This window comes from Pseudomonas sp. GM74, from assembly GCF_000282455.1.
GTDB lineage: Bacteria > Pseudomonadota > Gammaproteobacteria > Pseudomonadales > Pseudomonadaceae > Aquipseudomonas.
In genome coordinates this window covers 1-43749 of sequence record NZ_AKJG01000062.1, presented here as the reverse complement: position 1 = coordinate 43749, position 43749 = coordinate 1, and the positions used below count along the sequence as shown (strand labels likewise).

Here is a 43749-nt window from a genome sequence, read left to right as displayed (position 1 = left end):
TGATCCGTCCGTTCCGTGCCGAAACCGAACGCTACGGCCACTACTCGGTCGCCGGTGAAAGCGTCTGGGACCACCCGTTCCTGTGGGGTTCCAAGCGTACCGGTCCGGACCTGGCCCGCGTCGGCGGTCGTTACTCCGATGACTGGCAGCGTGCGCACCTGTACAACCCGCGCAACGTCGTGCCCGAGTCGAAAATGCCGGCCTACCCGTTCCTCGTGGAAAACAAGCTCGACGGCAAAGACACCGCCAAGAAAATGGAAGTCTTGCGCACGCTCGGCGTCCCTTACACCGACGAAGATATCGCCGGCGCCAGGGATGCTGTGAAGGGCAAAACCGAAATGGACGCGCTGGTGGCCTATCTGCAAGGCCTGGGCACCATCATCAAAAGCAAACGGTGAATTGGATGGATATCGGGATGATTCGTGGCCTGGGCACCGTTGTCGTGATGGTGGCCTTCATCGGACTGGCACTGTGGGTGTTCAGTCCCAAGCGCAAGTCGGAGTTTGAAGACGCGACCTTGCTGCCTTTCGCGGATGATCCCGAAGCCATCAAGCACGTCGAGCAAGCTTCTAGGAGTAACAAAGAATGACTACATTCTGGAGTCTGTACGTCACAGTCCTCAGTCTCGGCACCATCTTCGCCCTGACCTGGCTGCTGCTGTCCACCCGCAAGGGCCAGCGCGCCGAGCAAACCGACGAGACGGTTGGTCACTCCTTCGACGGGATCGAGGAGTACGACAACCCGCTGCCGAAATGGTGGTTCATGCTGTTCGTGGGCACCATCATCTTCGCACTGGGCTACCTGGCGCTGTATCCGGGCCTGGGTAACTGGAAAGGCCTGCTGCCGGGTTACGGCTACCTCGACAACGAGAAGCAGACCCCGTTCGCCAACGGCCAGACCGGCTGGACCGGTGTTCACGAGTGGGAAAAGGAAATGGCCAGGTCGGACGCCAAGTTCGGTCCGATCTTCGCCAAGTTCGCGGCCATGCCAATCGAAGAAGTGGCCAAGGACCCGCAAGCCCTGAAGATGGGTGGCCGCCTGTTCGCCTCCAACTGCTCGGTTTGCCACGGTTCCGACGCCAAGGGCGCCTATGGCTTCCCGAATCTGACCGACGCCGACTGGCGCTGGGGCGGCGAGGCACAAACCATCAAGACCACCATCATGGGCGGCCGTCATGCGGTGATGCCTGCGTGGGCTGAAGTGATCGGCGAACAAGGCGTGGCCGACGTGGCCGCGTTTGTCCTGACCAACCTGGATGGCCGCAAGCTGCCGGAAGGCGCCAAGGCCGATCCGGTTGCCGGGCAGAAACTGTTCGCTACCAACTGCGTGGCGTGCCACGGTCCGGAAGGCAAAGGCACCCCAGCGATGGGCGCACCCGACCTGACTCACCCGGCAGCGTTCATCTACGGTTCGAGCTTCGCTCAACTGCAGCAGACCATCCGTTACGGCCGTCAGGGCCAGATGCCTGCGCAAGAGGCAATGCAGGGTAACGACAAGGTTCACCTGCTGGCCGCTTACGTCTACAGCCTGTCTCACGGTGAGAAGGCAGCGGACGCCGAGTAAGGCAAACGCTTGAAGCAACAAAAAACGGCCCCGCCAATGTGAATTGGCGGGGCCGTTTCGTTTGAGGCCAGTATTCGAGGGATCAAATTGAAAAATGCAGTCATGGAATGAAACAGGATCGAACGACCCACACCGAAAACTCGTCCATAATTTACAAGTCAATTGATTCAAGTCATTACACCATCAATTGATTTTGCCAAACGTGACCAAAGGTCGCACCCGCAGGCTAGAGCGACAGGCGTATCATTGCGCCACTGCAACACCCCTTTTTGACCGCGGTCGGCACGTACTGACCGAGGCACTTTTCCACTGCCGTGGGATGCAATGATGAGCAACCAGATTCCGGTACACGACGTCACTCCACCCACCAGGAACGCGAACAACAGCGTCGACCTCTACGCCTCCAGGGAAAAAATCTACACCCGCGCCTTCACCGGCCTGTTTCGCAACCTGCGGATGACCGGCGGAGCCCTGTTGTTCCTGCTGTATTTCGGCACGGTGTGGCTGAACTGGGGCGGTCATCAGGCCGTGTGGTGGAACCTGCCGGAGCGCAAGTTCTTCATTTTCGGCGCCACCTTCTGGCCCCAGGATTTCATTCTGCTGTCCGGCATGTTGATCATCGCCGCCTTCGGCCTGTTCTTCATCACCGTGTACGCCGGCCGGGTCTGGTGCGGTTATACCTGCCCGCAAAGCGTCTGGACCTGGATCTTCATGTGGTGCGAAAAAGTCACCGAAGGTGACCGCAACCAACGCATCAAGCTCGACAAGGCGCCGATGACCGCCAACAAGTTCCTGCGCAAGTTCAGCAAGCACACCATGTGGCTGCTGATCGGTTTCGTCACCGGCATGACCTTCGTCGGCTACTTCTCACCGGTCCGCGAACTGGTGTTCGACTTCTTCACCGGCCAGGCGGATGGCTGGTCGTACTTCTGGGTCGGTTTCTTCACCCTCGCCACTTACGGCAACGCCGGCTGGTTGCGCGAACAGGTGTGCATCTACATGTGCCCGTACGCACGCTTCCAGAGCGTGATGTTCGACAAGGACACCCTGATCGTTTCCTACGACCCGCGCCGTGGCGAAGGCCGTGGCCCGCGTAAAAAAGGCATCGACTACAAGGCTCAGGGCCTGGGTGACTGCATCGACTGCACCATGTGCGTCCAGGTCTGCCCGACCGGTATCGACATCCGCGACGGCCTGCAGATCGAATGCATCGGTTGCGCCGCCTGCATCGACGCCTGCGACGCCATCATGGACAAAATGGAATACCCGCGCGGACTGATCAGCTACACCACCGAGCACAACCTGTCCGGGCAGAAAACCCATAAACTGCGTCCGCGCCTGATTGGCTATGCCATTGTGCTGCTGGCAATGATCAGCCTGCTGGTGACGGCATTCTTCATGCGTGCGCTGGTGGGCTTCGATGTCAGCAAGGACCGCGTGCTGTACCGCGAGAACGCCGAAGGCCGGATCGAAAACGTCTACAGCCTGAAAATCATGAACAAGGACCAGCGTGACCATACCTACCTGCTCGACGCCTCCGGCCTGCCGGATCTCAAATTGCAGGGTCGACGCGAGATCAAGGTCGCGGCCGGCGACATCGTCAGCCAGCCTGTCGAGCTGTCCGTCGCACCGGAAAAACTGCCGTCGAGCACCAACGAGGTGAAATTCATCCTCAAGGACGCCGATGACGAAAGCGTCCACATTGAAGCCAAGAGCCGGTTCATCGGCCCACAGAATCGTTGAGAGAACTGAACATGCCCGCAGCAACTGCCGCAAGCCCCTGGTACAAGCACCTCTGGCCGTGGATCATCATCGGGATCCTGGCCTGCTCGGTGGCCTTGACCTTGTCCATGGTGACCATCGCGGTGAACAACCCTGACAACCTGGTCAACGACAACTACTACGAGGCCGGCAAAGGCATCAACCGCTCCCTTGACCGTGAGCTGCTGGCCCAGACCCTGAAAATGCGTGCCAGCGTTCATCTCGACGGCATGACCGGCGAGGTTGACCTGCGCCTGAGCGGCGACAGCCAGCCCGGGACCCTGGAGCTGAACCTGATCTCGCCGACCCAGCCGGAAAAGGATCGCAAGATCACCCTGACCCGCAGCGAAACCGAACAGGGCCGCTACATCGGCCAGTTGAACGACAAGGTCGAAGGCCGGCGTTTTGTCGAGTTGCTTGGCACTCAGGACGAGCACATCTGGCGCATGTTCGAAGAGGAAATGGTCAGCCATGACAAGGATCTGCTGCTCGGTGACGAACCGTTGCAAGGTGCCGAAGACCTGTAGGAGCTGCCGCAGGCTGCGATCTTTTGATCTTGCTTTTGCAGCGCTCCCAAAAAGATCGCAGCCTCGTTTCACTCGTCAGCTCCTACAGTGATGAGGCCCTCCCTGACGACAGAGATCCCGCAGCATTAGTGAAAAACCCATGACCACCCCACTCCCCTGCTACCACTGCGCCCTGCCCGTCCCGGCCGGCAGCCGCTTCACCGCCGCGGTCCTGGGGCAAACCCGCGAATTCTGCTGCCCGGGTTGCCAGGCCGTGGCCGAGGCCATTGTCGCCGCCGGTCTGGAAAGCTATTACCAGCACCGCAGCGAAGCCTCGTCCAACCCCGAAGCACTGCCAGTGCAACTGGTGGATGAACTGGCGCTGTACGACCGTGCCGATGTGCAGCAACCCTTCGTTCGCCACGACGGCGAACTCGCCGAAACCACACTATTGATGGAAGGCATCAGTTGCGCCGCCTGCGGCTGGTTGATCGAAAAACACCTGCGCACCTTGCCTGCCGTAGCCGAAGCGCGCCTGAACCTGTCCAACCATCGCCTGCACGTACGCTGGAGCGACGCGCAATTACCGCTGAGCCAGGTCCTCAGCGAGCTGCGCCACATCGGTTACGCCGCGCACCCGTATCAGGCCGACCGGGCCAGCGAACAACTGGCCAGCGAAAACCGCCTGGCCCTGCGCCAGCTCGGCGTGGCCGGGTTGCTGTGGTTCCAGGCGATGATGGCAACCATGGCCACCTGGCCTGAATTCAACATCGACCTGAGCCCCGAACTGCACACCATCCTGCGCTGGGTTGCGCTGTTCCTCACCACCCCGATCGTGTTCTACAGCTGCGCGCCGTTCTTCAAGGGCGCCATGCGCGACCTGCGCACCCGCCACCTGACCATGGACGTTTCGGTGTCGCTGGCCATCGGCAGCGCCTACATCGCCGGGATCTGGACATCCATCACCGGGGTCGGCGAACTGTATTTCGATGCCGTCGGCATGTTTGCCCTATTCCTGCTGGCCGGGCGTTATCTGGAGCGGCGCGCCCGCGAACGCACCGCCGCCGCCACCGCGCAGCTTGTGAATCTGCTGCCCGCCTCGTGCCTGCGATTGACAGCCGACGGCCAGAGCGAACGCATTCTGCTCAGCGAACTGCGCATTGGCGATCAGGTGCTGGTTCATCCAGGCGCCATTCTCCCGGCTGACGGCAAGATCCTCGACGGCCAGTCGAGTGTCGACGAATCGCTGCTGACCGGCGAATACCTGCCGCAACCCCGCACCCTGGGCGATGCGGTCACCGCCGGCACAATGAACGTCGAAGGCGCGCTTACCGTCGAGGTCCAGGCCCTGGGCCAGGACACTCGCCTCTCGGCCATCGTTCGCCTGCTCGATCGTGCCCAGGCCGAAAAGCCGCGCCTGGCGGAAATCGCCGACCGCGCCGCGCAATGGTTCCTGCTGTTGTCGCTGATCGCCGCCGCCGCGATTGGCCTGTTGTGGTGGGAGCTGGACTCATCGCGGGCATTCTGGATTGTGTTGGCGATGCTGGTGGCGACCTGCCCGTGCGCCTTGTCGCTGGCGACGCCGACCGCCCTCACCGCCGCCACCGGCACATTGCACAAACTTGGCCTGCTGTTGACCCGTGGTCATGTGCTGGAAGGCTTGAACCAGATCGACACGGTGATTTTCGACAAGACCGGCACCCTCACCGAAGGTCGCCTGGCGCTGCGTTCGATCCGCCCCCTCGGCGCCCTCGACAGCAATCAATGCCTGAGCCTCGCCGCCGCCCTGGAAAACCGCTCCGAACACCCGATCGCCCGCGCTTTCGGTCGTGCGCCGATGGCGGCCGAAGAAGTCCACAGCACACCGGGCCTTGGTCTGGAGGGGCTGGTTGAAGGGCGACGCCTGCGCATCGGCCAATCGTGTTTCGTCTGCGAACTCAGCGGCGCCGTGGTGCCGTCGATGCCCGAAGAAGCCGGCCAATGGCTGCTGCTTGGCGACAGCCAGGGACCGCTGGCATGGCTTGTCCTCGATGATCGCTTGCGTGCCGATGCGCCCGAGCTGCTGGCCGCGTGCAGGGCGCGTGGCTGGCGCACGCTGCTGTTGTCCGGCGACAGTTCGCCGATGGTCGCCAGCGTGGCGGCGGAACTGGGCATCGATGAAGCCCGTGGCGGCTTGCGTCCGGACGATAAACTGCAGGTACTGCAACAACTGCACAAAGAAGGGCGCAAGGTGTTGATGCTGGGTGACGGGGTCAATGACGTGCCGGTGCTGGCGGCTGCGGATATCAGCGTCGCCATGGGCTCGGCCACCGACCTGGCGAAAACCAGTGCCGATGCGGTGCTGCTGTCCAACCGCCTCGACGCGCTGGTGCAAGCCTTCAGCCTGGCGCGGCGCACCCGTCGGGTCATTATCGAGAACCTGCTGTGGGCGGGGTTGTACAATGGCCTCATGCTGCCCTTCGCCGCCCTAGGCTGGATCACTCCGGTCTGGGCGGCGGTGGGCATGTCGATCAGTTCGTTGACCGTGGTATTGAACGCGCTGCGCCTGACTCGCATGCCGAGCGCGCCCGCCCCCTGCACCACGCCAGAAACCCGCCCGCTGCCGGCCTGAGCCGCGCGAGCATGGAGTCCAGATGCCAGCTCTTTACGTGATGATTCCCGCTGCACTGCTGATCGTGGCCATCGCCGTCTATATCTTCTTCTGGGCGGTGGACAGCGGTCAGTACGACGACCTTGACGGCCCGGCCCACAGCATCCTGTTCGACGACCAGGACCCGAACCACACCGCCGCCGTCGATGAGGCCAGCGGCCAATCGGCCAAGCCGCAAGACAAGGCCCCGCCCCATGCTTGACCTGGCGCCACTGCTGGTGTCGGCGGTGATCCTCGGCTTGCTCGGCGGCGGCCATTGCCTGGGCATGTGCGGCGGCTTGATGGGCGCGCTGACCCTGGCGATTCCCAAGGAGCAACGCAGCCGCCGCTTTCGCCTGCTGCTGGCCTACAACCTGGGGCGGATTCTGAGTTATGCCTGCGCCGGACTGCTGATCGGCCTGGCCGGATGGGCCGTGGCCAGCAGCCCGGCGGCGATGTTCCTGCGTGTCCTCGCCGGGTTGCTACTGATTTCCATGGGCCTGTACCTGGCCGGCTGGTGGAGTGGCCTGACCCGTATCGAAAGCCTCGGTCGAGGCTTGTGGCGGCACATCCAGCCAGTCGCCAACCGGTTGCTGCCGGTATCGAGCGTTCCGCGCGCGCTGCTGCTGGGTGCGCTCTGGGGCTGGCTGCCGTGCGGCCTGGTTTACAGCACCCTGCTATGGTCAGCCAGTCAGGGCAACGCGCTGGACAGTGCATTGTTGATGCTTGCGTTCGGGCTCGGCACCTGGCCGGTATTGCTGGCGACCGGCCTGGCTGCCGAGCGCGTCACCGCACTATTGCGCAAGCGCAGTGTGCGCATGGCGGGTGGGATGCTGGTGATGCTGTTTGGTCTCTGGACACTGCCGGGGCCGCATCAGCATTGGTTGATGGGGCACTAAATCGGCGGCGCCCCCTTGTAGCAGCTGCCGAGCCTGCGAGGCTGCGTTCGGTGCGGGCCGCGTTCGGACGCAGCCGTCGTAAACCCTGAGCACCAAATTCACCTGTAACACCGCACAGTCTGATTTCACGACGGCTGCGCCGCCGAACGCAGCCTCGCAGGCTCGGCAGCTGCTACAGGGTGATTGATGTAAATCAAGATCCCCCAACCCGACCTCGCATAAGGTGGCCGACACTGCCAGCCTATCCGGGGAATGCCCGCATGATGCTCGACGCCATTCGTTGGGACACCGATCTGATCCGCCGTTATGACCTGGCGGGACCCCGCTACACCTCGTACCCGACCGCCGTGCAATTCAACAGCCAGGTCGGCACCTTCGACCTGTTTCATGCCCTGCGCGACAGCCGCAAGGCCCAACGCCCGTTGTCGCTGTACGTGCACGTGCCGTTCTGCGCGAACATTTGCTACTACTGCGCCTGCAACAAGGTCATCACCAAGGATCGCGGCCGGGCGCAGCCGTATTTGCAGCGCCTGGAACAGGAGATCCAGTTGATCGCCTGCCACCTCGACCCCACGCAGAAAGTCGAGCAACTGCACTTCGGTGGTGGCACGCCGACCTTTCTCAGCCACGACGAACTGCGCCAGTTGATGGCGCATTTGCGCAAACACTTCAATTTGCTCGACGACGATTCCGGCGACTACGGCATCGAGATCGACCCCCGCGAGGCCGACTGGTCGACCATGGGACTGCTGCGGGAACTGGGTTTCAACCGGGTCAGCATCGGCCTGCAAGACCTCGACCCGGCGGTGCAACGCGCAGTCAATCGCCTGCAAAGCCTGGAAGAAACCCGCGCGGTGATCGACGCCGCCCGCACCTTGCAGTTTCGCTCGATCAATATCGACTTGATCTACGGCCTGCCGAGACAGACGCCGGAGAATTTCGCCCGCACCGTCGAAGAGGTCATCAACCTGCAACCGGACAGGTTATCGGTGTTCAACTACGCCCACCTGCCGGAACGCTTCATGCCGCAGCGGCGCATCAACAGCAATGAACTGCCGACACCCGCACAGAAACTGGAAATGCTGCAGCGCACCATCGAGCAACTGATCGGTGCAGGCTACCGCTACATCGGCATGGACCACTTCGCCCTGCCCGACGATGAGCTGGCGATTGCCCAGGAAGAATCGACCCTGCAACGCAATTTCCAGGGTTACACCACCCACGGTCATTGCGATCTGATCGGCCTCGGCGTCTCGGCAATCAGCCAGATCGGCGACCTCTACTGCCAGAACAGCAGCGACCTGAACCACTATCAGAACACCCTGGCCTCAATGCAACTGGCCACCAGCCGCGGCCTGCTGTGCAATGCCGATGACCGGCTGCGGCGCGCGGTCATTGCGCAATTGATCTGCAATTTCAGCCTGGAATTCTCCGACATCGAACAGGCCTTCAACATCGACTTCCAGGGCTACTTCGGCGAACTCTGGCCCCAACTGCAAGGCATGGCCAAAGACGGGCTGATCGAACTCGATCGCGACAGGATCACCATCCTGCCCGCCGGGCGACTGTTGGTGCGTTCGGTGTGCATGGTGTTCGACGCGTACCTGGAACAACACAGCCGCCAGCGATTTTCACGGGTGATCTAATTCTGCAAGCTAGCGTCCCGGACTGGCCTCGATCTCCTATGGTGAGTTACCCTTACGTCTTATGTGTGAATTCCCACAAGGATTGAAGAAATGTCCGAGCCAGTAAAACAGCGCGCTCATAATCAAGCCCATTGCAAGGATTGCAGCCTGGCCCCTCTTTGCCTGCCACTTTCGCTGAATCTGGAAGACATGGATGCGCTGGACGAAATCGTCAAGCGCGGCCGGCCGCTGAAAAAGGGCGAGTTTCTGTTTCGCCAGGGCGATACCTTCGATTCTGTCTACGCCGTCCGTTCCGGCGCCCTCAAGACCTTCAGCCTGAGCGACTCCGGTGAAGAACAGCTCACCGGCTTTCACCTGCCCAGCGAACTGGTCGGCCTGTCGGGCATGGACACCGAAAAGCACCCGGTGTCGGCACAAGCCCTGGAAACCACCTCGGTATGTGAAATCCCTTTCGAACGCCTCGACGAACTGGCCCTGCAATTGCCGCAGTTGCGCCGCCAGTTGATGCGGGTGATGAGTCGCGAAATCCGTGACGACCAGCAGATGATGCTGCTGTTGTCGAAAAAGACCGCCGACGAACGCATCGCCACCTTCCTGGTCAACCTGTCGGCACGTTTCCGCGCCCGGGGTTTTTCCGCCAATCAGTTCCGCCTGAGCATGTCGCGCAACGAAATCGGCAACTACCTGGGCCTGGCGGTGGAAACCGTGTCTCGCGTCTTTACCCGCTTCCAGCAAAACGAGCTGATTGCGGCAGAAGGCAAGGAAATCCGGATTATCGACCCGATCCAGCTGTGCGCCCTGGCCGGTGGCTCACTGGACTGAAACAAAACGTTGCGGCTGAGCGAAAGGGTTCAGCCGCCGTTATACTGCCTCGTTTGCAGCCCTGCCAGGACACCACGACGATGGTCTTCGACTCCTTCGACATCAAATCCCTCATCCGCCCTGTCATCGACTTCCCGAAGCCGGGCGTGATCTTTCGCGACATCACCCCGCTGTTCCAGTCACCCACGGCCCTGCGCCTGGTGATGGACAGCTTCGCCCACCGTTACGTCGAGGCTGACTTCACCCACATCGGCGCGATGGATGCCCGTGGTTTCCTGATAGGCTCGGTACTGGCCTATCAGTTGAACAAACCGCTGGTGCTGTTCCGCAAGCAAGGCAAACTGCCGGCTGAAGTGTTGGCCGAGGGCTATGCGACCGAATACGGCGAAGCCTTCCTGGAAGTGCACGCCGACAGCCTGTGCGAAGGTGACTCGGTGGTGATGTTCGATGACCTGATCGCGACCGGCGGCACCCTGATTGCCGCCGCAAATCTGATCCGCCGCATGGGCGCGCGGGTGCATGAAGCGGCGGCGATCATCGATCTGCCGGAGCTGGGTGGCTCGCAACGTCTGGAAGACATGGGCATTCCGACGTTCTGCCTGACGCAGTTTGCGTTGAGCGACAAGTAAGCGGCGCCTGTCAGACCGCCATCGCGAGCAAGCTCGCTCCCACAGGAATCTGCGGCGTTCACAAATTCTGTGCATGACAAAGAACACTGTGGGAACGAGCTTGCTCGCGATGGCGTCAGCCGCCACACCGCCGATTACAGCCCCATCTGCTTACTGATGATCTCGTTCATCACTTCCCGCGTCCCGCCACCAATCGACAGGATCCGGTTGTCGCGGTACAGGCGCTCGACCAGACTCTCGCGCATATAACCTAGCCCACCCAAAATCTGCACCGCATCATTGACGATCCGGTCCGCGGTATCCGTCGCAAAATTCTTGGCCATGGAAATTTCCTTGATCACGCCCTGCCCCGCCGCCATTTTCGCGGCCTGGCGGTATGTGAACTCCCGGGACACTTCCAGCGCGGTCGCCATCTCGGCCAGGCGATGCTTGATCACCTGAAACTTGCCGATCGGTTTGCCAAAGGCTTCGCGCTGGCGCGCCCATTTCAGGCTCTCCTCCAGCGCCAGTTGTGCGGTCATGTTGGCCATCAACGCCAGGGCCAGGCGCTCGCTCTGGAAATTACCCATGATGCAGGCAAAACCCATGTTCTCGGTGCCGATCAGGTTTCCTACAGGCACTCGGCAATCATCAAAGAACAGTTCAGCGGTGTCTGACGCCCACCAGCCCATTTTCTTCAGCTGCCGTCCTACGGTGAAACCTGGCGTGCCCTTCTCGATCAGCAACAGGCTGATGCCACCGAAACCCGGCTCGCCCGTTCGCACTGCAACAGTGTAGAAATCCGCACGCACGCCGCTGGTGATAAAGGTCTTGCTGCCACTGACCCGGTAGAAATCACCTTCGCGCACGGCACGGGTTTGCAGGTTGGCGACGTCGGAGCCGCCTCCAGGCTCGGTGATGGCCAGGGCGCTGATCTTCTCTCCAGACAGCACCTGGGGCAGCACACGATCCCGAACTTCGGGTCGGGCCCACTTGAGAATGGGCGGCAAGCCGATATCCAGCGAGCCCAGGCCGGCGACCAGCCCGCCTGAGCCGCAGCGCATCAACTCTTCACTGGCGGCAACCTTGGCGAACAGATCCCCTTCGTGGCTGCCTCCGTAAGTTTGCGGATAACCGATACCGAGAATCCCCGCCGCGCCGGCCTTGAGGTAGAGCTCGCGAGGAAAGCTTTCGGCTTCTTCCCACTGCTCGATATCAGGAAGTATCTCGCGTTCGACGAAACGTCTGACGCTGTCGCGGACCAATTGGTGGCTGGGGTCGAAGTATTCCTGAAAGGCAGACATCGGCTAGCTCCACTGAAGGGGTCAGTGAAGTTAACCGAGCGCTTGCTTGGTTTTCAACAGGATTGTGTCATTCACACAGACCGCGTCGCCTGCATCGCGAGCAAGCTCGCTCCCACAGGGATGGAGGGTGCACACAGAATTTTTGTACGACACAAAACTACTGTGGGAGCGAGCTTGCTCGCGATGGCGTCAGCATGGACGCCACATGAACTCAGAGTGAGATCGGCTTACGCCCGGCAAACGAATGCGCCAGCGTCCCGCCATCCACCAGTTCCAGCTCGCCACCCAGCGGCACGCCATGGGCGATGCGCGAGGCGATCAGGCCTTTGCTGCTGAGCAATTGGGCGATGTAGTGCGCCGTGGCTTCACCTTCCACGGTCGGGTTGGTGGCCAGAATGACTTCGGCGAACGTGCCGGCCTCCTCGATCCGCGCCATCAATTGCGGAATGCCGATGGCTTCCGGACCCAAGCCGTCGAGCGGCGACAGATGCCCCTTGAGCACGAAATAGCGTCCGCGAAAACCGGTCTGCTCCACCGCATAGACGTCCATCGGGCCTTCCACCACGCAAAGCAAGGTATCGTCGCGACGGGTATCGGCGCATTGCGGGCACAGATCATCTTCCGTCAGCGTACGGCACAAGCGGCAGTGACCGACCCCTTCCATGGCCTGGCTCAGGGCCAGCGCCAGACGCGAGCCGCCGCTGCGGTCGCGTTCGAGCAGCTGCAACGCCATGCGCTGGGCGGTTTTCTGACCCACGCCTGGCAAAATTCGCAAGGCGTCGATCAGTTGGCGAATCAAAGGGCTGAAGCTCATGGTGGAAAAGTCCGACAAAACAACGAGACGCGGTTTATACCCGCGCCTCGGTTGAGCGTCAAATTGCAGCGTGAATTACTCAGTCCCGGGAAACCCGAACCACCAGTTTGCCGAAGTTGCGCCCTTCCAACATGCCGATGAACGCATCGGGCGCCTGTTCCAGGCCATCGACCACGTCTTCGCGGAACTTCACCTTGCCATCACGTACCCAGGGCGCCATGGCACTGAGGAATTCCGGCTGGCGATCACCATAGTCATCGAACACGATGAAGCCCTGGATGCGCACCCGCTTGGTCAACAAGGTGCGCTGCAACAGGGGCAGGCGATCCGGGCCGCTCGGCGCCTCATGGGCGTTATAGGACGCGATCAAGCCACACAGTGGAATCCGCGCCTTGGGATTGAGCAACGGCACCACGGCGTCGAATACCTTGCCACCGACATTTTCATAATAAATGTCGATGCCTTTGGGACAGGCTTGCGCCAGTTCCTCAGCAAAATCCGGGCTCCTGTGATCGATGCAGGCGTCGAAGCCCAACTCGTCGACCACATAGCGGCACTTTTTCGCTCCACCCGCCACACCAACCACCCGCAGGCCCTTGATCTTCGCCACCTGGCCAACCACCGAACCCACCGCGCCGGACGCCGCTGCAACCACCAGGGTCTCGCCGGCCTTGGGCTGGCCGATGTCCATCAGGCCCATGTAGGCGGTCATGCCCGGCATACCCAGTACCCCGAGGGCCATCGAAGGGCTTGGCAGCGCGGGAATCGGAATGATGCTGCGACCGTCATTGATGCTGTGGCTTTGCCAGCCGGTGGCACCGACCACCAGGTCACCTTCCTGAAACTTCGGATTGAGCGACCGCTCGACCCGGCTGACAGCGCCCCCGGTCATGACTTCGCCGATTTCCACCGGCGCGGCGTAGGAAGGTGCGTCACTCATGCGTCCGCGCATGTAGGGATCCAGCGACAGGAAAACGGTCTTGAGCAGCACCTGACCGTCGGCCAGATCCGGCAGCGCCACGCGCTCCATGCGAAAGTTTTCCGGCGTTGGCGCACCCACCGGGCGAGAAGCCAGGACAATGCGTTGATTGAGGGTAATGGGGTCGGACATGGCAGCGTCTCCTGTGATCGATGAGGTTCAGTGATATAGGGAGCAGACCTTTGTGGCGGTATGGCGTTCGATGTTTATTCAGTTAAACCGAGGCGACTTCATCGCGGGCAAGCCCGCTCCCACAGGGGATTCTCGCCGTACACAAATCCCCTGTGGGAGCGGGCTTGCTCCGGGCGGCGATCCGACGAAGGCGCCGTCACGGACGACACATACCCAAAAGACAGAAACAAAAATGCCAGGCGCTATGCCTGGCATTTTTGTAACTCATCTGCCGCCTGAAGGCGAATCAGAATGGCAGTTTCATGCCCGGCGGCAGTTGCATGCCGGCAGTCATGCTGCCCATTTTGTCCTGGCTGTTGGCTTCGATCTTGCGCACGGCATCGTTGACCGCGGATGCGATGACCGCTTCCAGCATTTCCTTGTCGTCTTCGCTCATGCCTTCGACCAGGCTCGGGTCGATGGTCACGCTCTTGACGTCATGACGACCGGTCATCACCACGGTGACCATATCGCCACCGGCCTTACCGGTGACTTCGGCGTTGGCCAGTTCTTCCTGCATCTTGGCCATTTTTTCCTGCATCTGCTGCGCCTGCTTCATCAGGCCGGCCATGCCACCTTTCATCATGGTAATCACCTCAAAAGTACTTGGATTAAAACAGCGCCCGGCCCATGCGGCCGGGTGCCTTCAGTTATTAGCCCTGAGCGACCAGGACGTCGACAGGTTCAATAGTATCGTTACGGACCACCGCACCGAACTGCTGCATCATTTGCTGGATGAACGGATCACCGTGGATCGACTCCTCCGCCTCGCGCTGACGGTTGGCGCGGCGGCGTGAAGCCGCTTGTGCCGGGGTTTCCTGCTCGGGCTTGATCAGCTCGATGCTCAGGGTCAGCGTGCGCTGGTGATACTGGTTCAGCGCATCGTTGAGGCGACGCTGTTGAGTGGCGTTGAACAAGGCGCTGTGGGCCGGGTCCAGGTGCATCAGCCAATTGTCGCCATCCACCGCGATCAGCGTGCAGTTGGCGGCGATGCTGCCGGTCATGCCGGAGATCGGCAATTTCGGGAACAGCTCCAGCCATTGCAGGGCCAATCCGGTGGCCGGCATTGCCGCGGGCTCCGGCTCGGGCTCCGGAGCCGGGTCGGCGGCGTGCTCGCTGGCCAGCTCGTCGAGGTAACTGTAGGCCGAATCCATGTCCGGCTCGATGTAATCCTCGTCCAGCGGCGGCTCGTCATCCAGGTCCATACCCGGCGTCGCGGCATCGACGGCTGCCACCGAGGGTTCCGGGATGGGCGCGGCGGCCCACTCCGGGGCGTCCGGCACCACACTGTCCGGCGTCGGCAACGGCATCGGCGGCAATTCGGGTTGTTCACTGGCGGTTTCCAGCACCGGCTGCGTCGCCGGTTGCTGGACGGGTGCCCGCTCGACCGGGTCATTCCACGGCAGGTCGACCACCTCTTCGACCACGGCCGCTTCAACCACAGGCACAGGTTCCGGCACAACGACCGGCGCAATCGGTTCCGGCGCAGGCACTGGAGCCGCCACCGGCGCAGCCGCTACCGGTGTAACGGCCGCTACCGGTGCAACGGCCGCAGCGACTACCGGCGCAACAACCGGCGCGGCAGCCACTGAGTTTGCGGAATCAACTGTGGCCTGGCTGATCCCCACTGGCTTTAGCGGTTGCCTCGGGGCATCCGCGGTGTCTGCGGGCCGGAACGCCAGCATCCGCAGCAACACCATTTCAAAACCGCCCCGGGGATCCGGCGCCAGCGGCAGGTCGCGGCGGCCGATCAGACCCATCTGGTAGTAGAACTGCACGTCTTCGGCCGGCAACGCCTGGGCCAGTGCCAGCACGCGATCACGGTCGCCGTGACCGTTATCGACACCTTCCGGCAAAGCCTGGGCGATGGCAACGCGGTGCAGCACATTGAGAATTTCCGAGAGCACGCCGTTCCAGTCCGGGCCTTGTTCGGCCAAGTGGCGGACGGCTTCGAGCAACGCCTTGGCATCGCCTTCGATCAGCGCATGCAGGACGTCGTAGACCTGCCCGTGATCGAGGGTCCCGAGCATCGCCCGCACATCGGCGGCCAGGACCTTGCCCTCACCGAAGGCAATTGCCTGGTCGGTCAGGCTCATGGCATCACGCATCGACCCGTCGGCGGCGCGGCCCAGCAGCCACAGCGCATCGTCCTCGAACGGCACGTTCTCGACACCCAGTACGTGGGTCAAATGCTCGACGACGCGTTCCGGCGTCATGTTCTTCAGGGAGAACTGCAGGCACCGCGACAGAATCGTTGCAGGAAGTTTCTGCGGGTCGGTGGTCGCCAGGATGAACTTGACGTAGGGTGGCGGCTCTTCAAGGGTTTTGAGCAGTGCATTAAAGGAATGGCTGGAGAGCATGTGCACTTCGTCGATCAGGTAGACCTTGAAGCGCCCGCGGCTCGGGGCGTACTGCACGTTGTCGAGCAATTCGCGGGTATCTTCGACCTTGGTGCGGCTCGCGGCGTCGATCTCGATCAGGTCGACAAAGCGCCCTTCATCGATTTCACGACACACCGAACATTCGCCACAGGGGGTCGAAGTGATACCTGTCTCACAGTTCAGGCATTTGGCTATGATCCGCGCGATGGTGGTCTTGCCGACCCCACGGGTACCGGTAAAGAGGTAGGCGTGGTGCAGCCGCTGGCTGTCCAAGGCATTGATCAGAGCCTTGAGCACATGGGTCTGGCCGACCATTTCGCGGAACGAGCGCGGACGCCATTTACGTGCAAGAACCTGATAACTCATCGAAAACCGTCGCAGCGAAGGAAGCAGAAGCGGCTAATGCTAGCGGAGCAAGGGACAAATTGCATCCGGTGCGCTCGTGTATTGTGGCTAAGCTGCACATCGGGGGCTATTAACGGAGTGTTTATGCGGCTGGCCTTGGGGGCATTGCTGTTGATCAGCCTGGACGGCGTGGCTGCGCAAGCACCGCTGCGCTTCGTGATACCCGACAGCTGGAGCATGCCCATGGTGCAGCTTGAACGGGGCAAACCGACCCAGGGCATCCTGCACGACGTAATGCTCAGCCTCGCGACCCAGGTCGGCGTACCGGCCGAATTCCATGTGTTGCCCCGCAGGCGCATACAAAGCGCCATGGATCAAGGCGAGGTCGATGTCCGCTGTTATGTCACGCAATCGTGGCTGCCCGATCAGCCTGAAGATTATCTCTGGAGCATCCCGCTCTTCACTCAACCGGACTTGTTGATCACCCTGCATGCGCCGCCCGGCGCGGTCAAACCCGCCGACTTGCCGCAACAGTCCATTGGCACCGTGCTGGGCTACAACTACCCGACCCTGCAGCCGCTGTTCGACACCGGCCAACTACAGCGCGACGACGCACGCAATCAGGAACAAGTGCTGGAAAAGCTCCTGGCCGGTCGCAATCGCTATGCCGTCAGCAATCAATGGAGCCTGGACTGGTTCAATCACCGCCTGTTGCCGGAGCAGCAACTGCAAGGCGTGGCCGTGCTGCAGGAAAACCAGATCGGTTGCTACGTTCGCAACGACCCACAGGTCCCGGTGCAAAAGATCCTGCGCACCCTGGCGCGGATGAAGATGTCCGGGGAGATCGATGAGATTGTAAGGCTGTATATCGGTGGCGAGCCTGCGGCTGTGGATAAACCGCAAACGACGAAAAACCGCCCCGGACAAGATCCTGGCAGCTAACGAAAGTCTGTTTTCAGAAAGATAATGCGAGAGAACACTCGCGTGGCGTTAAGGTGGTAACCCCACCAGCCACACCCCGGCACACAATGTTCCCGCTGTGGCTGCTTCCTTCCGGATCTGACCAGGTTCACGGGTAATCGTTGCGGGGGGACCGATGGGGTCACCATAACGACGCTCACCTGTCGGCGAGCCGCGCCATTGTACCTATCTGAAGCGAAGTTACAACCGTTGGTTTCGGAATAAAAACATGAGGGGCTTCAAGCACTTGCTATTGCGCCTCAAGCACCTCGTCCGCCCTGCCGCCCTCCTGCTGAATCACCAGGTGAATAAAGTGCAGCCTGGCAATGACCGCCGGCGGCAGGACGAACGGATAGAAATCCGGCTGCCCCATGCTGCGTGACAATTCGTTGAGCATGCCCGCCAGTTCGATCCACGCATTGACGAACGACAGGAACGCCGCGCCGCCGGGATGCTGCGGATCGTAGAGGGTATCCAACGGAAATGGCTGATAGTCGAAGTCCATTTCCCGAGCGCTCATGCCAAAACCCAGCGCGGTGTCCACGGCGTCCATCATGTGCAGGTAATGCGCCCAGGTTTCGGCCCAGTCTTCCCAAGGGTGCATGGTGGCGTAGGCACTGACGTAGTGTTGCTGCCAGTCGAGCGGTGCGCCCTGCTGATAATGCCGTTCGAGGGCTTCGGCATAGCTGGCGCGCTCATCGCCGAACAAGCCGCGAAAAGGCTCAAGCCAATGGCTATGGGCGATCAATCGATCCCAGTAGTAATGCCCGACTTCGTGACGAAAATGCCCGAGCAAGGTGCGGTAGGGTTCGTGCATTTGCACCCGTACCTGTTCGCGGTGGGCATCGTCGGCTTCCTTGATATCGAGGGTGACCAGGCCATTGGCGTGTCCGGTGGTGGGCGGCTTGCCTTCGAGGCTGACGCCGATGAAATCGAAGGCAAGGCCGGTTTCTTCATCCACGCTTTTCGGGATGACGGGCAATCCAAGGCTGATCAGTTGCGCCACCAAGCGACGCTTGCCGGTTTCCACCTTGCGCCAGCGTTCGTGATTGTCCGTGATCGACAGGTCGGGAATCGTGCGATTCAAGCTACAAGCCATGCACAAGGTTTCGTGATGACTGGCCGGGAGCAGCCAATTACACGCTGCAGGTGAATCGAGATTGGCGCAGCGGCGGAACGCACCCGCCTGCGGATCGGCGTCGAGCAACCAGGTGTCGGGGCGCTCACCCGGTTGCAGCGAAGATAAACGGCTTTGCTCAGGCTGATATCCAAGGGCTGCCGAACACGCCAGTCACTGGCTGTTGCGAAAGAACAGCGACTGCCCGCAACGACAGCACCAGACTTTGCTGTTGCGCGAGCTTTCGCCCACGAACGGTGCGGTAATGCGCGAACTGAGCTGTTCGAAGAAACGGTACATGGCGATCTCTCCCGGGGGCTTGCAGAGACTAGATCATTACCGTGACGTGATCGTTCCCGCTTTCTGCCGGGGTGCTGAAATCGCCTTCGCGAGCAAGCCCGCTCCCACATTCGATCGGATTCTTGCAGGATGAACCCGGTTAAAGGTGGGAGCGGGCTTGCTCGCGAATGGCTTCACACCGAAATATCGTGCTCGCGCAGAAACTCGACAAACGCCTCTTCATCCAGCACCTTCAACCCCAACTCATTGGCCTTGGTCAACTTCGAACCGGCACCTGGCCCTGCGACCACGCAATGGGTCTTGGCCGACACCGAACCGGCGACCTTGGCCCCCAGGCTTTCGAGTTTGTCCTTGGCCACATCGCGGCTCATCAACTCCAGCGAGCCGGTCAGCACCCAGGTCTGCCCGGCCAGCGGCAAGCCTTCGACGACCTTTTTCTCGCTCTGCCAGTGCATGCCGAATTCAGCCAGTTGCTTCTCCGCCGCTTCGGCAATTTGGCGATTGTCCTCGACCGCAAAGAACTCGCGCACCGAATTGGCCTGTTTCTCCGGCAGCGCCTGGCGCATATCCAGCCAGTCAGCACCGATCACCGCCTGCAGCGAGCCGAATTTGTCCGCCAGTTTCTGCGCCCCGCCCGGCCCGACCAAGGGGATATGCAGCTTGTCGAGAAAACCACCCAGGGTGGTGCTCGCCGAAAACCCGGCACCCAACTCGCCCTGATCCTGAATCTGCAGGCCATGCCTGAGCAAATCAGCGATCACTTGCTGGTTATGCGCATCCTCGAAGAAGCTGTGGATCTCGTGCGCGACTTCCAGGCCAACATCCGGCAAGTACGTCAGCACCTGCGGCAAGGCCTGCTGCACCCGCTCCAGCGAACCCAGGGAGCGGGCCAAAACCTTGGCCGTCTCTTCGCCGACATCGGGAATCCCCAGGGCGTAGATGAACCGCGCCAGGCCCGGCTTCTTGCTGTCTTCGATGGCGCCGAGCAGGTTCTTGCTCGACAGTTCGGCAAAGCCTTCCAGATCGACGATCTGCTCGAACGTGAGGGCGTACAGATCGGCCGGCGAGCTCACCAGGCCTTCGTCGACCAGTTGCTCGACGCTCTTTTCACCCAGGCCTTCGATGTCCATGGCGCGACGGGAAACGAAGTGAATGATGGCCTGCTTGAGTTGCGCGCCACAGGCCAGACGACCGACGCAGCGATACACCGCACCTTCGCTGATCGTCTCGCGACCCTTGCTGCGTTTGATCAGCTGTGTGCGTTCGACATGGGAACCGCACACCGGGCACTGCTCTGGAATCTGCACCGGCCGGGCGTTTTCCGGACGGCGCTCCATGACCACTTGCACCACCTGCGGAATCACGTCACCGGCACGGCGGATGATCACCGTGTCGCCGATCATCAGGCCCAGACGCGCGACTTCGTCCATGTTATGCAGCGTGGCGTTGGCCACCGTGACGCCCGCGACCTTGACCGGCTTCAGGCGCGCCACCGGCGTCACCGCACCGGTGCGGCCGACCTGGAATTCCACATCGAGCAGCTCGGTAAGCTCCTCCATCGCCGGGAATTTGTGGGCGATTGCCCAGCGTGGCTCACGGGCGCGAAAACCCAGTTCGCGCTGGGAGGCAATGCTGTTGACCTTGAACACCACGCCGTCGATTTCATACGGCAGCGTGCTGCGACGCTCACCGATGTCGCGGTAGTAATCCAGGCACTCGGCGATGCCGTGCGCCAGTTTCAGCTCATGACTGATCGGCATGCCCCAGGCCTGGAGCTGCTGCAAATTGCCGATGTGCGTATCGGCAATGTCCGCCGACACCTGGCCGATGCCGTAGCAGCAGAACTCCAGCGGGCGATTGGCGGTGATCTTCGAATCCAGCTGCCGCAGGCTGCCCGCCGCTGCGTTGCGCGGGTTGGCGAAGGTCTTGCCGCCGACCTCCAGTTGCGTGGCGTTGAGCCGTTCGAAACCGGCCTTGGACATGAACACTTCGCCGCGCACTTCCAGGGTCGCCGGCCAGCCGGTACCGTGCAGCTTGAGCGGGATGTTGCGCACGGTGCGCACGTTGACGCTGATGTCTTCGCCGGTGGTGCCGTCGCCACGGGTCGCGCCACGCACCAGAATGCCGTCCTGATACAGCAGGCTGACGGCCAGGCCATCGAGCTTGGGCTCGCAGCTGTACTCGACGGTTGCGCCGCCACCGAACAGATCGCCCGCAGGCAGATCCAGGCCTTCGGTCACCCGGCGGTCGAACTCACGCATGTCGGTTTCTTCGAAGGCGTTGCCGAGGCTGAGCATCGGCACTTCGTGACGCACCTGGGTGAACGCCGACAGCGCCGCGCTGCCCACTCGCTGGGTTGGCGAGTCGCTGGTGATCAGTTCGGGATTGGCCGCTTCCAGAGCCTTGAGCTCATTGAACAAACGGTCGTACTCGGCGTCCGGAATGCTCGGCTCGTCGAGCACGTGATAGCGATAGTTGTGCTGATCCAGCTCAGCGCGCAGCTCTAAAATACGGTTCTTGGCGGCGGTCATGGGTGTTCTCTCATAAAGCAAAAGAGCAGCCGAGGCTGCTCAATCTGTTTTGCCGATTATCCCGCGCACCGCGCGGGAGTAACCATTTCAATCAACGCTTCTGGGTCAGGGCGCGGCGTTCGAATTCGACGATGCGCTGACGGTAGTGCTCGATCGTCTGGGCGGTCAGTACGCTGCGCTGATCATCCTTCAGTTCGCCGTTGAGCTCCTGGGACAATTTACGCGCCGCAGCCACCATCACGTCGAAGGCTTGCTTCGGATGGCGAGGGCCTGGCAGACCCAGGAAGAAGCTCACCGCCGGGGTGCTGAAGTGATCGATGTCGTCCAGGTCGAATACGCCAGGCTTGACGGCGTTGGCCATGGAGAACAGCACTTCACCGTTGCCGGCCATGCTTTCGTGGCGATGGAAAATGTCCATCTCGCCGAAACGCAAACCGCTCTCCAGAATGTTCTGCAACAGCGCCGGGCCCTTGAAGCCGGCAGCGTCGCGGCAGATCACGCTGATCACCAGCACTTCTTCCGCTTGCGGCTGATCCTTGTCGTTGACCGCTGGCGCGGACTTGGTGTCATCCGGGAAATCGTCGTCGCGACTGCTGAAGCTCGGGCCGCCGTCCAGATCCAGGCTGAGGTTCATGTCGCCCTGGGAAGGCTCACTGTGGCCACGCTTGCCGCGCTTGGAGCCCGACTCGCGAGGCTCGCGGGCCGGCATGCTCACCGATGGCAGGTCCTGCTCGTCCAGTTGCGGCTCTTTATGTGCGTCCAGCACGCGCGGCGGGCCCAGCAGCTCGGCGCTGCTGTCCTCGTCCGGCAGGTTGGACAGACTTCGATCAAGACGGAACTTCAGTTTTCCCTTGCCGCCGCGCATACGGCGCCAGCCATCGAAAAGAATACCGGCAATGACAATTATGCCGATGACGATCAGCCACTCGCGCAGACCGATTTCCATGTAATCCCGTGCCTCTATAAAAAATGCTGAAAAATAAGGGGTTTACAACCTGCAAACCGCTTTAAAACGTGGCGCCAACTCTATGTTCTGACAGGCGTTTTGCCCACGTATACGAAAAATTGACATTAAACTAGCACGACCAAAGGCAACTTTACACCGTCTACCACGTTGGCTAGCGCGAATATGTCGATTGGCCAGCAAGTCGAAGGCAGGAAAAGAGTCCTACAAACCGCAAACACTCTTCCTACAACCACGACTCAGGCATCCACCATCGCCATCGCCTCCTCGACATCCACCGCCACCAGGCGTGAACAACCGGGTTCGTGCATCGTCACCCCCATCAGTTGTTCGGCCATTTCCATGGCAATCTTGTTGTGGGTGATATAGATGAACTGCACTGTCTGTGACATCTCTTTTACCAATCGCGCGTAGCGTCCAACGTTAGCGTCATCCAGTGGCGCGTCAACCTCATCGAGCATGCAGAACGGCGCCGGGTTCAATTTGAAGATCGCAAAAACCAGGGCCAATGCGGTCAGGGCTTTTTCGCCGCCGGAGAGCAAATGGATGGTGCTGTTCTTCTTTCCTGGCGGCTGCGCCATGATTGTTACCCCTGTATCGAGTAAATCTTCGCCCGTCAGTTCCAAATATGCGCGGCCACCACCGAAAACTTTTGGGAAAAGCGCCTGTAAACCGCCATTGATCTGATCAAAGGTATCCTTGAAACGGTTGCGGGTTTCCTTGTCGATCTTGCGAATCACGTTCTCAAGGGTTTCAAGGGCCTCCACCAGATCGTCGTTCTGGGCATCCAGATAGCGTTTACGTTCCGATTGTTGCTGGTACTCATCGATGGCCGCCAGGTTGATCGCGCCCAGGCGCTGGATCCTGGCGGCGATGCGCTCGAGTTCTTCCTCGGCATCCTTCTCGCTGGCCTCGGCCGTCAAGGTCGCGAGTACGCCATGGAGATCGTAGCCGTCTTCGAGCAACTGGTCCTGCAAGGTCTTGCGGCGCACGGTCAGGGCTTGCCATTCCATGCGCTGGGTTTCGAGCTGGCCGCGAATCAACTGCGATTGCTGTTCGGCCTGGCTGCGGCGCTTCTCGGCGTCGCGCAGTTCGCGGTCGGCGTCTTCGAGGGCGATCTGCGCGGTCTTGAGTTCTTCGTCGACGGTCATGCGCTTGTCGAGCAACTCTTCGAGCTTCAGGCGCAGCTCTTCCAGCGGTGCTTCGCCCTCCTCCAGATTGAGGCTCAGTTGCTCGCGCTTTTCGGTCAGGCGTTCGGACTGCATCTCCAGTCGTTCCAGCGCCTGGCGCGTCGAATCATGTTGCGCCTTGAGCGAGCCCAGACGCACCGCCAGCTGGTGAGCGTGATCCTTGTGCTGCCGCGCTTCCTGACGCACACGGTCCAGACGCTCACGCAGGCTGTCGCGCTGGGCCAGCAGCAACTCACGCTGCTCGGTGTCCAGCGCCATGCTGTCGAGGGCTTCCTGCAATTGCAGGCGCGCTTCACCGATGTGTTCGTGCTCCAGCGCACGCTGCTCGTCCAACTCAACGATTTCTTCGTCGAGACGGGTGCGGCGCAGGGTCAATTGCTCGGCCTTGGCTTTGCCGGCGGACAATTGAGCTTTCAGTTCACCTTGCTGGCGGGCTTCGTCCTGCAGCAAGCGGCGCAAGTGTTCGCGGCCGTTCTCCTGCTGACGCTGCTGCGCCCTGAGATTCTGCAGTCGTGTTTCCAGGGTTTCGACGGCGGCTTCGCGCTCTTCGCGCTCCAGGCCCAGTTGCTGGATCTCCTGACCGCGAGCGAGCACGCCGCTTTCCGCTTCACTGGCCCGACGCACCCGCAGGAAATGCCGGCCGACCCAATAACCGTCACGGCTGATCAGGCTCTGCCCGGTAGCCAATTGGCCCCGCAAGGCCAAGGCCTGTTCGAGGCTGTCGACCGGCTTGACCTGCCCCAGCCATGGCGACAGATCGATCTGCGCCTCGACCTTGTCCAGCAGGCTGCCCGGCACCCGTACGCCATCGCTGGACGGGCTGAGCAAGCGCAAGTCGCCTTGGGCAAAGCCCGACAGATCGAAGTCGTTGAAGTCGTCCACCAGCACCGCTTGCAGGTCGGCGCCGAGCACGGTTTCCACCGCCAGCTCCCAACCGGCTTCAACCTTCAGGCCTTCGGCCAGGCGCGGGCGATTCGCAAGATTTTGTTCGCGCAGCCACTCGGCGGTACCGGTGCCCGGATCGAGCGCGGCTTGCTGCAAGGCTTCGAGTGAAGCCAGCCGACCGTTGAGGCGCTGCAAATCGCCCTGGGCCTGCTGCTGCGCGGTCAGCGCTTGCTGCAATTCCTGACGCAACTGCTCAAGCTTTTCGACCTGGGCTTCTTCGCTGGTTTGCAAATCCTCAAGGGTCGCTTCGGATTCGGCGAGCTGCTCGCCAAGCTCCATGATCGCCGCGTCTTCCGGGTCCGCCGAGAGCAAGGCGCGTTCTTCGCCAAGACGCTTCTGCCGGTCGGCCAGGCGCTCCAGGCTGGTTTCCAATTGCTGGATCCGCGATTGCTGTACTTCGGCCTGACGGCGCGGCTCGGCGGCGGTGAGGTTGAACGCATCCCACTGCTCTTGCCAGCCGTGCATGGTGGTTTCGGACTCTTCCAGCGCGGCAGCGGCCTCTTCGGCGGCGGCGCTGGTGACTTCCTGTTCCGGGGTGAGCATGTCCAGCTCTTCGCCGAGGGTCAGCAGCAGCGTGCGGTCGTGGCCCAGGTGCGATTCGGTTTCCAGGCGTGCGCGTTCGGCCTCTTTCAGGTCATCCTGCAACTGGCGCAAACGCTGTTGACCGTGCTGGATGCTCTGCTCGACCCGGGCGATGTCGCCGCCGACCGAGTAGAAGCGCCCCTGCACCAGGTTGAAGCGCTCCGAGAGGTCGTGGTGCCCGTCACGCAGGCGCTCGATGCTTGCGTCTGCATTGCGCTGTTCGGCGACCAGGGCTTCGAAAGAAACTTCCTGGTTGCCGATGATCGCTTCACGCTGGCCGACCTGATCGTTCAGCGCCTGCCAGCGCAGGGCCGACAGCTGGGCCTTGAGCTGGCGCTCCTCGCCCTTGAATTCCTGATACTTCTTGGCGGCCTCGGCCTGGCGGTGCAAGCGCTCCAGCTGACGCTCGAGCTCTTCGCGCAGGTCGGTCAGGCGCTCAAGGTTTTCGTGGGTGCGGCGGATGCGATTTTCCGTCTCGCGCCGGCGCTCCTTGTACTTGGAGATGCCCGCGGCTTCTTCGATGAAGTTACGCAGGTCTTCTGGCTTGGACTCGATCAGCTTGGAGATCATCCCCTGCTCGATGATCGAGTAGCTGCGCGGGCCAAGGCCGGTGCCAAGGAAGATGTCGGTGATGTCGCGGCGCCGGCACTTGGTGCCGTTGAGGTAGTAGGTGGTCTGGCTGTCGCGGGTCACTTTGCGGCGAATGGAAATTTCCGCGTAGGCGGCGTACTCGCCGAGCAGTGTGCCGTCGGAGTTATCGAACACCAGTTCGATGCTGGCCTGGCTCACCGGCTTGCGGCTGGTCGAGCCATTGAAGATGACGTCGGTCATCGACTCGCCGCGCAGGTTCTTCGCCGAGCTCTCGCCCATCACCCAGCGCACGGCGTCGATGATGTTCGACTTGCCGCAGCCATTGGGCCCGACCACCGCCGCCATGTTACTGGGGAAGTTCACCGTGGTCGGATCGACGAAGGACTTGAACCCCGCCAGCTTGATGCACTTGAGCCGCAAGATCAGGCGTCCGTCAGAGCGGAGATCACCAGATCGCAACTGCGCTGGGCGTAAGCCGTCAGCACTTCGCGAATCTGCGCAAAGTCACGGGCCAGCACGGCAGCGAGCAAGCGTTCGAACAGCTCGAGGAATTCGCTCATCGACGCTTTGCGCTGGTCCAGCGCGAGGAAATACGCACGGCTCATGGCCGGCTGCAGATTCTCGACTGTCTCCTGCAAGTACGGGTTGTCGGCGAACGGGTACGCAGCGCGCATCACATTGAAGCTGTCGTCGACGAAAGTGCGGATGTCCTGACGCTCGTAGCTGGCAGTCAGGCGTTGCTGGATCTGCACGAACGGCGCCATATCGGCCTGGGTTTTCCAGCCGCTGGCCACCGAGTTACCGAGCAGGATATAGAGCTCGCTCATCAGCGTGCACAGGCTCTGCACCTTGTGCGCCGTGAGCTCGGTGACGTGGGCGCCCCGTCGCGGCAGGATCGCGATCAGGTGCCGACGCTCGAGGATCAGCAAGGCCTCGCGGACCGAACCGCGGCTGACATTGAGGGCCAGCGTGACCTTCTGTTCCTGGATGCGCTCCCCGGGCTTCATTTCGCCGCGAATGATGCGTTCGGCGAGGTGGTGAGCGATTTGCTCGGCGAGGCTGTCCGGCGCCTTGAACGTCATGGTTGTCCTTCAAACTCTTTGATCTGTACAAGCGGCGCAGTGTAGCGCAATTGCTGCGTCAGGGCGGAGTGCCCGCCCGGAGGTTTTTGGCACGATTCAAGCTAATTGAAGCAAAAAGGCAGGCTATCGAACCAACGACAATAATTAAGGAACAGGTGGTTAATCGACAAAACGCATTTTCCTGACCTTTAAGTCAGAAAATCATTGACCGAAAAGTCAGACCTGCTAAATTCGGTTCCTATCGGTTAACAACAATAATGAGTCTGCGAGGCCTTCCGTGATCCAGTTTTTACTAAACCAGGAACTCCGTAGCGAGCACGCCCTGGACCCGAACCTGACCGTGCTCAATTATCTGCGCGACCATGTGGGCAAACCCGGCACCAAAGAAGGCTGCGCCAGCGGTGACTGCGGCGCCTGCACCGTGGTGGTCGGCGAATTGCAGACCGATGATGACGGCCGCGAACACATTCGTTATCGCAGCCTCAACTCGTGCCTGACCTTCGTGTCGTCCCTGCACGGCAAACAACTGATCAGCGTCGAAGACCTCAAGCACAAGGGTGAACTGCACAGCGTGCAGAAAGCCATGGTCGAGTGCCACGGCTCGCAATGCGGCTTCTGCACCCCAGGCTTCGTGATGTCGCTGTTTGCCCTGCAAAAGAACAGCGAAGCACCGGATCACGCCAAGGCCCACGAAGCACTGGCCGGCAATCTCTGCCGTTGCACCGGCTACCGACCGATCCTCGAAGCCGCCGAGCAGTCCTGCTGCGCCAAGCAACCGGATCAGTTCGACGCCCGCGAAGCCGACACCATCGCCCGCCTCAAAGCCATCGCCCCAACCGATATCGGCGAACTCAACTGCGGCGACAAACGCTGCCTGGTGCCGTTGACCGTGGCCGACCTGGCCGACCTCTACGACGCTTATCCACAGGCCCGCCTGTTGGCCGGCGGTACTGACCTGGCACTGGAAGTCACGCAGTTCCACCGCACCCTGCCGGTGATGATCTACGTTGGCAACGTCGCAGAGATGAAGCGCATCGAACGTTTTGACGATCGCCTGGAAATCGGCGCCGCCACGGCCCTTTCCGATTGCTACGAGGCCTTGAACGCCGAGTACCCGGACTTCGGTGAATTGCTGCACCGCTTCGCCTCCTTGCAGATCCGCAACCAGGGCACCCTGGGCGGCAACATCGGCAACGCCTCGCCGATAGGTGACTCGCCGCCCCTGCTGATCGCCCTCGGCGCGCAGATCGTGCTGTGCAAAGGCGAAACCCGTCGCACCATGGCCCTGGAAGATTACTTCATCGATTACCGCGTGACTGCGCGCCAGGAAAGCGAGTTCATCGAGAAGATCATCGTGCCCCGCGCCAGCGTCGAAAAACTGTTCCGCGCCTACAAGGTTTCCAAGCGCCTGGACGATGACATCTCGGCAGTCTGCGCCGCCTTCAACATTCGCCTGGAAAACGGTGTTGTGGCTGAAGCCCGCGTCGCCTTCGGCGGAATGGCCGCCATCCCGAAACGCGCCGCTGCGTGCGAGGCCGCACTGCTCGGCTCCCGTTTTGACTCTTCATCCCAAGGGCATGCCACCGTTGAACGCGCCTGCGCTGCCCTGGCCGAAGACTTCACGCCGCTCTCCGACTTCCGCGCCAGCAAGGAATATCGCCTGCTCAGCGCGCAGAACCTGCTGCGCAAATACTTCATCGAACTGCAAACACCGCACATCGAGACCCGGGTGACCGCTTATGTCTAATCATCACGCCGTAGAGAAGACCCAAGCCGAATTGGCTGAACTGTTCGCCAAGGACCTGACCACCGGTGTCGGCCGCAGCGTCAAGCACGACAGCGCCGCCAAGCATGTGGCCGGTGAAGCGCAATACATCGACGACCGCCTGGAGTTTCCGAACCAGTTGCACGTTTATGCACGCATGTCGGACCGTGCCCACGCGCGGATCATCAGCATCGACACCTCGCCCTGCTACGCCTTCGAAGGCGTGCGCATCGCCATCACCCACGAAGACGTACCGGGCCTCAAAGACATCGGTCCGTTGCTGCCGGGCGATCCTCTGCTGGCCATCGACACGGTGCAGTTCGTCGGTCAACCGGTGGTCGCCGTCGCGGCGAAAGACCTGGAAACCGCGCGCAAGGCGGCGATGGCCGCGATCATCGAATACGAAGATCTTGAACCTGTGCTGGACGTGGTCGAAGCCCTGCGCAAGCGCCACTTCGTACTCGACAGCCACACTCACAAACGCGGTGATTCGGCCACGGCGCTGGCCACTGCCGAGCACCGCATCCAGGGCACCCTGCACATCGGCGGCCAGGAACACTTCTACCTGGAAACCCAGATCTCTTCGGTGATGCCGACCGAAGACGGCGGCATGATCGTCTACTGCTCCACGCAGAACCCCACCGAAGTGCAGAAGCTGGTGGCCGAAGTGCTGGACGTGTCGATGAACAAGATCGTCGTCGACATGCGTCGCATGGGCGGCGGTTTTGGCGGCAAGGAAACCCAGGCAGCCAGCCCGGCGTGCCTGTGCGCGGTGATCGCACACCTCACCGGCCAGCCGACCAAGATGCGCCTGCCACGGGTCGAAGACATGCTGATGACCGGCAAGCGTCACCCGTTCTATGTCGAGTACGACGTGGGCTTCGACAGCACCGGCCGCCTGCACGGCATCAACCTGGAACTGGCCGGCAACTGCGGTTGCTCCCCTGACCTGTCGGCGTCGATCGTCGACCGCGCGATGTTCCACTCGGACAACTCGTACTACCTGGGCGATGCGACCATCAACGGTCACCGTTGCAAGACCAACACCGCATCGAACACCGCCTACCGTGGTTTCGGCGGCCCGCAAGGCATGGTCGCCATCGAAGAAGTGATGGACGCCATCTCTCGTCATCTGGCCCTGGATCCATTGGCCGTGCGCAAGGCCAACTACTACGGCAAGACCGAACGCAACGTCACCCACTACTACCAGACCGTCGAGCACAACATGCTCGAAGAGATGACCGCCGAACTGGAAGAAAGCAGCCAGTACGCCGAGCGCCGCGAAGCGATCCGTCGCTACAACGCCAACAGCCCGATCCTGAAAAAAGGCCTGGCGCTGACCCCGGTGAAATTCGGTATTTCCTTCACCGCCAGCTTCCTCAACCAGGCAGGCGCCTTGGTGCACGTCTACACCGACGGCAGCATCCACCTCAATCACGGCGGCACCGAAATGGGCCAGGGCCTGAACACCAAGGTCGCGCAGGTCGTGGCCGAGGTGTTCCAGGTGGAAATGGACCGCGTGCAGATCACCGCGACCAACACCGACAAGGTGCCGAACACCTCGCCGACCGCCGCTTCCAGCGGTGCCGACCTGAACGGCAAGGCTGCGCAGAACGCCGCCGAAACCATCAAGAAGCGCCTGGTGGAATTCGCCGCGCGCCAGTACAAGGTCAGCGAAGAAGACGTGGAGTTCCACAACGGCCACGTGCGGGTCCGCGATCACATCCTGACTTTCGAAGCGTTGATCCAGCAGGCATATTTCGCCCAGGTGTCGCTGTCGAGCACCGGCTTCTACAAGACCCCGAAAATCTACTACGACCGCAGCCAGGCCCGTGGCCGTCCGTTCTACTACTTCGCCTTTGGCGCGGCGTGCTGCGAAGTGCTGGTCGACACCCTGACCGGCGAATACAAGATGCTGCGCACCGACATCCTCCACGACGTCGGCGCCTCATTGAACCCGGCCATCGACATCGGTCAGGTCGAGGGCGGTTTCATCCAGGGCATGGGTTGGCTGACCATGGAAGAGCTGGTGTGGAACAACAAGGGCAAGCTGATGACCAACGGCCCGGCCAGCTACAAGATCCCGGCCGTGGCGGACATGCCGCTGGACCTGCGGGTCAAGCTGGTGGAAAACCGCAAGAACCCGGAAGACACGGTGTTCCATTCCAAGGCCGTGGGCGAGCCGCCGTTCATGCTCGGCATTGCCTCGTGGTGTGCGATCAAGGACGCCGTGGCGAGCCTGGGTGATTACAGGCATCAACCGAAAATCGACGCACCGGCGACCCCGGAGCGAGTGTTGTGGGGCTGTGAGCAGATGCGTCAGCTGAAGGCGGCGAAAGCTGTCGGGGCTGAGACCGAGTTGGCTTCGCTCTAAGACCGAGGTGCGCCTATCGCTGGCAAGCCAGCTCCCACAGGATTTATGTGGAATCCAAATTCTGTGGGCACCACAAAACACTGTGGGAGCTGGCTTGCCAGCGATGGCGGACTAACAGACACACAGATGTCGAGGTGAGACATGTACAACTGGATCGACGCCCTCGCCGACCTGCAAAACCGCGGTGAGCCCTGCGTGCTGATCACCATCATCGAAGAGCTCGGCTCGACGCCGCGCAACGCTGGCTCGAAGATGGTCATCAGCGCAAACCAGAGCTTCGACACCATCGGTGGCGGGCACCTGGAATACAAGGCCATGAAGATCGCCCGCGAGATGCTCGCCAGCGGCAAGCAGGACACCCATCTGGAGCGCTTCAGCCTCGGCGCCAGCCTCGGCCAGTGCTGCGGTGGCGCCACGGTGTTGCTGTTCGAACCGATGGGCCAGGTTCAAGCGCAGATCGCCGTGTTCGGTGCCGGCCACGTCGGCCGCGCCCTGGTGCCGCTGCTGGCCAGCCTGCCCTGCCGGGTGCGCTGGATCGACTCGCGCGAAGATGAATTCCCCGAGCAGATCCCCCATGGCGTGCGCAAGATCGTCAGCGAAGAACCGGTGGATGAAATCGATGATCTGCCGGCCGGCAGCTATTGCATCGTGATGACCCACAACCATCAACTCGACCTCGAACTGACCGCTGCGATCCTCAAGCGCAACGACTTTGCCTACTTTGGCCTGATCGGTTCGAAGACCAAACGGGTGAAGTTCGAACATCGCCTGCGCGACCGTGGTTTCGACAACAGCGTCGTGCAACGCATGCGTTGCCCGATGGGCATCGGCGAAGTCAAAGGCAAGCTGCCTGTGGAAATCGCCATCTCCATCGCTGGCGAAATCATCGCCACCTATAACGCGAACTTCGGCCAGCACACCGCCAGCGCCGGATCGATTGCCAAACTGCTGCCCGCGTCACGCCGCAGCCAAACCGCAAACTTGAAAGCCTCGAATTGAGAATCTCATGCCTTTGACTCGCAAAGCTTACCGCGCCGCCATCCTGCACAGCATCGCCGACCCAGCCGTCGTGGGCATCGAAGCCTCCTACGAGTATTTCGAAGACGGCTTGCTGGTTGTGGATAACGGCCAGATCAGCGCCCTTGGCCACGCCAGCGAACTGCTGCCGACCCTGCCGGCTGACGTCGAAATCACTCACTACCAGGATGCATTGATCACCCCCGGCTTCATCGACACCCACATCCACCTGCCGCAAACCGGCATGGTCGGCGCCTATGGCGAGCAATTGCTGGACTGGCTCAACACCTACACCTTCCCATGCGAAAGCCAGTTCGCCGACAAGGCCCACGCCGACCAGGTCGCGGACATTTTCATCAAGGAACTGTTGCGCAACGGCACCACCACTGCCCTGGTATTCGGCAGCGTGCATCCGCAATCGGTGAACTCGTTCTTCGAAGCCGCCGAGCAGCTCGACCTGCGGATGATCGCCGGCAAGGTGATGATGGACCGCAACGCCCCGGACTACCTGACCGACACCGCCGAATCCAGCTACGTCGAAAGCAAGGCACTGATCGAGCGCTGGCACGGCAAGGGTCGCCTGCACTACGCGGTCACCCCACGCTTCGCACCAACCAGCACCCCGGAACAGCTGACCCTGGCCGGCCAGTTGCTGACCGAATATCCTGATCTGTACATGCAGACCCACATCAGCGAAAACCTCAAGGAAATCGAGTGGGTCAAGGCGCTGTTCCCGGAACGCAAGGGTTACCTGGACGTCTACGACCACTACCAGTTGCTCGGCGAGCGCTCGGTGTTCGCCCATGGCGTGCATCTGTGCGATGACGAGTGCGCGCGCCTGGCGGAGACCGGTTCGGCCATCTCGTTCTGCCCGACCTCGAACTTCTTCCTCGGCAGCGGCCTGTTCAACCTGCCGATGGCCGAGAAGCACAAGCTCAATGTCGGCATCGGCACCGATGTGGGCGGCGGCACCAGTTTCTCGCTGCTGCAAACCCTCAACGAAGCCTACAAGGTCATGCAGCTGCAAGGTGCACGCCTGAGCCCGTTCAAGTCGCTGTACCTGGCCACCCTCGGCGGCGCCCGCGCACTGCGCCTGGAGGACAAGATCGGCAACCTGCAACCGGGCACCGACGCCGACTTCCTGGTGCTGGACTACAACGCCACGCCGCTGCTGGGCTATCGCTTGAAGCAGGCCAATAACATCGCCGAGACGTTGTTTGTGTTGATGACCCTGGGGGATGACCGGACGGTATTGCAGACCTATGCGGCGGGGAACCTGGTGCATCAGCGCTAAGGTATTCCGGGCATAAAAAATCCCCCGCCGCTTTTCAGCCCGGGGGATTTTTATTGCCTGTCCAATTGCTATCGCTGGCAAGCCAGCTCCCACAGTGATCTCAGTGTTTACACGATTTGCAATTCACATCGCTCCCTGTGGGAGCTGGCTTGCCAGCGATTGCGGCGACCCGGTCCAGCTTATAGCTTGGCAGTCGATCGACCCGGCTTCTTGGTCTGCAACAAATGCGAGAACACCGCATGCAGATCGTCCGAAGCACTTTCCTCGTCGAGGTTGAGCTTGCTGTCGATGTGATCCATGTGATGCATCATCAGGTTCACCGCCAGTTCAGCGTCGCGCTTTTCGATGGCGTCAATCAACTGGGTGTGCTCGTCGTAGGAGCAATGGGAACGGTTGCCGCTTTCATACTGGGCGATGATCAGCGACGTCTGGGACACCAGGCTGCGCTGGAAACTGATCAGCGGCGCGTTTTTTGCGGCTTCGGCCAGTTTCAGGTGAAATTCACCCGACAGGCGGATGCCGGCACCACGATCGCCACGGGAGAAACTGTCGCGTTCGTCGTTGACCATCTGGCGCAATTCGGCAATCTGCTCGGCGGTCGCGTGCTGAACGGCCAGCTCGGTGATCGCTCGCTCCACCAGACGGCGGGCCATGAACACCTGGCGGGCTTCTTCGACGCTCGGACTGGCGACCACGGCGCCACGATTCGGACGCAGCAATACCACGCCTTCATGGGCCAGGCGCGACAAGGCGCGGCGAATGATGGTGCGGCTGACCCCGAAAATTTCCCCCAGCGCTTCTTCGCTCAACTTGGTGCCGGGCGCCAGACGCTGTTCGAGGATGGCCTCGAAGATATGCGCGTAGACAATATCGTCCTGGGTACCGCTGCGGCCGGCTTTGCCTGCTCGCGGTTGTTTCTTTAGGGGTTGCAACTGTTCGTTCATGGGCACTCGAGTCGGAAGAACTGCGGCGAATTGACCGCGACTGTAATACGGCACAGTGGGTCGCTGGCAAGTATCGCGTAAAAAACACTGCGATTGTACACAATGGAAGGTGGCAACACGACTGTACGGCTGAATGTTGCCTCGGCTGTATCGCAACACCTGATTACTTTTGAGTTTAGGCTTGTTCGCAGAATCCGCCTTTGTAACTCAATCCCTGTGGGAGCGAGCTTGCTCGCGATGACGGCGTCACATTCAGCATTTCTGTTGGCTGATCCACCGCTATCGCGAGCAAGCTCGCTCCCACAGGGTTCGTGTTGCTGCGGACATCTTCATCTGTAAAAAGGAACACCACCGTCATGAATGACGCCACCCACACGCAAATCCGCCCGCTGGCCGACACCTCGCCCTCGGCCATCGTCGCCGGCTTCATCGCCATGATGACCGGCTACACCAGCTCCCTGGTGCTGATGTTCCAGGCCGGGCAAGCGGCAGGCCTGAGCAGCGGGCAGATTTCCTCGTGGATCTGGGCCATCTCGATCGGCATGGCGGTGTGCTCCATCGGCCTGTCCCTGCGTTATCGCACGCCGATCACCATTGCCTGGTCGACCCCCGGCGCTGCCTTGCTGATCACCAGCCTGGGCGGCGTCAGCTACGGCGAAGCCATTGGTGCCTATATCACCTGCGCGGTGCTGGTGACGATTTGCGGGCTGACCGGTAGCTTCGAACGGCTGGTGAAAAAGATCCCGGCATCCCTGGCCGCCGCCCTGCTGGCCGGGATCCTGTTCAAGATCGGCAGCGAGATTTTCGTCGCGGCGCAACACCGCACCGCCCTGGTACTGGGGATGTTTGTCAGTTATCTGGTGGTCAAGCGCCTGTCGCCGCGCTATGCAGTGCTGGCAGCCTTACTGATCGGCACGGCATTGTCAGGGTTCATGGGGCTGCTGGACTTCAGCGGGTTCCACCTGGAGGTGGCCACGCCGGTCTGGACCACGCCGCACTTCTCCCTGGCCGCGACCATCAGCATCGGCATCCCGCTGTTTGTCGTCGCCATGACCTCACAAAACATGCCCGGCATCGCGGTATTGCGCGCCGATGGTTACACGGTGCCTGCCTCGCCACTGATCACCACCACCGGCATCGCCAGTTTACTGCTGGCACCGTTCGGCTCCCACGGGATCAACCTGGCGGCGATCAGCGCAGCGATCTGCACCGGACCGCACGCCCATGAGGATCGCAACAAACGCTACACCGCAGCGGTCTGGTGCGGGATTTTCTACGGGGTTGCCGGTGTGTTCGGCGCGACGCTCGCGGCATTGTTTGCCGCGCTGCCCAAGGAACTGGTGCTGTCGATTGCGGCGCTGGCGCTGTTCGGCTCGATCATCAACGGCTTGAGCATCGCCATGAGCGAAGTGAAGGAACGTGAAGCGGCGCTGATCACCTTCATGGTCACGGCATCGGGGCTGACGCTGTTTTCCATCGGTTCGGCGTTCTGGGGGATTGTCGCGGGGGTGGTGACGCTGGTGATTCTGAACTGGCGCAAAAGCTAAAAGCTCGCAGCCTCGTTTCACTCGACAGCTGCTACAGGGCAATGCAATCCATGTAGCAGCTGTCGAGTGAAACGAGGCTGCGATCTTTTGATCTTCGCAAAAAAAAACGGCGACCCTTGGGTCGCCGTTTTTTCAGAACATCAAGCTACCGGATTGATCGGCTTTTCCGGGTACCAGACGTCCAGCAGCGGGCTGACTTCAACGCTGGTCAGCTCGGTACGGCCTTTGAGCCAGGCTTCAACGGCAGCGCGCTGTTCAGCGCTGACCGAGCCACGCTTCTGCAGGCACACCAGACCGTAGTCGTCGCCGCCAACATAGCCCAGACCGTTGGCTTCCATGGCTTCTTTGAGGAACGCGTCGAGGAAAGCATCAATGGCTTCATCAGCCAAATCTTCTTTGAAATCCAGGTTCAGTTCGAAACCCAGCTCTTGAAATTCATCGACGCACAGTTTTTTGCGCAGACGCTGGGAACGGTTAGTCGCCATTGGAACAATCCTCTTAAGTAATAACGGGCGGCACTTTAGCAGTTTAAGCGGCCGATTGCCTGTCTCTCTGGGCCACCACGCCTGCCATCGGTAAAAAAATAGCCGATCAGAATGCCCACGCACGGCCCAAGTGGTGACACCTTGGGGCATAATGCCGACACTTTCATGACCATTGAGGGAATTTATCTCCATGCCCTCACCTTATTTCCCCTCGGCTGTAGGGTTTTATTTCAGATGATCAAATCTTTGCGTCCATTGCTGTTGGCCGGTTTTCTTCTCCCCCTGGTCCTTCCCGTTTGCGCCGCTCCAATCAATACCGCGTTGTCGCCCAACGTTGAAAAAGCCCTGAAAGCCAGCAAGTTGCAGGACAATGCCCTGTCGCTGGTGATGATCCCGCTCACCGGCCCCGGCACCCCGACGGTGTTCAATGCCGACGTATCGGTCAACCCGGCGTCGACCATGAAACTGGTCACCACCTACGCGGCCCTGGAAATGCTCGGCCCGAACCACCAGTGGAAAACCGAGTTCTACACCGACGGCACCTTGAGTGGCGGCATTCTCAACGGCAACCTCTACCTCAAGGGTGGCGGCGATCCGAAGCTGAACATGGAAAAACTCTGGCTGCTGATGCGCGACCTGCGTGCCAACGGCGTGACCCAGGTCACCGGCGACCTGGTGCTGGACAAAACCTTCTTCGTGCAACCGCAACTGCCGGAGTTCAATGACGACGGCAACGACGACAACAAACCTTTCCTGGTCAAACCCGACTCGCTGCTGGTCAACCTCAAGGCGCTGCGCTTCGTTGCGCGCAATGACTCGGGCAAGGTGCTGGTCTCGGTGGAACCGCCGATCGCGAGCATTCGCATCGACAACCAGGTCAAGGCTCTCAATTCCAGGCAATGCACCGGTGGCGTGCGCTACAACCCGGTGGCACAGGCCGACGGCAGCGTGACCGTAACGGTCGGCGGACAACTGGGTGAGGGCTGCAGCTCGCAGACTTACCTGTCGCTGCTCGACCACGCGACCTACACCGCCGGTGCCGTCCGCGCGATCTGGAAGGAACTGGGTGGCAGCATTCAGGGCAGGGATGTGCTGGCGCCTACACCGAAAGACGCCAAGGTCCTGGCCCGGGCATTCTCGCCGGACCTGGCGGAAATCATCCGCGACATCAACAAGTACAGTAACAACACCATGGCCCAGCAGTTGTTCCTGAGCCTTGGCCAACGCTTCCGTACCGATGCCGATGGTGACGACGCCAAGGCTGCCCAGCGTGTGGTGCGTCAGTGGCTGGCGAAAAAGGGCATCACCGCGCCGCACCTGGTGATGGAGAACGGCTCCGGCCTGTCGCGCTCCGAGCGTGTCAGCGCCCGGGAAATGGCCTCGATGCTCGAAGCGGCCTGGCACAGCCCGTATTCCGCCGAGTACATCAGTTCGATGCCCATTGCCGGCACCGACGGCACCATGCGAAAACGCCTGAAGACCACTGCCATGCGCGGCGAAGCCCACGTCAAGACCGGCACCCTGAACACCGTGCGGGCGATTGCCGGTTTCAGTCGCGACGTCAACGGCAACACCTGGGCGGTGGTGGCGATCCTCAATGACAAGGCCCCGTTCGGCGCCTCGTCGGTGCTCGATCAGGTGCTGCTGGACCTGTACCGCCAACCGAAAGTGCCGCAGACGGCTTCGGTGTTGTAACCCGGCTCTAAAGAACACAGTAAATCCCCTGTGGGAGCGAGCTTGCTCGCGATTGCGGAATGACAGTCAGCATCAATGTTGAATGTAAAATCGCTATCGCGAGCAAGCTCGCTCCCACAGGGGTCAGTGGACAGCCCGGCTAATTCATCTCCCCTTCTACCCGATCCCTTCCTGCCTGCTTCGCTGCATAAACCCCTGAATCCGCGCGCAACAGCAAGGCATCGGCGCCCTCCCCGACCCGCCAACTGGCAATCCCGAAACTGGCGGTGACCGTACCGACTCCTTCAATGGGTGAGCTGCGCAGGCCTTGCCACAACTGCTGGGCCAACATATAGGCATGTTCGCCGTTGATATCCGGGCACAGCACCATGAACTCCTCTCCGCCCAAGCGGCAGAACACATCGGTGCGGCGCAGCCGGTGGCCGATCCGTTGGCACACGGCCTGCAACACCCGATCACCGATGGCATGACCATGCAGGTCATTGATGCGCTTGAAATGATCGATATCGAGCATGATTACCGACAAATTCCCGCCACCGCGCTCCACCCGGGCCATTTCGATGGTCAGGCGTTCCTGGAAATAACGCCGGTTGTGGATACCGGTCAAGGAGTCGGTGACCGACAGCGCGCGCAACTCTTCTTCCACCCGCTTCATATCGGAAATGTCCGAGATGTAGCCGTGCCACAGCACACCGCCACCGGGCAGTTCCTCCGGCGTGGCCTCGCCACGCACCCAACGCAGACCCCGCTGTGGCAGTTGCACGCGGTATTCCTCGCGCCAGGGGCTGAGGGTGTCGGCCGAGGCCCGGATCGAGGCGCGGACACGGGTGGTGTCCTGGGGGTGAATCCGGGTGAAGATCGCTTCGGCATTGAGCAGCAACACGTCGGGTTCGAGCTCGTAGATCTCGCGAATGCCGTCGCTGGCATAGATCACGCTGAAGCGTCCGTCGAATTCCATCTTGAACTGATAGATACCACCAGGCACGTGGGCGCTGAGTTTCTTCAACAGCAGGTCCCGCGCCGCGAGTGCCTCGTGGACCCGCTTGCGTTCGGTGATGTCGATGCAAACCGCCAGGTGCCCGACCCACAGGCCTTGCTCGTCCAGCACCGGCGTGGCGAGCATGTTGACCATCAAATGGCTGCCATCGCCGCGCACCAGCGTCCACTCCCGCGCCTCGTGGTCGCCCTCCGCGTCACCTTCGACCAGCATCGCCTGGCAGGTCGGCACCGGTTTGCCATAGCGCGCGCTCAACTCTGCCGAGCGAGCGACCAGTTCCCGGGGCAGGTGCAGACTCTCCAGGGTCATGTGCCCCACCACCTCGGTGCTGGAATAGCCAAGCATCTGCTCGGCACCGGCATTGAAGGTGCTGATGACGCCGCGCAGGTCGGTGGCGATGATCGCGACCTGGGTGGCGGCATTCAGCACGCCACGCAACTGGCCATGGGTGCCGCGCAACTCCTGCTCTCGATCGCGCAGTTCCCGGGTGCGTTGCTCGACCAGTTTCAACGCCCGCCGACGTTGACTGACCAACACATACAGCAAGGCACTGAGCATCACGCTGAGCAATCCACCCAACACCACCACACTGGTCACAGAGGAATGGTTGGCCTTCACGAACGCGTCGCTGGGCTGGATATCGACTTGATAGTCATGGTCGGCCATGCGCAACAGGCGCGTGGCGGACAGCTCGCCGATAGCCGGCGGGTTAGGTGACTCGAACAGCACCTCGTGCTGCTCATCGATCGACAAATCGAGGATGCGCACCGAGAGATAGTCATGGCTGGCGTCCGGCAGTCCGTCCGCCAGCAACTGGCGCATGCTGATCACGGCCATGACATAACCGTAGGGCTTCGCGGCTTTGTGGTCCTGACTGTTGCGCTGAACCGGTGCGACCAGCAGCACACCACGGGCATAAGCCGGCTCGATACTCACCAGATGCATCGGTTGCGACACCGCCATGCCGCCACGCTGATCGGCCCGATCGAGCGTGGCACGCCGCAGGGGCTGAGCCAGCAAGTCGTAACCGAGGGGAGCACCGAGTCTGCTTAGCGTCTGGCTATACAGCACCGCCACGTACTCATCTCGCTCGCCCGCCAGTTGTAATTGGCCGTCGGCGTTGAGCTCTCTCAGGGTGAAATTGCTCAAGCCCTCGTCTCGCACCCGACGCTCGAACGCCACTCGCTCGTCATGGGTGACCCGCTGGGCGTAGGAATACGCCTGGGTTCGCAACAGCAAAGGCCGGGTGTAACCATCGAATTCCGCTCGGGAAACCGAATCGGAATTGGCGAAAAACCGGCGCAGGCCATCGAGGCGCTGCTCCTGATCTTCGAAACGCTCTTCGATACGGCTGTAACGTTCACTGGCCAGCAGTTGGAAACGTTGCCGCAATTGATGGTGGAACAGATTCAGCGTCGACCACGCCAGCAATCCGGTGAGCACCCCGCCGATCAGCAATACCAGCAGTGCGACCAGCCAGGCCGAGGCATCTTCGCTGATAAACCCCAGAATCTTTGGGCGCATGGCGTGCAACGACATAAAACGCAACTCAAAACGCCAGGTGCGGGAAAGCCCTTTGGCCCTGAGTTGAGTTATAGCTATTAGCCACTAATTTGACCAGCACTGTAGGAGCGAGCCTGCTCCGGGCGGCGTTCCGACGATGGATTCGAAAGCGCCGCGTACATCCAGGATATCCGCGTTATCGACCATCGCGAGCAGGCTCGCTCCTACAAAGAGGCAATCATCAACGTGCCGTGATTTTCCAGGCGCGATGGATCTTGGCGTTGCGGGAAAAATCCGGATCGATGGTCTGGGCAGTGATCTCCTCGACCGCATAACGCTCGCCGAGATTGGCTTCCAGTTCGAACTTGCGGAAGTTGTTGGAGAAGTACAACACGCCGCCGGATGCCAGTCGCGCCATGGCCAGGTCGATCAGTTGCACCTGGTCGCGCTGCACATCGAAGACACCTTCCATGCGCTTGGAGTTGGAGAACGTCGGCGGGTCGATGAAGATCAGGTCGTACTCGTCACGACTGGCTTCGAGCCACGCCATCACATCACCCTGCTCCAGGCGGTTCTTGTCGGAAAAACCGTTCAGCGACAGGTTGCGACGCGCCCAGTCCAGATAGGTTTTCGACAGGTCGACACTGGTGGTGCTGCGCGCGCCGCCCTTGGCCGCATGCACACTGGCCGTCGCGGTGTAGCAGAACAGATTGAGGAAGCGTTTGCCGGCCGCCTCTTTCTGGATACGCATGCGCATCGCCCGGTGGTCGAGGAACAGACCGGTGTCGAGGTAGTCGGTGAGATTCACCAGCAGCTTCACGCCGCCTTCATTGACCTCGACGAACTTGCCCTGCGCGGCCTGGCGCTCGTACTGTTTGGTCCCGCTCTGACGCTCGCGGCGCTTGACCACCACACGGCTCTTGTCGATGTTCAACGCCTGCGGGATGGCTGCCAGGGCATCGAACATACGGCCCGAGGCCTTTTCCGGATCGATGGATTTCGGTGCGGCGTATTCCTGGACGTGGACCCAATCGTGATACAGGTCGATGGCCATGGAATATTCCGGCATGTCGGCATCGTACACGCGGTAGCAGTCGATGCCTTCACGCTTGACCCACTTGCCCAGGGCCTTGAGGTTCTTTTGCAGGCGGTTGGCGAACATCTGCCCGCCTTCGCTCAGGCGTGGCTGCTCGATCACCGGAGCCGGTGCCGGCGTCGGTTTGATCGGGTTGCCGTTTTTGTTGAACTTGCGTTCCTGCGGCTCGTTCGGCGCCTGATCGTAGGCGGCTTGCTCGCGCTCGACCTGGCGCTGTTCCGGAGTACGGCGCTCGCCAGTGACGAACTGGTCCGGTAGCACCTTGATCAGCAACAGCTTGCACGGCAAGGCGCCGTTCCAGAACGAATACTGCTTGTGGCTGCGGATGCCCATGCGCTTGCCCAGGTCCGGCGCGCCGGTGAACACAGCCGCTTCCCAGTTCAGGCAGGCCTGACGCAGGCGCTCGCCGAGGTTCTGGTAGAGGTAGAGCAGGCTCGCCTCATCGCCCAGACGCTCGCCGTACGGAGGGTTACAGATGACCAGGCCTTTCTGGTTCTGGTCCGGGCGCGGCTCGAACGTCGCGACTTCGCCCTGGTAGATCTTGATCCACTCGCTCAGGCCGGCCCGCTCGACGTTGTTGCGGCCGGGTTGAATCAGCCGTGGATCGGCTTCGTAGCCGCGGATCCACAACGGTGTCTTGGCCAGACCGGCAGCGGCGCGCTCGGAGGCTTCTTCGTGCAGTTTTTTCCACAGCGCAGGGACGTGACCGAGCCAGGCGGTGAAGCCCCACTGCTCGCGACGCAGGTTCGGCGCGATGTCGGCGGCGATCATCGCCGCTTCCACCAGGAATGTGCCGACACCGCACATCGGGTCGGCCAGAGCGCCACCTTCGGCCGCAATGCGTGGCCAACCGGAACGGATCAGGATCGCGGCCGCGAGGTTTTCCTTCAGCGGTGCCGCACCTTGCTGCAGGCGATAGCCGCGCTGGTGCAGGCTGTGACCCGACAGGTCGAGGGACAGAATGGCTTCGCCACGGTCCAGGCGCAGGTGAATGCGCAGGTCCGGGTTGAGCTTGTCGATGGACGGACGGTCGCCTTGCGGGGTGCGCAGTTTGTCGACGATGGCGTCCTTGACCTTCAGCGCGCCGAAGTGGGTGTTATCGATACCCGAGCCATGACCGCTGAATTCGACGGCCAGGGTGCCGTCATTGAGCATGTGGTCTTGCCACTCGATGTCCAGCACGCCGTGATACAGGTCTTCGGCGTCCTTCATCGGGAAACGCTTGAGCACCAGCAGCACGCGGTTGGCCAGGCGCGACCACAGGCACAGGCGATAGGCGGTTTCCATGGTGGCCATGCCGCGTACGGCAGAGGTGTGCTCCCGCGCTTCTTCAAGGCCAAGCCCGACGGCTTCCTCGATGAGCAGGCCTTCAAGGCCTTTTGGGCAAGTGAGGAAGAGTTCGAAACGATCGGACATGGGAATTCCAGAACCTTTAGCTGAGTGACCGGGCAACGCATTGCCGGTCCGGTTTTCAATCAGGCGCTTTTCTCGAAGAACGCCCGCGTGGCACGAAGGTGTGCCGTTCCACCCCTGCTGCCCGGGTTAAATGAGCTTAGATGCAAGGACAGATAAAAAAGTTGATGCAACAAAATGTCATAAGTCGACCCTTCGTCGAATAGTGCTTCCCGGCAACGGGAGCCATTCTCAGTAAAGGGTTAAGCCCATCATCAAGCGCAGGGCCGATCATACCGGGGTTTGGCCAATAAATACGCTACAAACGCTCTGTTACTTATGGCCTTAGCACATGAACAGTTACGTCCTTATGACAAAACGATCATTCCCTCGATGTGACGCATTGGTTAGAACTCAATACAGGTTGGCGCCGCAATGACGCCAACACCTTGGCTCGTCACGCCGGCAACGAGCCCCCAACGGCAGAGTTTTTCTGCCAGACCTCAATAGAGGTCGACGCGATAAATACAGTCAACAAGTGAGGGCAACACCCTATGAGAAGACTTAAGCGTGATCCGTTGGAAAGAGCATTTTTGCGCGGATACCAATATGGCGTTGGTGGTAAATCCCGTGAGCTTTGCCCATTTACTCTACCGTCGGTACGTCAAGCCTGGATCAACGGCTGGCGAGAAGGACGCGGCGACAACTGGGACGGTATGACCGGCACTGCGGGAATCCACAGACTCAACGAACTTCACGCCGTCGGCTAATTACAGGGCACAACACTCCGACACGACAATCTGATTTTGTACTGAATTAACCACGCACGTCCCATCCGGACGGCGGGCTCCGGCCCAGGGGCTCCTTCGAAGGAGCCCTTTTTTATGCCTGCAAAAAACCCTGATGATCCGGTGTAGCAGCTGCCGAGCCTGCGAGGCTGCGTTCGGCTG

Annotated in this window: 32 protein-coding genes, 1 other RNA gene and 1 pseudogene; 19 read left to right on the top strand and 15 right to left on the bottom strand. The window is 61.1% G+C overall.

The annotated features are described in order from the left end of the window. The 11 genes from PMI34_RS13525 to PMI34_RS13575 all read left to right on the top strand — a co-directional run. Nucleotides 1-398: cbb3-type cytochrome c oxidase subunit II (locus tag PMI34_RS13525; RefSeq protein WP_032829686.1), on the top strand; the 398-nt coding region annotated here is incomplete at its 5' end. Between the two features lie 5 nt (nt 399-403). Beyond that, a complete protein-coding gene (locus tag PMI34_RS13530) occupies nt 404-589 on the top strand; it encodes a CcoQ/FixQ family Cbb3-type cytochrome c oxidase assembly chaperone (protein WP_003175465.1) in 186 nt (61 codons plus the stop codon). Next, nucleotides 586-1563, top strand: a complete 978-nt coding sequence (gene ccoP, locus PMI34_RS13535) for a cytochrome-c oxidase, cbb3-type subunit III (RefSeq protein ID WP_008050214.1) — start codon at nt 586-588, stop codon at nt 1561-1563. The genes PMI34_RS13530 and ccoP overlap by 4 nt, the downstream gene beginning before the upstream one ends. A gap of 327 nt (nt 1564-1890) precedes the next feature. Continuing rightward, a complete protein-coding gene (gene ccoG / locus PMI34_RS13540) occupies nt 1891-3306 on the top strand; it encodes a cytochrome c oxidase accessory protein CcoG (protein ID WP_008050213.1) in 1416 nt (471 codons plus the stop codon). Nucleotides 3307-3317: 11 nt separating this feature from the next. Then, nucleotides 3318-3851 carry a FixH family protein gene (locus PMI34_RS13545; protein WP_008050212.1) on the top strand — a complete coding sequence of 178 codons (534 nt, stop codon included), beginning with the start codon at nt 3318-3320 and terminating at the stop codon, nt 3849-3851. Nucleotides 3852-3990: 139 nt separating this feature from the next. Continuing rightward, the gene (locus PMI34_RS13550) at nt 3991-6441 is read left to right on the top strand and encodes a heavy metal translocating P-type ATPase (protein ID WP_008050211.1); all 2451 of its coding nucleotides are present in this window, start codon (nt 3991-3993) and stop codon (nt 6439-6441) included. 22 nt (nt 6442-6463) lie between these two features. Then, on the top strand, nt 6464-6682 hold the full coding sequence (gene ccoS, locus PMI34_RS13555; protein ID WP_008050210.1) for a cbb3-type cytochrome oxidase assembly protein CcoS: 219 nt from the start codon (nt 6464-6466) through the stop codon (nt 6680-6682). Continuing rightward, a complete protein-coding gene (locus PMI34_RS13560; RefSeq protein ID WP_008050209.1) occupies nt 6675-7358 on the top strand; it encodes a sulfite exporter TauE/SafE family protein in 684 nt (227 codons plus the stop codon). Before ccoS ends, PMI34_RS13560 begins: the two co-directional genes overlap by 8 nt. A gap of 263 nt (nt 7359-7621) precedes the next feature. Next, the gene (gene hemN, locus PMI34_RS13565; RefSeq protein WP_032829687.1) at nt 7622-9004 is read left to right on the top strand and encodes an oxygen-independent coproporphyrinogen III oxidase; all 1383 of its coding nucleotides are present in this window, start codon (nt 7622-7624) and stop codon (nt 9002-9004) included. Nucleotides 9005-9094: 90 nt separating this feature from the next. Then, a complete protein-coding gene (gene fnr, locus PMI34_RS13570) occupies nt 9095-9826 on the top strand; it encodes a fumarate/nitrate reduction transcriptional regulator Fnr (protein ID WP_008050207.1) in 732 nt (243 codons plus the stop codon). A gap of 80 nt (nt 9827-9906) precedes the next feature. Then, nucleotides 9907-10455: an adenine phosphoribosyltransferase gene (locus PMI34_RS13575; RefSeq protein WP_008050206.1), complete on the top strand. Its 549-nt coding sequence runs from the start codon at nt 9907-9909 to the stop codon at nt 10453-10455. Nucleotides 10456-10589: 134 nt separating this feature from the next. On the opposite strand, the gene PMI34_RS13580 is transcribed toward PMI34_RS13575, so the two are convergent. The 5 genes from PMI34_RS13580 to dnaX all read right to left on the bottom strand — a co-directional run bounded on the left by PMI34_RS13580 (nt 10590) and on the right by dnaX (nt 16449). Further along, nucleotides 10590-11738: an acyl-CoA dehydrogenase family protein gene (locus tag PMI34_RS13580; protein WP_008050205.1), complete on the bottom strand. Its 1149-nt coding sequence runs from the start codon at nt 11736-11738 to the stop codon at nt 10590-10592. Nucleotides 11739-11949: 211 nt separating this feature from the next. Beyond that, a complete protein-coding gene (recR, locus tag PMI34_RS13585) occupies nt 11950-12552 on the bottom strand; it encodes a recombination mediator RecR (RefSeq protein ID WP_008050204.1) in 603 nt (200 codons plus the stop codon). A 79-nt stretch (nt 12553-12631) separates the two neighbouring features. Continuing rightward, entirely contained in the window at nt 12632-13663 is a 1032-nt protein-coding gene (locus PMI34_RS13590) for an NADP-dependent oxidoreductase (RefSeq protein WP_008050203.1), read from the bottom strand. A 286-nt stretch (nt 13664-13949) separates the two neighbouring features. Further along, on the bottom strand, nt 13950-14288 hold the full coding sequence (locus PMI34_RS13595; RefSeq protein WP_007971455.1) for a YbaB/EbfC family nucleoid-associated protein: 339 nt from the start codon (nt 14286-14288) through the stop codon (nt 13950-13952). Nucleotides 14289-14355: 67 nt separating this feature from the next. After that, nucleotides 14356-16449, bottom strand: a complete 2094-nt coding sequence (gene dnaX, locus PMI34_RS13600) for a DNA polymerase III subunit gamma/tau (RefSeq protein ID WP_008050202.1) — start codon at nt 16447-16449, stop codon at nt 14356-14358. A gap of 123 nt (nt 16450-16572) precedes the next feature. Here dnaX and PMI34_RS13605 point away from each other — a divergent pair, with 123 nt between their 5' ends. Beyond that, entirely contained in the window at nt 16573-17370 is a 798-nt protein-coding gene (locus tag PMI34_RS13605; RefSeq protein ID WP_008050200.1) for a substrate-binding periplasmic protein, read from the top strand. Nucleotides 17371-17430: 60 nt separating this feature from the next. On the opposite strand, the gene ffs is transcribed toward PMI34_RS13605, so the two are convergent. The 6 genes and pseudogenes from ffs to PMI34_RS13625 all read right to left on the bottom strand — a co-directional run bounded on the left by ffs (nt 17431) and on the right by PMI34_RS13625 (nt 26690). Then, nucleotides 17431-17527: signal recognition particle sRNA small type (ffs, locus tag PMI34_RS28150), an RNA gene on the bottom strand. A gap of 111 nt (nt 17528-17638) precedes the next feature. After that, a pseudogene (locus tag PMI34_RS0127295) lies at nt 17639-18805 on the bottom strand (zinc-binding metallopeptidase family protein). A gap of 173 nt (nt 18806-18978) precedes the next feature. Further along, entirely contained in the window at nt 18979-21336 is a 2358-nt protein-coding gene (gene ligA, locus PMI34_RS13610) for an NAD-dependent DNA ligase LigA (protein WP_008050197.1), read from the bottom strand. Between the two features lie 91 nt (nt 21337-21427). Further along, the gene (zipA, locus tag PMI34_RS13615; protein ID WP_008050196.1) at nt 21428-22282 is read right to left on the bottom strand and encodes a cell division protein ZipA; all 855 of its coding nucleotides are present in this window, start codon (nt 22280-22282) and stop codon (nt 21428-21430) included. A 257-nt stretch (nt 22283-22539) separates the two neighbouring features. Beyond that, the gene (gene smc / locus PMI34_RS13620; RefSeq protein WP_008050195.1) at nt 22540-26028 is read right to left on the bottom strand and encodes a chromosome segregation protein SMC; all 3489 of its coding nucleotides are present in this window, start codon (nt 26026-26028) and stop codon (nt 22540-22542) included. A gap of 2 nt (nt 26029-26030) precedes the next feature. Beyond that, nucleotides 26031-26690, bottom strand: coding sequence for a GntR family transcriptional regulator (locus PMI34_RS13625; protein WP_008050194.1), 660 nt, complete (start codon nt 26688-26690; stop codon nt 26031-26033). Between the two features lie 277 nt (nt 26691-26967). Between PMI34_RS13625 and xdhA the strand changes: the two genes are divergently transcribed. From xdhA to guaD, 4 genes are all read left to right on the top strand, one after another. After that, nucleotides 26968-28437: a xanthine dehydrogenase small subunit gene (gene xdhA / locus PMI34_RS13630; protein ID WP_008050193.1), complete on the top strand. Its 1470-nt coding sequence runs from the start codon at nt 26968-26970 to the stop codon at nt 28435-28437. Continuing rightward, nucleotides 28430-30829 (top strand): xanthine dehydrogenase molybdopterin binding subunit, encoded by a 2400-nt coding sequence (gene xdhB / locus PMI34_RS13635; RefSeq protein WP_008050191.1) that lies wholly within the window; start codon nt 28430-28432, stop codon nt 30827-30829. Before xdhA ends, xdhB begins: the two co-directional genes overlap by 8 nt. A 141-nt stretch (nt 30830-30970) precedes the next feature. Further along, a complete protein-coding gene (xdhC, locus tag PMI34_RS13640) occupies nt 30971-31828 on the top strand; it encodes a xanthine dehydrogenase accessory protein XdhC (RefSeq protein ID WP_008050190.1) in 858 nt (285 codons plus the stop codon). A 7-nt stretch (nt 31829-31835) separates the two neighbouring features. Beyond that, on the top strand, nt 31836-33140 hold the full coding sequence (guaD, locus tag PMI34_RS13645) for a guanine deaminase (protein WP_008050189.1): 1305 nt from the start codon (nt 31836-31838) through the stop codon (nt 33138-33140). 179 nt (nt 33141-33319) lie between these two features. Here guaD and PMI34_RS13650 read toward each other — a convergent pair whose 3' ends face one another. Beyond that, nucleotides 33320-34084 carry a GntR family transcriptional regulator gene (locus PMI34_RS13650; protein ID WP_008050187.1) on the bottom strand — a complete coding sequence of 255 codons (765 nt, stop codon included), beginning with the start codon at nt 34082-34084 and terminating at the stop codon, nt 33320-33322. 356 nt (nt 34085-34440) lie between these two features. Here PMI34_RS13650 and PMI34_RS13655 point away from each other — a divergent pair, with 356 nt between their 5' ends. Beyond that, nucleotides 34441-35631 carry a benzoate/H(+) symporter BenE family transporter gene (locus PMI34_RS13655; RefSeq protein WP_008050186.1) on the top strand — a complete coding sequence of 397 codons (1191 nt, stop codon included), beginning with the start codon at nt 34441-34443 and terminating at the stop codon, nt 35629-35631. A gap of 140 nt (nt 35632-35771) precedes the next feature. Here the strand turns inward: PMI34_RS13655 and PMI34_RS13660 are convergent, their stop codons facing one another. Beyond that, a complete protein-coding gene (locus PMI34_RS13660; RefSeq protein WP_007971486.1) occupies nt 35772-36116 on the bottom strand; it encodes a YggL family protein in 345 nt (114 codons plus the stop codon). Nucleotides 36117-36350: 234 nt separating this feature from the next. Between PMI34_RS13660 and dacB the strand changes: the two genes are divergently transcribed. Then, a complete protein-coding gene (gene dacB, locus PMI34_RS13665; protein WP_008050185.1) occupies nt 36351-37811 on the top strand; it encodes a D-alanyl-D-alanine carboxypeptidase/D-alanyl-D-alanine endopeptidase in 1461 nt (486 codons plus the stop codon). A 139-nt stretch (nt 37812-37950) separates the two neighbouring features. Here dacB and PMI34_RS13670 read toward each other — a convergent pair whose 3' ends face one another. Together PMI34_RS13670 and rlmKL are read right to left on the bottom strand one after the other, a co-directional pair. Next, nucleotides 37951-40347: a sensor domain-containing diguanylate cyclase gene (locus tag PMI34_RS13670; RefSeq protein ID WP_008050184.1), complete on the bottom strand. Its 2397-nt coding sequence runs from the start codon at nt 40345-40347 to the stop codon at nt 37951-37953. A 205-nt stretch (nt 40348-40552) separates the two neighbouring features. Continuing rightward, nucleotides 40553-42823: a bifunctional 23S rRNA (guanine(2069)-N(7))-methyltransferase RlmK/23S rRNA (guanine(2445)-N(2))-methyltransferase RlmL gene (gene rlmKL / locus PMI34_RS13675; protein ID WP_008050183.1), complete on the bottom strand. Its 2271-nt coding sequence runs from the start codon at nt 42821-42823 to the stop codon at nt 40553-40555. Nucleotides 42824-43353: 530 nt separating this feature from the next. On the opposite strand from rlmKL, the gene rmf reads away from it, so the two are divergent. Further along, complete coding sequence (rmf, locus tag PMI34_RS28140) at nt 43354-43569, top strand: ribosome modulation factor (RefSeq protein ID WP_003223300.1); 216 nt, start codon at nt 43354-43356, stop codon at nt 43567-43569. The last annotated feature ends 180 nt before the right edge of the window (nt 43570-43749 follow it).

Bases quoted from the DNA above. Each gene is read 5' to 3' on its own strand.
- dnaX (WP_008050202.1), bottom strand. From the start codon at position 16,449: ATGAGTTATCAGGTTCTTGCACGTAAATGGCGTCCGCGCTCGTTCCGC.
- PMI34_RS13560 (WP_008050209.1), top strand. From the start codon at position 6,675: ATGCTTGACCTGGCGCCACTGCTGGTGTCGGCGGTGATCCTCGGCTTG.
- PMI34_RS13670 (WP_008050184.1), bottom strand. From the start codon at position 40,347: ATGTCGTTGCACGCCATGCGCCCAAAGATTCTGGGGTTTATCAGCGAA.
- PMI34_RS13655 (WP_008050186.1), top strand. From the start codon at position 34,441: ATGAATGACGCCACCCACACGCAAATCCGCCCGCTGGCCGACACCTCG.
- dacB (WP_008050185.1), top strand. From the start codon at position 36,351: ATGATCAAATCTTTGCGTCCATTGCTGTTGGCCGGTTTTCTTCTCCCC.
- PMI34_RS13660 (WP_007971486.1), bottom strand. From the start codon at position 36,116: ATGGCGACTAACCGTTCCCAGCGTCTGCGCAAAAAACTGTGCGTCGAT.
- xdhC (WP_008050190.1), top strand. From the start codon at position 30,971: ATGTACAACTGGATCGACGCCCTCGCCGACCTGCAAAACCGCGGTGAG.
- PMI34_RS13625 (WP_008050194.1), bottom strand. From the start codon at position 26,690: ATGACGTTCAAGGCGCCGGACAGCCTCGCCGAGCAAATCGCTCACCAC.
- recR (WP_008050204.1), bottom strand. From the start codon at position 12,552: ATGAGCTTCAGCCCTTTGATTCGCCAACTGATCGACGCCTTGCGAATT.
- PMI34_RS13605 (WP_008050200.1), top strand. From the start codon at position 16,573: ATGCGGCTGGCCTTGGGGGCATTGCTGTTGATCAGCCTGGACGGCGTG.
- PMI34_RS13650 (WP_008050187.1), bottom strand. From the start codon at position 34,084: ATGAACGAACAGTTGCAACCCCTAAAGAAACAACCGCGAGCAGGCAAA.
- PMI34_RS13580 (WP_008050205.1), bottom strand. From the start codon at position 11,738: ATGTCTGCCTTTCAGGAATACTTCGACCCCAGCCACCAATTGGTCCGC.
- PMI34_RS13595 (WP_007971455.1), bottom strand. From the start codon at position 14,288: ATGATGAAAGGTGGCATGGCCGGCCTGATGAAGCAGGCGCAGCAGATG.
- ccoS (WP_008050210.1), top strand. From the start codon at position 6,464: ATGCCAGCTCTTTACGTGATGATTCCCGCTGCACTGCTGATCGTGGCC.
- guaD (WP_008050189.1), top strand. From the start codon at position 31,836: ATGCCTTTGACTCGCAAAGCTTACCGCGCCGCCATCCTGCACAGCATC.
- rmf (WP_003223300.1), top strand. From the start codon at position 43,354: ATGAGAAGACTTAAGCGTGATCCGTTGGAAAGAGCATTTTTGCGCGGA.
- zipA (WP_008050196.1), bottom strand. From the start codon at position 22,282: ATGGAAATCGGTCTGCGCGAGTGGCTGATCGTCATCGGCATAATTGTC.
- ligA (WP_008050197.1), bottom strand. From the start codon at position 21,336: ATGACCGCCGCCAAGAACCGTATTTTAGAGCTGCGCGCTGAGCTGGAT.
- PMI34_RS13530 (WP_003175465.1), top strand. From the start codon at position 404: ATGGATATCGGGATGATTCGTGGCCTGGGCACCGTTGTCGTGATGGTG.
- PMI34_RS13550 (WP_008050211.1), top strand. From the start codon at position 3,991: ATGACCACCCCACTCCCCTGCTACCACTGCGCCCTGCCCGTCCCGGCC.
- ccoP (WP_008050214.1), top strand. From the start codon at position 586: ATGACTACATTCTGGAGTCTGTACGTCACAGTCCTCAGTCTCGGCACC.
- fnr (WP_008050207.1), top strand. From the start codon at position 9,095: ATGTCCGAGCCAGTAAAACAGCGCGCTCATAATCAAGCCCATTGCAAG.
- PMI34_RS13545 (WP_008050212.1), top strand. From the start codon at position 3,318: ATGCCCGCAGCAACTGCCGCAAGCCCCTGGTACAAGCACCTCTGGCCG.
- PMI34_RS13575 (WP_008050206.1), top strand. From the start codon at position 9,907: ATGGTCTTCGACTCCTTCGACATCAAATCCCTCATCCGCCCTGTCATC.
- xdhB (WP_008050191.1), top strand. From the start codon at position 28,430: ATGTCTAATCATCACGCCGTAGAGAAGACCCAAGCCGAATTGGCTGAA.
- PMI34_RS13590 (WP_008050203.1), bottom strand. From the start codon at position 13,663: ATGTCCGACCCCATTACCCTCAATCAACGCATTGTCCTGGCTTCTCGC.
- rlmKL (WP_008050183.1), bottom strand. From the start codon at position 42,823: ATGTCCGATCGTTTCGAACTCTTCCTCACTTGCCCAAAAGGCCTTGAA.
- ccoG (WP_008050213.1), top strand. From the start codon at position 1,891: ATGAGCAACCAGATTCCGGTACACGACGTCACTCCACCCACCAGGAAC.
- hemN (WP_032829687.1), top strand. From the start codon at position 7,622: ATGCTCGACGCCATTCGTTGGGACACCGATCTGATCCGCCGTTATGAC.